We start from the raw sequence: 44,976 nt of genomic DNA on the forward strand, positions 1-44,976 counted from the left end.
GTTACTTTCCGACATCCCCGCAATCCTCTCCACCTGATGAGCAATCTCATTACTGGCCAGGCTCTGTTCACTGATGGTGCGAGAAATATCATTGACCAATTCAGTAGTACTCAACGTGGCCTGGAGGATCTCGCGAATGGCACGTTCCACTTCGGCAGTCACCGCCATGCCCTTGTCCACTTGGGCAACGCCCTCCTCCATGCTGATCACCGCTTCACGGGTGTTTTGCTGGATACTCCCGACCATGCTGGCGATTTCCTGGGTGGAGGCGCTGGTGCGTCCGGCCAGGCTGCGTACTTCGTCGGCCACGACTGCAAACCCGCGCCCTTGTTCACCGGCGCGGGCGGCTTCGATGGCAGCGTTCAGGGCCAGCAGGTTGGTCTGGTCGGCAATCCCCTTGATCACCTGGATAATGCTGTAGATCGCCTCGGACTCCTTGTCCAGCGTGCGGATCACTTGGGCCGACTGTTGGGCAGAACGGGCGATGCTGTCCATGTCGCTGACCACTTGGTGGATGACCCGGCCGCCGTCCTTGGCCAGGGTTTCAGCCTGACTGGCCATGTCCAGGGCACGTTGGGCGTGACGGGTGATTTCTTCGATACTGGCGGTCATTTCGCTCGCGGCGGCGGCCATGGTGCTGGCGGCGACGCTTTGTTGCTGGCTGCTGCCTGCCACTTCATGGCAACCCTGGCTGAGGCGCTCGCTCATGCCATTGACGCCATGGGCATTGCTGCGAACCACTTCGATCATGCCGCGCAAATCCCGCTGCATCGTCGCCAGGCTGCGAATCAGTGCACTGGCTTCGTCCTGGTTCTTGGGTTCGACAATCGGCTCGCTCAGGTTGCCATGGGCAATGCTCTGGGCTATACGGCTGGCGGTGCGCAACGGCCCCATGATGCTCAGGGTCACCCAACGTCCTTGTGCCAGCAGCAACAGCAGGCTCGCCCCCAATACGATAATCAAGGTCCAGTTAGCGTTGCTGATGGTTTGCCGGGTACCGGTGCTGGTGAGTTGGGTATGGTTTTCGATCAGTTCGCTCAACGCCGCCATTTGATCTTCCAGTTGGCTGAACGCGGCATTGAAGATCTGCAGTTCCCCTCGTGCGGCCTCGGGATTGTCCAGGGCCAGCGCGACGATGCGCTCGCCGGCACTGATGTAGGTGTCCAGGCTGGGTTTGATTTTTTCCAGGCTGGCCTTGATCGAGGCGTCCAACGGCAGCTTGAGATTGTCCGCCAGCACCTCGCGAAAGTGCTCGGCATGCTCCTTGATCGAGCTGTTGACCTCAGCCGGCGTACTGGTGCTTTTGCCCAGCCCGACCAACATGGCCGACAGTACATCCGCACGCAGGGCGTCGTGCATCATGTCGGCTTCCATGTGGTTGCGCAGTACCGTCATGCTGACGTCGTTATCCTGTACCGCATCGGCCATCCGCGTATTGCCCAGGTAGCCGGCCAGGCTCATGATCAATGCGGTGAGCAACCCGGTCGCAATCAACAGCACCAAGCGTAATTTGATCGTCATAGTGGTACCCCGTGCCAGGACCGCCGGTTGGGAACCCAACCGTTTCAATGTCGCTGCTAGCTGTATCGGCAGCTGTTGCTTGTTAGTGAAGCCTAAGTTTGCGGATCTGCGCGGTTCCCTTAAGCTGACCGTCCGTTGCTCTACCTGGATCTGCCAAATGCCTCAACGTATCGCCCGTCTCGCCCTGTTGCTGGGCTTGATCACCGCCGTCGGCCCGTTTGCCATCGACATCTACCTGCCGGCGCTGCCGACCCTGGGCGCCAGCCTCGAGGCCTCGCCGGCGGCCGTGCAGATGAGTTTGACGGTGTTCTTCATGATTATCGGCGTGTGCCAGTTGTTCTACGGCCCCCTCAGCGACGTGTTCGGGCGTAAACCACCGATTTATGCGGGTTTGGTGATCTTTGCCATTGGCAGCGTCGGCTGCGCACTGGCCCCGACGATCGAAGTGCTGATCGGCTTTCGAGCCATACAAGCGTTCGGTGCCTGTGCGGGCTTGGTGATCCCACGGGCGATTGTCCGTGACCTGTACACCGGCCATGAAGCGGCGCGTCTGATGGCTTTGTTGATGCTGGTGATGAGTGTTTCGCCGATCCTCGCGCCACTGGCCGGTAGCCTGGTGATTTCGATCTGGAGTTGGCGCGAAGTGTTTGCCGTGTTGGCGGTGGTGGCCGTGCTGTGCCTGGTGATGACCGCAGTACAACTGCCAGAAACCCACCCAGCCGAGCGCCGCCTGGGCAAGACACTGGGCCAGGCGTTCGGCAGTTATGGCGCCCTCCTCCGCGACCCGGTCTTTACGGGTTTGTCGGTGGTGTGCGGGTTTGGCCTGGCCACCTTCTTCGTGTTCATCGGCAGCGCGCCCTTCGTGTACATCGAGTTTTTTGGCCTGACGCCAACCCAGTTCAGCCTGTGCTTTGCGCTCAACGCGGCCTCGTTTTTCGCCATGAGCCAACTGACCGCCCGCCTCAGCGCCCGCTTTGGGCTGGCGCCGTTGATTCGCTGGTCGGTGGTGGGCGTGGCGGCGGTCATGAGCTTGCTGGCGGCTACTACGCTGTGGGGTGACAGCCTGGCCTTGATGATGGGCCTGCTGTTTATCGGTTTCGGCTTTCTTGGCCTGCTATTGCCGGCGGCCGGGGTGCTGTCGCTGGAGGATCATGGTGCGGTGGCGGGTTCTGCGTCTGCACTGCTGGGTGCGATCCAGATGGTCACAGCGGCTGTGGCGATGACCTTGGTGGGCGTGTTCGCCGACCATACTCCAGCACCGATGTTGATCGGGATTGCGCTGTGTGCGCTTGCCGCGATGGTTACCACGCTGCGGACCTTGCGCCGCTTGCCAGCTCACCTGGCCTCAAGCGTGCCGCCACCCTCCTGATCCAACATCCTGGTCGCCTGTGAGGCCCTCTTCGCAGGCAAGCCAGCTCCCACATTGGATCGTGGTGTGTCTCAGGCTACCACCTACAAATCAAATCGGTCCACCGCCCGCCGGCGCTCATTGTCGTCGCGCACGTCATAGCTGGCAGTGGTCTGGATGTTGGTGTGATGCGCCAGTTTCTGCGCAATCGACAAATCATGCTCCTCGATCACCCGGGTGATAAACGAACGACGGAAATCATGGGGCATGATCTTGACCCCCACCTGATCACCGCGTTGGCGTGCGATGTAGTAAATCGCATGCTTGGTGATCCGCTCTCGGGTGATATGGCTGCCTCGCCGGATGCGGTTGAACAGGAAGCTGTCGTCCTGCTCGCCTTCCTTGAGGTGCTCGCGACGAAACGCCAGCCAGGCCTGCAGTTTGGCAAACGCCCAGTCCGGCGCGTACTTGACCAGCTCTTTGTTGCCCTTGCCGATCACGCGCAAGCTGCGCTCGTCAAAGTTGATCTGTGCCAGGTCCAGGTTCACCGACTCCGACTTACGCATGCCCGAGCCATATAACAGACCGATCACTGCGGCATCTCGCAGGCCCTGAGGTCGAGGGTCGGCGGCGCAGACGTCGAGCATCTCGCGGATCAAGGTGCGGCGCAGGTTGCGGCCCTGGCCCAGACGCGTGCCGGGTGTGGCCTTGACCGAGCGCATCTTCAACAGGTGGTCCTGGCTGATCAAGCTCATGCGCCACGCTTCATTCATCACCCCGCGCACCGCATTCACATACAGCGACGAAGTGTTCGGCGCAAAGCCGTCTTCGCGCAAGGCAGCCACCAATGCGATGACGTGTTCGGGCTGCAGCAGGTGCCAGTCAATCTCTTCGAGGTTGAGGTCTTCGAAACCCAAGCGGTCGGCGGCATCCTGCAGCACGTAGCGCATGGTCAGTTGGCTGGAAGGCGCCAGACGGGTGAGATATAGGGTCAGCGGGTTGCAAATGGACTGGGTCAAGGTAGATCAGCCTTTGGATTAAATACACCGACCAACTATTTGATTAGTCGATGTATTTAGTGGATTGGCGAAGGCCGAGTCTAACCCAGGACCGGCCCTGGCACAAAATCACGGGGCCGATTCGTCGTCTTCGCTGGCTGCCTGGGGTTGGGCCTGGGATTGGCTCCAGTCAGCGTCCTGTTGCTGCATCAGCGCGAACCAATGCTGGCGCATAAAGGCGAGATAATTGTTTGGCGCCTTGGCAAAGTCCTTCTCGTCACCATAGCAACCCGGCAGTGGCAGTTCGGTGCCCTGCTCCTTGTATTGGCTGACCAACGCTTGCTGCGCCGCGACGCTGCAGTCGGTGGGCAGGGGCATGCCGCGCAAGGCACCAGCGTCCTCGTCCCACCAACTGGCGCCCACGCGGTCAAGGCCACGCAGACGATACTTCTCGGACTTGCCGGCATGCATGATCAGCTTGAATTCGCTGGGGCTGACATCACTGGTGCAGGCCCGCGAATAACCGACCGTGGCCTGGGTATTGCCGTCGCCCAGCAGGTCGGTGACCTTGGTGGCAGCCCGGTCAAAGCGCAGCCCTGCGTCGAATTCGCAGTGCTGCACATCGTCGTACAGCATCCACAGGCGCTTGGGGCGCTCGCCACTCAGCACGTATTGCGCCGCGTAGACAAAGGCCGATTGGGTACCATCGTCATCGCGCTCACCGACTTGCTCGGCGAGTACCAGCAGGTTTTTGCCTTGGCGGTCATCCCAGGTGTAAGCCGCGATCTGCTTACCGCGCACTTCCACCCCGTCCGGCACCTGGTCCAGTGGGGTCAGCGGAACGCCTTGATCGGCCCGCACGCTGGTGACACAGGCCACCGTCATCAACAATCCCATCAGCGCTGGCCGCAACTGGCCGCGTAAAAGCTGCACGCTATTCATCCGAGTACCCTGGCAAGAGAGGGCTTACTTTACCGGCACTTGAGCGCTAATGCAGAGAAGATTGTTGAAGGGCAAGCATTGGCCTGATCACAAGGCTGAGATTGAACCAAGCGCCCTGTATAACGCTCCGATACTGCCATCTGACGTCTAGATGTAACGCCTTGATTACCTAGCTGAACCCTAGCTGTCTACCTGTCAAATAAACGGGTTTTTCATCCGCCTTTCATATTCGTTGAACATTTTTGCGCTTAACCTTGTATCCAACACTTCAGAGCAATCCGGGGTTTATCGACTAACCTGTTGATTACACTTTATCTTTAGCTCCGCGTTGTCGTCTGCGGGCTGTAGTTTTGCCCAATAATCACTGCCGTTTTCGCGCTCCAAGTTGCTCCAGTCCGAGGTCATGAATCTTTGAAACCCTACCCTATTCATTGCGTGTCGATCGTTATCCCGGTCTACAACGAACAAGAAAGCCTGCCTGAGTTGCTGCGTCGCACCACGGCAGCCTGCAAGCAGCTGGCCTACGAGTACGAAATCATCCTGGTGGATGACGGTAGCCGCGACAATTCGGCCCAATTGCTCGAAGACGCCGCCGCGGAAGACGGCAGCAATGTGGTAGCGGTGATCCTTAACCGCAACTACGGCCAGCACGCGGCGATCATGGCCGGCTTTGAACAGTGCCGTGGCGAAGTGGTGATCACCCTTGACGCCGATCTGCAGAACCCGCCGGAAGAGATCCCGCGCCTTGTCGAGCAAGCTGCCCTGGGCTACGACGTGGTCGCCACCGTGCGTAATAACCGCCAGGACTCGGCCTTCCGCCGCTGGCCGTCGCGTTTGATCAACCTCGCCGTGCAGCGCTCTACCGGCGTAGCCATGACCGACTACGGCTGCATGCTACGCGCCTACCGCCGCACCATTGTCGACGCCATGCTCGCCTGCCGTGAACGCAGCACGTTCATTCCTATCCTGGCCAACGGCTTCGCCCGCCACACCACGGAAATCCTGGTGCACCACGCCGAACGTGAGCACGGCGAATCCAAATACAGCGCCATGCGCCTGATCAGCCTGATGTTCGACCTGCTGACCTGCATGACCACCACGCCCTTGCGTCTGCTGTCCATCGTCGGTTTCAGCCTGGCGGCGCTGGGCGTGCTGTTTGCCTTTGCCCTGATCGTCATGCGCCTGGCCTTCGGCGCCGACTGGGCCGGTGATGGCCTGTTCGTGCTGTTTGCGGTGTTGTTTGTGTTCACCGGTGGCCAGTTCATCGGCATGGGCCTTTTGGGCGAATACCTGGGCCGCATGTACAGCGATGTCCGCGCCCGCCCACGCTTCTTTATTGAAAAAGTGCTGCGCAACCAACCGGCAGCACCGGCTCCAGTCGTCGTGGTCGACGGCCTGGTGTCTTCCCATACTTCTACTTCTTCTTCGGATCAGGTCCAGTCATGAGTTCAAAAGCTGTTGTATTCGCCTACCACGATATTGGCTGCGCAGGCATTGAAGCGCTGCTCAGCGCCGGTTACGACATCGCCGCCGTGTTCACCCATGCCGATGACCCCAAGGAAAACAACTTCTACGGCTCCGTCGCCCAGCTATGCGCCCGCAATGGCATCCCGGTACATGCACCGGAAGACGCCAACCACCCGCTGTGGATCGAACGCATCGCCAAGCTGAACCCGGAGTACATCTTCTCGTTCTACTACCGCAACCTGCTGAGCGAGCCGCTGTTGGCCACCGCCCGCAAAGGCGCGTTCAACCTGCACGGCTCGTTGCTGCCCAAGTACCGTGGCCGCGCCCCGGCCAACTGGGTGTTGGTCAACGGCGAAACCGAAACTGGCGTGACCCTGCATCGCATGGTCAAGCGTGCCGATGCCGGCGCCATCCTGGCCCAGCAGAACGTCACCATCGAGCGCAGCGATACCGGCCTGAGCCTGCACGCCAAGCTGCGTGATGCGGCCACGGCGCTGCTGCGTGATGCCCTGCCACAGCTGGCCCAGGGCAAGCTGAGCGAAACCGCCCAGGATGAGAGCAAAGCCACCTACTTCGGTCGTCGCACCGCCGCCGATGGCAAGCTGGACTGGAAAAAACCTGCCGAGCAACTGTTCAACCTGGTACGTGCAGTGACCCAGCCGTACCCTGGCGCCTTCTGCGCCGTGGGCGAGCACAAGCTGATCGTGTGGCAAGCCGACGTGGTCAAGGGCAACGAAGGTCTGGCGCCTGGCCGTGTAATCAGCGTCAACCCGCTGCGCATTGCCTGCGGTGAAGATTCCCTGGTGGTCAAGTTCGGCCAGCGCAACGAAAACGGCCTGTACCTGGCCGGCCCGTCCCTGGCCGATGAACTGGGCCTGGTGGATGGCTCCGTGCTACGCGGCGCCGAGTCGGGCCGCAAGCCGCGCCGTACCCGTGTGCTGATCCTGGGCGTGAACGGTTTTATCGGTAACCACCTGTCCGAGCGCCTGTTGCGTGACGATCGCTACGAAGTCTATGGCCTGGACATCGGCTCCGACGCCATCGAGCGCCTGCGCAGCCACCCGAATTTCCATTACGTGGAAGGCGACATCAGCATCCACACCGAGTGGATCGAGTACCACATCAAGAAATGCGACGTGGTGCTGCCGCTGGTGGCCATCGCCACGCCGATCGAATACACCCGTAACCCGCTGCGCGTATTCGAACTGGACTTCGAAGAAAACCTCAAGCTGGTGCGCTACTGCGTCAAGTACAACAAGCGCGTGATTTTCCCGTCGACCTCCGAAGTCTATGGCATGTGCCAAGACCAGTATTTCGACGAAGACACCTCCAACCTGGTAGTGGGCCCGGTCAACAAGCAACGCTGGATCTACTCCGTCTCCAAGCAACTGCTGGACCGCGTGATCTGGGCCTACGGCGACAAGGGCCTGAAGTTCACCCTGTTCCGGCCATTCAACTGGATGGGCCCACGCCTGGACCGTCTGGACTCGGCGCGTATCGGCAGCTCCCGCGCCATTACCCAGCTGATCCTGAACCTGGTGGAAGGCACGCCGATCCGTCTGTTCGACGGTGGTGAACAGAAGCGTTGCTTCACCGACATTGCCGACGGCATCGAAGCCCTGGCACGCATCATTGATAACGACAATGGCGTCTGCGACGGGCAGATCATCAACATCGGCAACCCCGAAAACGAAGCCAGCATTCGCCAGCTGGGCGAAGAACTGCTGCGTCAGTTCGAGGCTCACCCACTGCGCCACAACTTCCCGCCGTTCGCCGGTTTCCGCGACGTCGAGAGCAAGGCGTTCTACGGCACAGGCTACCAGGACGTGGCGCACCGCAAGCCGAGCATCGAAAACGCCAGGCGCCTGCTGAACTGGGAGCCGAGCGTGCAGATGAGCGAAACCATCGGCAACACGCTGGATTTCTTCTTGCGTGAAGCCATGCTTGAAATTGCGGATAAAAAGTAATGCAGGCAGGTCTTCGCATCGACGTCGACACCTACCGCGGCACCCGTGAAGGTGTGCCACGGCTGCTCGACTCCCTGGCCGAAGCCGGGGTCAAGGCGACGTTCTTCTTCAGTGTCGGGCCGGACAACATGGGGCGTCACTTGTGGCGCCTGATCCGCCCGCAGTTCCTGTGGAAGATGCTGCGCTCCAACGCTGCCGGCCTGTATGGCTGGGACATCTTGTTGGCCGGCACTGCCTGGCCAGGCAAGCCGATTGGCCGAGACCTGGGGCATTTGATGCGCCAGGCCAAGGCGGCCGGGCATGAAGTCGGCCTGCACGCCTGGGACCACCATGGCTGGCAGGCCAACACCGGGCGTTGGAGCGAGGCACAACTGGTCGAGCAGATTCGACGCGGCGTAGACACCTTGAGCGACATCCTCGGCGAGCGCATCGACTGTTCAGCGGCCGCCGGCTGGCGTGCCGATGAGCGTGTGGTGCAAGCCAAGCAAGGCTTCAACTTTCGCTACAACAGCGATTGCCGGGGCACCAGCCTGTTTCGACCAACCCTGGCCGATGGCAGCGCGGGCACCCCACAAATTCCGGTAGACCTGCCGACCTTCGACGAAGTCGTCGGGCCGGTGGTGGCTGCCAATGATTTCAACCGCTTCATTCTCGAGCGCTTCAGCGCGTCGAAGCTGAATGTCTATACGATCCACGCGGAAGTAGAAGGGATTCTGATGGCCAATGATTTTCGCCAGTTGCTCGCCCAGGCCGGGCAGCGCGGCATTGATTTCAAACCCTTGGGCGAGCTGTTGCCCACGGATGTGACCACCCTGCCCCAGCAACAGTTGGTGCGCGGCGCATTGAGCGGCCGCGAGGGTTGGCTGGGAGTGCAGCAGGCATGATCCGCCGCTGGGCTTTGCCCCTGCTCCTGCTGGCGTTTGCCGTGTTCTACCTGCTGCCGTTGGCCACCCATGGCCTGTGGATTCCAGATGAAACCCGCTATGCGCAAATCAGCCAGGAAATGCTGCTGACCGGCAAGTGGGCCGCGCCGCACTTCATGGGTATTCGCTACTTCGAAAAGCCCGCCGCAGGCTATTGGATGATCGCGCTGGGCCAGGCGATCTTCGGGCAGAACCTGTTCGGCGTGCGGTTTGCCTCGGCATTGAGCACCGGTTTGAGCATTCTGCTGGTGTATCTGGTCTCTCGCCGGTTGTGGAACGACCCGCAAAAAAGCCTGGTCAGCACGCTGCTCTACATGAGCTTCGTCAGCGTGGCCGCGCTGGGCGGCTATGCCAACCTGGACCCGCAGTTCACCTTCTGGGTCAACCTGACAGGCGTGGCCTTGTGGTTCTGTTTCGACAGCACCACGCGGCGTGCGCGCTTGTGGTCCTGGGCCTTGCTGGGCCTGGCGTGCAGCATGGGCTTCATGACCAAGGGCTTCCTGGCCTGGTTGCTGCCGGTGCTGGTCGCCCTGCCCTACGCCGTCTGGCAAAAACGTTTTGGCGAGTTGTGCAAATTTGGCCCTGTCGCCGTGGTGGTGGCGATTGCTGTCAGCGTGCCGTGGGCCTTGGCCGTGCACTTGCAAGAGCCGGACTACTGGCATTTCTTTTTCTGGCACGAGCACATCCAACGCTTTGCCGGTGAAGACGCCCAGCACGCCGAACCTTTCTGGTATTACTTGCCGCTGCTGGTCGCGTTCGCGCTGCCGTGGGTTGCGCTGTTGCCGTCCGCGTTCAAGCAGGCCTGGCTACAACGTCGCGTGCCGAAAACCGCGTTCCTGCTGCTGTGGCTGTTGATGCCCCTGGCCTTTTTCAGCCTGGCCAAAGGCAAGCTGCCCTCCTACATCATGCCGTGCATGCTCCCCCTGGCCTTGCTGATGGGCTCGACCCTGAGCGACAAACTGGCTCAAGGCCACGGCCGCGTGCTGCGCATCAATGGCTGGTTGAACCTGGTGATCGGCGTGCTGGTCTTGCTGGCCCTTAGCTGGTTCCAATTGAAGAAGCCGGTATACGAACCGGGTGAGGAAACCCTCAGCCTGGTGCTGGTGTTCATCTTTTTGTTCGGTTGGATCGTCGTCAATCTGCTGCAAGCGGCGCGCCCTTTGGCATTGTGGGCCGCGCCGCTGGTCGGCAGTGGATTACTGGTGCTGCTGGTGCCTGCGGCGTTGCCCCATTCGGTGGTTTACAACAAGACCCCGGACCAATTCATCATTGATCACATCGATGAATTGCAACCCAGCGTTGCCCTGCTGAGCAACGACCTGGGCGCCGCCTCGGCGCTGTCCTGGCGCCTCAAACGTCCCGATATCACGCTGTACAACACCTCGGGTGAGGTCAAGTACGGCCTGGCTTACGAGGATACGGCCCCGCGTCTGGTCGACCGTAACCGCATCCAGGCGTGGATGGCCGAAACCCGTCGTACGGGCGCGGTGGGCGTGGTGATGCGCGTCAATAGCACCGGCGAAAAAGAAGAACTCGCACTGCTGCCTACTGACGGCAAGCGATATGCGCAAGGCAAGATCGTGATCCTGATTTTCCCGCAGGTCGCGCCATGATCACCCTGCTGCTACTGCTCACGGCCTGCCTGCTGACCTGCATGGGCCAGGTCTCGCAAAAATTCGCCGTGGAAAGCTGGCGCGGCGTGCCAGACGGCTGGGCACTGAAACTGCGCTCGCCGTGGTTGTGGTCGGCGCTGGTGTGCCTGGGCCTGGGCTTGCTTGTATGGCTGCTGGTGTTGCAGCGCCTGGAAGTCGGCATTGCCTACCCCATGCTCAGCCTGAATTTTGTGCTGGTCACGCTGATGGCGCGCTTTGTGTTTCACGAACCCATTGATGGCCGTCACTGGCTGGGTGTGGGGCTGGTGATTGCCGGCGTGGTCTTGCTGGGGCGTCAGGTATGAGCCGCGTACGGGGTTTCGCCCTGGCCTTGGGCAGTGTCGGCCTGGTAAGTGGTGCCCAACTGGGCATGCGCTGGAGCATGACGCGTCTGCCGCTTCCCACCCAATGGCTGGCTGCCTTCACGGATAACCGCATCGACCTGGGCGCCCTGGGCGTGGTGATGCTGGCGATCATCGCCTATGCGCTGTCGATGCTGTGCTGGCTCGGCGCACTGAAGCACTTACCCCTGGGCCGCGCCTATTCGCTGCTCAGTATCAGCTACGCGTTGGTGTATTTGCTGGCCGCCAGCCTGCCGGTGTTCAACGAAGATTTTTCGCTTTCAAAAACCCTGGGGGTGGCCTTGGTCATCCTCGGCGTACTGGTTATCAACTCTCGTCGTGCTAGCACCTCAAGTCCCAGGAATACCCCATGAAAATCAGTGTATTTGGTAGTGGTTACGTTGGTCTGGTTCAGGCCACTGTATTAGCCGAAGTCGGTCACGATGTCATTTGCATGGACGTTGACAAGCGCAAGGTCGAGTCGCTGCAGAAGGGCCATGTGACCATCTTCGAGCCGGGCCTGGCAGCCATGGTCAAGGACAACCTGGAAAGTGGGCGCCTGCACTTTACCCACGACGAAAAGCTCGCCGTCGAGCACGGTGAAGTGCTGTTCATTGCCGTGGGCACGCCGTCGGATGAAGACGGTTCGGCCGACTTGAAATACGTGCTGTCGGTGGGTGATGCGGTCGCCCGCCATCGCGTGGCGCCGGTGATCCTGGTGGAAAAATCCACTGTACCGGTCGGCACTGGCGACACATTGCGCGACCACATCCTCAATAACCTGCGCGCCGCCGGCCGTGAATTGCAGTTCGATATCGTCTCCAACCCGGAATTCCTCAAGGAAGGCTCCGCCGTTGCCGACTGCCGCCGCCCGGACCGGATCATCATCGGCTGCGAGCGTGAAGAGGTGCGCGACGTGATGCGCGACCTGTACGCGCCCTTCAACCGCAACCACGACCGCATCATCTTCATGGACCTGCGCAGCGCCGAACTGACCAAGTACGCCGCCAACTGCATGCTGGCCACCAAGATCAGCTTCATCAACCAGATCGCCGAGTTGGCTGAACACCTGGGTGCCGACATTGAGTCGGTGCGCCTGGGCATCGGTGCCGACTCACGCATCGGCTACCACTTTATCTACCCCGGCTGCGGCTATGGCGGCTCGTGCTTCCCCAAAGACATGCGCGCCCTGATCCACAGCGCCAAGCAGGCCAACTGCTCCAGCGACCTGCTCGAAGCCGTGGAAGCCATCAACCAGCGCCAGAAGAGCAAGCTGTTCGAGCGCATCAACGCGTTCTTCCAGGGCAACCTCAAGGGCAAGACCTTTGCTTTGTGGGGCCTGGCCTTCAAGCCCAACACCGATGACATGCGTGACGCCCCCAGCCGCGTGCTGATGGAAGCCCTGTGGGCTGCCGGCGCCAATGTGCGCGCCTTCGACCCTGAAGCCATGCAGGAAACCCAGCGGATCTACGGCGATGACCCGCGCCTGATGCTGATGGGCACCCCGGAATCCACCTTGGGCGGCGCCGATGCGTTGATCGTGTGCACCGAATGGCAGCAATTCAAGGCGCCGGACTTTGACCTGATTCACCTGCGCCTGAAAACCCCGGTGATCTTCGACGGCCGTAACCTGTACGACGGCGAGCGCCTGACGCGCAAAGGCTTCAAGTACTTCCCCATCGGCCGCGGCGACTCCTGCGAGTTACCGATCCCCCAGCAAAACTGGGTGGAACAGGTCAAGGACGCTTGCTAAGTGAACATCGCCTTACCGTCCGGGCAGCGTGCAACGATCCGCCGCCAGTCCCTGGGGCTTGGGCTCTTGGCGCTGCTGCTGTTTATCGTCGGCAACTGGCACCAGGCGATCATCGGCTTTGATTCGCGCTTTGTGCTGTTTGCCCAGGAAATGCTGCGCCATGGCCCGAGTTTCTTTCCCACCACCTATGGTCAGCCGTATGCCGATTACCTGGCGACATCGACCCTGCTGACGTGGCTGCTGTCGTTGCCCCTGGGCCAGGTCACCAGCCTGACGGCGTGGCTGCCCACGGCGGTCGCATCAGCGCTGATCGTGGTGCTGGTCTATCGCCTCACCGCGCCCTACTCGCCACGTTGGGGCCTGCTGAGTATTGCGATGCTGCTGCTCAGCAGTACGTTCATCAGCGAAACTCGGGCGGTCTCCCTTGACCAGATGCTCGCCGCCGTGGCGTTGGCGATGTTCTACCTGGGCTACGCCCATGATCATTTCGCCGCCGCCAAGCGCCTGCATTGGGTGTTTTTGCTGTTGCTGCTGGGGTTTGCCATTCGTGGCCCGATCGGCCTGGTGATCCCTACGGGCGTGTTGTGCAGCTACTACCTGATCAACCGCCAGTGGCGCCAGCTGTTCAGCTTCGGCCTGCTGGCACTGGCGCTGCTGGTGGCGTGCGTCGGTCTGTTGCTGCTGCTGGCCAAGCTCAGCGGCGGCGAAGGCTTCATGCATGACGTGATTCGCATGCAGTTCCTGGGGCGAATGGATGGCAGCGAAGGCTCGGGCGGCGTTCTGTATTACTTCACCAGTTCCCTGGGCAACTACGCCCTGGCCTATCCACTGGCATTGTTAGTGCTGCTGGCGGTGCTGATGAACGGTCGACGCGCGCCGGCCCCGGCCTTGAAGCTGGTGCTCTATTGCGCGGCAGCGGCTGTGCTGGTGATGCTGGGCCTGTCGGTCCCCCAAGCCAAGAAAGCGCGCTATATCCTGCCGATGCTGCCGATGGCCGCGATCATTGCCGCGTACCCCTTCGCGGTCACGCAAGGGCGACTGTTTGCGTGGCTACGCGCCTTGATGCTGGGCATCTGGACGCTGTTGCCAACGCTGTTGGCCATTGGCTTGATGGTGGCGCGGCGGCGCTACCCGGAACCACTGGCCGACCTTGAGCTGATCTTCGTCGTGCTTGGCACGCTACAGGTGCTGGCCCTGCTGGCATTGCTCCGCTCGCGGCTGCGCACCTACGGCCCCGCCTTGGCCGCCGTGCTCGCCCTCTGGACCACCTACATCATGGTGGTTGAACCCCTGGAACGTCAGGTGTACGACACCCGCACCTTCAGCCTTGCCGTCAAGGCGCACGTTCAGCAGCAACCGGCGCCGCTGGTGTTGCATGCACTGGGCAAAGACGCGAAAGCTATCAAGTTCATGGTCAACTTCGATTGCGACAAGGTGCCGCTATTTACCCAATTGCCTGCCGAATTGAAACCGGTCCAGGCACCGGCATGGTTGGTCATGAGCCAGGCTGACTTCCAGGCACTGGACGATCCGCGCCTGCGCTCAATCACGCCGACGCTCACCGCAGCGTTCGACAAAAATCCGTATGTGTTGCTGCACTTGGCAAAAGCCACGACGCCTTGAGTGCTTTGCCCGCTGCACTGTAAGAAAGCACGCCCACTCCTCCACGAGTGGGCGACTTTCATCATAGGTACCAAGAAAACACCTACATTTGTTTGCGTAATGGCTGGTGCACTTTCCCTTCCGGTGCTCGGAGCCCAACTGTAGACTCGCTGCCACGTGCACTTACTATCTACCACCCGACCGCCAGGACTGCCCTGAAACGCTTGGGCCAGGGCACTTCATGACAACAAGGACGTTGTAGGCTGCCCGCGCGCGATGGCTTACTTCATCGAGAGGACAATGCCGTGCGAGAAAACCTATTGACCATCCCTTTACCCAGGCTGGATCGCTTGATGGCGTTGCGTGACGCACTGGTGGCGTTGAAGGGGCCGCTGGCCGACGATCCAAGGCTGCGCGAAGACCTGCAAGCGCGTCTGTTCAATGAAGAAAACCATAGTCGCGTGCTGGGCAAGATCAATCCGGCTACACCCGCAGACTCCGGGCCGATTACCTACGGCGAGGCCTTTTAGCTGCATTTATTTTGCATTTAACCCTCATTAATATGCATTGGCGCCGCGTTATCAAGCACTGCACACTGCACAGGTTCCTTCCCCCAAATGTTGGAACCTTCAAAGGGCTGTTCCGGGAAACCAGGCAGGCCTTTTTTTTCGCCCGCTGTTTATGGACCGTCTTTCAATGCTCGCTCGCTGGTTACCCGCTGCAATCAACACCCGTCCCGCCGAATGGAGCCGTGCAGCCATCGGCATGGCCCTGGGCACGATGCTCAGTGTCTGGGCCTGTGCCCAGGTGTTCGGCATGGAGGTGGCCCTGCACCTGCTCGGCCCTCTTGGCGCATCGGCCGTACTGTTGTTTGCCGTGTCGTCGGGGGCGCTGGCCCAACCCTGGTCAATCATGGGCAGTTACCTGTGTGCAGGCGTCGTCGCGTTGCTGGTCGCCCGCGTCCTGGGGCGCACCTTGGGCAGCGCGTGCCTGGCGGCGGGCATGACCGTGATCCTCATCTGCTGGCTGCGCTGCCTGCACCCACCGGCCGGCGGCCTGGCCATGACCCTGGTGCTGGCCGATCCGGCATCGGTCGGCCTCGGCTGGTACGAGCTTGCGCCGGTGATGCTCGGCGCCGGCGCCCTGCTCGCCTGCGCGCTGGCCTATAACAATGCCACGCGCACGCGTTATCCCAAGGGCCTTGCCGAGCCAGCCCCGGTTATCCTGGGCACTGCCAATGCCGTGAGCGAGCCGAGCATCACGGCAGCCGACCTCAAGCTCGCGTTGGCCGAGATGGAGCAGTTCTACGATGTCGAACCGACAGAGTTGGAGCAACTGATCCACGCCGCCGAGGGCCATGCCCGGCGTCGCAGTATCGGTGAGGTACTGGCCAGCCGGCGGGTTTGACCGGCACTGCATAAATGCAACAACCACCTGCAGGATTCCGGGTTGTACTGGGCAAATTTGCACTGGTACGATCACGAGAGAGTTCACCCGCGAACATCTTGATAAAGACAATAAAAGCAGGGAGTTAGAGATGACTGCTCAGGTTTCATCCCAAGCAAGCCGCGCCGAGGTCCAGCAGGACGCTGTCCTGGCAAGCGTGCGCAACCATATCGGCCACCTCACCCTCAATCGTCCCGCTGGCTTGAACGCCATCACCCTGGACATGGTCCGCCAGTTAACCGCGCATTTGCAGGCCTGGGCCGACGACGCCGAGGTCTACGCCGTGGTACTGCGCGGCGCCGGTGAGAAAGCCTTTTGCGCCGGCGGCGACATCCGCTCGCTGTACGACAGCTTCAAGCAAGGCGACACCCTGCACCAGGACTTCTTCGTCGAGGAATATGCCCTCGACCTGGCCATTCACCACTACCGCAAACCCGTACTAGCGTTGATGGACGGTTTCGTCCTCGGCGGTGGCATGGGCCTGGTGCAAGGCGCGGACCTGCGTGTAGTCACCGAACGCAGCCGCCTGGCGATGCCGGAAGTGGCCATCGGCTACTTCCCGGATGTTGGCGGCAGCTATTTCCTCTCACGCATCCCGGGTGAGCTGGGTACTTACCTTGGGGTGACTGGCGTGCAGATCCGTGCGGCCGATGCCTTGTACTGCGGGTTGGCAGACTGGTACATCGACAGCGCCAAGTTGGTTGAGCTGGATCAGGCGCTCGACGGCCTGCACTGGCACGACTCGCCGCTCAAGGACTTGCAAGGTGTACTCGCCAAGCTCGCCGTGCAGCAATTGCCCGACGCCCCCTTGGCGGCCTTGCGCCCGGCCATTGACCACTTTTTCGGGTTGCCAGACGTGCCCAGCATCGTCGAGCAACTGCAACAAGTCACCGTGGCCGATAGCCATGACTGGGCGCTGACCACCGCCAACCTCATGCAGGCCCGCTCGCCCCTGGCCATGGCCGTGACCCTGGAGATGCTGCGCCGTGGCCGCCACTTGCCACTGGAACAGTGCTTTGCCCTCGAACTGCATCTGGATCGCCAATGGTTCGAGCGCGGCGACCTGATCGAAGGGGTTCGCGCCCTGATCATCGACAAGGACAAGACTCCGAAGTGGAACCCGCCCACCCTCCATGCGCTGGATACCAGCCATGTGGACAGCTTCTTCCGCGACTTCGTGCAGATTGGGAAATAAGCCATGCAAGATCTTGAATACACTGAAGAACAGGTGATGATCCGCGACATGGCGCGGGATTTTGCCCGAGGCGAAATCGCCCCCCATGCCCAAGCCTGGGAAAAAGCCGGCTGGATCGACGACGCCCTGGTGGCGAAGATGGGCGAGCTGGGCCTGCTAGGCATGGTTGTCCCGGAAGAATGGGGTGGCACCTATGTCGATTACGTCGCCTACGCCCTGGCCGTGGAGGAAATATCCGCCGGTGACGCTGCGACGGGCGCGTTGATGAGCATCCATAATTCAGTGGGTTGCGGGCCTATTCTCAACTACGGCACAACCGAACAGAAACACACCTGGCTGGCTGAGCTCGCCAGCGGCCAAGCCATCGGCTGCTTCTGCCTGACCGAGCCCCAGGCCGGTTCCGAAGCCCATAACCTGCGCACCCGTGCCGAGTTGCGTGACGGCCAATGGGTCATCAATGGCGCCAAGCAGTTTGTCAGCAACGGCAAGCGGGCCAAGTTGGCCATCGTGTTCGCCGTGACCGATCCGGACCTGGGCAAGAAAGGCATTTCGGCGTTCCTGGTGCCCACCGATACCCCAGGTTTCGTGGTCGACCGCACCGAGCACAAGATGGGCATTCGTGCGTCAGACACCTGCGCCGTCACCCTCAACCAATGCAAGGTTCCCGAAGCCAATCTGTTGGGTGAGCGCGGCAAGGGCCTGGCCATCGCCCTCTCCAACCTCGAAGGCGGCCGCATTGGTATCGCCGCCCAGGCCCTGGGCATCGCCCGCGCCGCGTTTGAAGCCGCGCTGGCCTACGCCCGTGATCGGGTGCAGTTCGACAAGGCAATCATCGAACACCAGAGTGTGGCCAACCTGCTGGCCGACATGCAAACCCAGCTCAACGCTGCGCGCCTGCTGATCCTCCACGCCGCACGCCTGCGCACTGCCGGCAAACCGTGCTTGTCCGAAGCCTCCCAGGCCAAGCTGTTCGCCTCGGAAATGGCAGAGCGGGTCTGCTCCAAGGCAATGCAGATTCATGGAGGGTATGGGTATCTGGAGGATTACCCGGTGGAGCGTTACTACCGGGATGCACGGATCACGCAGATTTACGAAGGCACCAGCGAGATTCAGCGGATGGTGATTGCCAGGGAGTTGAAAAACTACCAGCTCTAACGGACATGACACAAAACCCTGTGGGAGCTGGCTTGCCTGCGATGCAGAAACCTCGGTCCATCAGCTAACCGAGGCGATGCCATCGCAGGCAAGCCAGCTCCCACCTTTGCTCTGCGGCGTTTGGCAGGGGTTACTTATCCTTGAATTCCGGCGCCCGCTTGGCCACGAATGCGGCCATGCCTTCCTTCTGATCCTGGGTCGCGAACGCCGCATGAAACACACGGCGCTCAAAGCGCACGCCTTCGGACAGGCTGACTTCAAACGCACGGTTCACGCTTTCCTTGACCATCATGCTGATCGGTACGGATTTACCCGCGATCAGGGCGGCCACTTTCAGCGCTTCTTCCAGCAATTCATCGGCGGGCACGATGCGCGCGACAATCCCGCAGCGCTCGGCCTCTACCGCGTCAATAAAACGCCCGGTCAGGCACATTTCCATGGCCTTGGCCTTGCCCACTGCACGGGTCAGGCGCTGGGTGCCGCCCATGCCGGGCAGCACGCCCAGATTGATTTCCGGCTGACCGAATTTGGCGGTGTCGCCGGCAAGGATAAAGTCACACATCAGGGCCAGTTCGCAGCCACCGCCCAGGGCGAAGCCATTCACGGCGGCGATGATCGGCTTGCGGCGATTGGCCACGCGATCGCTGTCGCTGAACAAGTCGTCCATATAGATCTGCGGGTAGGTCAGCTCGGCCATTTCCTTGATGTCGGCACCGGCCGCGAAGGCTTTTTTCGAGCCGGTCAGCACGATGCAGCCAATTTCAGGGTTGGCTTCCAAACTGTCCAGCGCCTGGTTCAGCTCACTGACCAGTTGTGCATTCAAGGCGTTCAGTGCGCTGGGACGGTTGAGCGTGATCAGCCCGACACGGCCCTGGACGTCAAGCAGGATGGTTTCGTAACTCATGTATCGGCTCCTTAAAGATTGCGTGAGATGACCATGCGTTGAATATCGCTGGTGCCTTCGTAAATCTGGCAGACCCGCACATCGCGGTAGATCCGCTCCAGGGGGAAGTCGTTCAGGTAACCGTAACCGCCCAAGGTTTGCAAGGCGGCCGAGCAGACTTTCTCGGCCATTTCGGACGCAAACAGCTTGGCCATGGACGCTTCCACCAGTGCCGGCTTGCCACTGTCACGCAGGGCGGCGGCGTAATGCACCATCTGCCGGGCGACGGCGATCTGGGTGGCCATGTCGGCCAGGCGAAAGGCCACGGCCTGGTGTTCGATCAGCGGCTTGCCAAAGCTTTCACGCTCACGGGCATAGTCGCGGGCCGCTTCGAAGGCGGCGCGGGCCATGCCCACCGACTGGGAGGCGATGCCCACGCGGCCACCTTCCAGGTTGGCCAAGGCGATTTTGTAGCCCTCGCCCTCCTCGCCCAGACGGTTGGCCACCGGTACTTTCACGTCTTCAAACAAGATCTGGCAAGTGTCCGAGGCATGCTGCCCCAGCTTGTCTTCCACCCGTGCCACGGTATAACCGGGCGAATCGGCGGGCACGATAAACGCGCTGATTCCACGCTTGCCTGCGGCGGGGTCAGTGACCGCAAACACAATCACGATCCCGGCGTTTTGCCCGGAGGTGATGAACTGTTTGCAGCCGTTGAGTACATAGTGGTCGCCTTCAAGGCGCGCACGGGTTTTCAGGCTGCTGGCGTCGGAGCCGGCCTGGGGTTCGGTCAGCGCGAAGGCACCGAGCATGGCGCCGCTGGCCAGGGGCGTGAGGAACTGCTCTTTCTGCTGGTCATTGCCAAACTTGAGGATCGGCACGCAACCCACCGAGTTGTGCACGCTCATGATCGTGGAGCAGGCACCGTCGCCAGCGGCGATTTCTTCCAGGGCCATGGCGTAGGCCAGGTAGCCGGTGTCGCAACCGCCCCACTGTTCCGGGACCAGCATGCCGAAAAATCCCAGTTCGGCCATTTCCCCAATGGCCTCCTTGGGAAAACGATGCTCGCGGTCCCACTCGGCGGCGAAGGGTTTCAAGCGTTCCTGGGCAAATTGCCGGGCGGCGTCGCTGATTTGCAGTTGTTCGTCATTGGGCAACATAGGTCATCCTCAATACAGGCATTCAACGGCCATGGCCGTGGCTTCACCGCCGCCAATGCAGATAGCGGCGACGCCACGCTTGAGGCCCTTCTGGCGCAGGGCCGCGAGCAACGTCACCAGGATGCGTGCGCCGGAGGCACCAATGGGGTGGCCCAATGCACAGGCACCACCATGCACGTTGACCTTGTCGTGGGGAATCTCCAGCTTGCTCATGGTCACCAGGCTGACCACGGCGAAGGCCTCGTTGATTTCGAACAGGTCCACCTCGTCGAGGCCCCAGCCGGTCTTGCTCATCAGTTTGCGAATCGCCCCCACCGGCGCCACCGGAAACAGCCCAGGCTCATCGGCAAACGCGGCGTGCCCGTGGATCACTGCCAACGGCTTGAGGCCGCGCTTGAGTGCCTCGGACTCACGCATCAGCAACAACGCCGCGGCGCCATCGGAGATCGAGCTGGAGTTGGCTGCTGTCACTGTACCGCCGTCACGGAACGCCGGTTTAAGGCTGGCAATCTTGTCCAGCCTGGCTTTCGGCGGTTGCTCATCGTGCAGAATGGTTTTTTGTTCTTTACCCACGGTGACCTGCACCGGGACGATTTCACTGGCAAAGCTGCCGTGGGTGATGGCCTCTTGTGCGCGGGTCAGGGAAGCGATGGCAAACGCGTCCTGGGCTTCCCGGGTAAAACCATTGTGCTCGGCGCAGTCCTCGGCAAAGGTGCCCATCAGGCGCCCCTTGTCGTAAGCATCTTCGAGGCCGTCGAGGAACATATGGTCCAGCACCTTGCCGTGGCCCATGCGGTAGCCGCTGCGCGCACGATCCAGCAGGTACGGGGCGTTGGACATGCTTTCCATGCCGCCTGCGATCACCACATCCACGCTGCCAGCGCGCAGCGAGTCGTGGGCCAGAATCGTCGCTTCCATACCGGAACCGCACATTTTGTTGAGGGTGGTGCAGCGCGTGCCCTTGTCCAACCCGGCGCCCAGGGCAGCCTGGCGGGCAGGCGCCTGTCCAAGCCCGGCGGGCAGCACACAGCCAAACAGCACTTCGTCAACAGCATCGGTGGCGATACCGGCACGCTCGACCGCCGCACGAATGGCGGCTGCGCCCAGCTGCGGTGCGGTCAGGCTTTTGAGGTCGCCCTGGAAACCGCCCATGGGCGTGCGCACGGCGCTTACAATAACAATAGGGTCGTTCATGGCAATTGCTCCTTATTTGGCGGCCATGCGCAAGGCACCGTCGAGACGGATCACCTCGCCATTGAGCATGCTGTTTTCAATGATGTGGCGTACCAGCGCGGCATATTCGGCGGGCTTGCCCAGGCGTGGCGGGAACGGCACGCCGGCAGCCAGGGAGTTGCGGACTTCGTCGGTCATGCCGGCCATCATCGGGGTTTCGAAAATGCCCGGTGCAATGGTCATCACCCGGATACCAAAGCGCGCCAGTTCCCGTGCGGCAGGCAAGGTGAGGCTGGCGATCGCGCCCTTGGAGGCGGCGTACGCAGCCTGGCCGATCTGCCCATCGAATGCCGCCACCGAGGCGGTATTGATGATAACGCCGCGCTCGCCGTCGGCATTCGCCTCGGTTTCAGCGATAGCCGCAGCGGCCAGGCGCAACAGGTTGAAGCTGCCGACCAGGTTGACGTTGATCACCTGGGCGAAGCTTGCCAGGCCGTGCGGGCCATTCTTGCCGAGGATCTTCTCGCCACGCACCACACCCGCGCAGTTGACCAGGCCATGCAAGCCACCAAAGGCCTCGACCGCTGCCTTCACCGCCGCTTCTGCAGCGGCTTCCTGGCTGATGTCTGCTACGGCACTGCGGGCGTTGTCGCCCAGTTGCTCGGCCTTGGCGGCCACAGCGTCAGCGTTCAAGTCCACCAGCATCACCTTGGCACCTGCGGCGACCAGCATTTCAGCCGTGGCCGCGCCGAGGCCCGACGCGCCGCCGCTGACCAGGAATACCTTGTTTTCAATCTGCATCGTTGTTTCCTTTTAAAGGGATCACGCCACGGCCGCCTGGGCCTTGGCTATTTCCTGATTGCGCAAAATAAAGCGTTGCAGCTTGCCGCTCGGGGTCTTGGGCAAGTCGCTGACAAATTCGATTTCCCGCGGGTACGCATGGGCGGCCAGGCGCTGACGCACATGCAGGCGCAACTCTTCAGCCAGCTCCGGGGTGGCACGGTATTGCTCACTGATCACCACAAAGGCTTTGACCAGCTCGGTGCGCTCCGGGCAAGGCTTGCCGACCACGGCAGCCTCGACCACCGCAGGATGTTCCACCAACGCGCTTTCCACATCGAAAGGGCCCACGCGGTAACCGGATGTAGTGATCACGTCGTCGCTGCGCCCGACAAAGCTGATGCTGCCGTCCGGGTTCAGCTCCACGGTGTCGCCGCTGAGGTAGTACTTGCCGACGAACGCCTTGGTTTTCACGCCGTCGTACCCGGCAAACCAGCACATAGGCGATTGCTCGCGGTCGATGGCAAGGATGCCGGGGTGGCCGGCAGGCAGCTCCTGGTGGTTGTCATCCAGCACCACGATGCGATGCCCTGGCGAGGCAAAACCCGCCGAGCCGACATGCACCGGATGCGCCAAACCATGGTGATTGCACAGCACCATGCCTAGCTCGGTCTGGCCGTAATGGTCGTGGATGGTCACGCCCAGGTTGTCGGCGAACCAGCGGATCACCTCCGGGTTCAATGGCTCGCCGGCGCTGCTGACGATGCGCAGCTTGCCCTTGATCGAACGGGCGAACTGTTCGCCACCGGCAATCAACAGCCGATACGCCGTGGGCGAACCGGTCAGGTTGGTGATCGAGTATTTATTGATGACCCGGCAGGTGCTTTCCAGAGTGAACGGGCCATCGTAGAAGGTGATCGGGTGCCCCATGGACAACGGCCCGGTCACGCCGAAATAGATGCCATAGGCCCAGCCAGGGTCGGCAACGTTCCAGAACGCGTCCTCGGGGCGCAAGTCCACGGCGTCGCGCATATAGCCCTGGAACGCGACGATGGCCTTGAGCGGTACCGACAGCGCCTTGGACGGGCCGGTGGTGCCGGAGGTGAACATCAGCAGGAACGGCTCCTCTGCGCCCAGCAGCACCGGCTCGCAGTGAGAAGAGTAATTGGGCAGTTCGGCCCAGAAGCTGTAGTCGCCCCGCACGATACCTTCGCCTTTGGCCCCGGCGACTGTGACGATGGTCGGGCAGCCGGCGACTTCGCCCAGCTTGGGGCGGTTCACCGCATCGGTGACCACCAGCGCTGCGCCAGAGCTGTTCAAGCGATGTTCAATCGCCTTGGGGCCGAACGCGGTAAACAGCGGCTGATAGACCGCGCCGATGCGCCACGTCGCCAGCACGACCACCAACAATTCGGCAGTACGGGGCAACAGGCCCGCCACCTTGTCACCGCGCTTGACTCCCTGGGCCAGCAGGAAGTTGGCGAAACGTGCGGCCTGCTCCTGCAGTTCGGTAAAGGTAGAGGTGGCGCTGCGCCCGTCCTTGCCTTCCCAGAACAACGCGATGCGCCCCGGCAGCGCGTGACGGTCACAGCATTCCACACAGGCATTGAGCGCCTGCAGATTGCCGGCCAGTGCGGCGTCGACGGTATGCTGGTAATCAAACTCGGTGGTGGCAGCCAAATACTCACGCATCGCTTCCTATCCTTCTGTGTTTTTATTTTCAGGACGTTTACAACTCGATAAACCGCTGAAATAGTCGCTCCAGAGCGGCGCAGCGGCAATGGTCAAAGCCTTCAACTTGGCTGACTGGTTTGGCCAGTCCGTAGTGAACACGGGGCGCTTTTTCGCTTTTCTGTGGGAGCTTTGCCCGCGAAGGCGGTGTGTCAGTTACCACACCTGTTACGGCATCACCGCTTTCGCAGGCAAGCCAGCTCCCACAGGGGTTATCTATCGCCCACGGAATCAGCGCCAAGCGCAAATCTCTGTGGGAGCGGGCTTGCCCGCGAAGGCGGTGTGTCAGTTACCACCTCAGTTACTGAACCACCGGTTTGACACTCGCCTTGCGCTGGCCGAAGCTGTCCACTTTTAGCTGCCCAAGCTTTCGGACGCCTGCATGTCAAAGTCACGCCGTTACTCCATCATCGGCCTGTGCGCCCTGTTGCTGATCGTACTGATCACCTGGTTTTTCTCCCGTACCCCGGCAGTGGCCGTCGCCCCGGCCATCGCCCATGGCTATTCCAAGGCCTTGAAGCAGGCGCATAACGGCGAGCCTGGCGCCGCACGTGTGTTGTACCAACAGCTGGGCCGGCCGGACCTGTCGCCCGAACGCCGCGCCGCCTTGCATGCGGAGCTGCCCAATTACCCCAGCCCCCAGGCGCTGAAACTGGCCGACAAAGACCTGGCCAATGAGTCGGCGCTGGTGCGCGAAGCCGCGATTCACAGCATCGTCGGCCTAGTGCCAACCGGCCAACGTACCTTACTGCTCGGCCCGGTGCTGGACGATCCGGAACAATCGGTGCGCTTTGCCGCCGCCAACGCCTTGCTCGGCCTGTCGCCCGATACCCTGGGTTTGTACTTTGGCCCACTGCAGCAGGTGCTCGACGAATTCGTGACAACGCTGAAGGCCCAGCCCGAAACGGCTGAAGGCTGGATTCAATTGGCGCGCCTATACATCCACAGCGCCCTGCTGCCGGAGGCGCAAAACGCCTTGGAGCAGGCAATGCGCTTGCAGCCGGACAACCTGCAAGCGGTGGTATCGCAAATCGAACTGCTGGACAAACAAGGAAAGACTGACGAGTCGCGTCAACTGCTGGCCCGACAATTGGCTGCGCACCCCGAATCGGCCTACCTGCAACATGCTCTGGGCATGTGGCTGCTGCACCATGGCGAGCGGCCCTACGCCCTGCTCGGCCTGTCCAAGGCGGTGGAGCTTGCGCCGGACAACCCGGATTATCGCTACGACCTGGCCACGACCCTGCACGCCCAGGACGAAGTAGAGGCAGCCCAGCGCCAGTTGGAAGAAATCGTCCAGCGTCACCCCGCCAACCGCAAAGCCCGCGTGCTGCTGGTCAACTACTGGAAAGAGACCGGCCAGTTGCAGAACGTCCAGGTGCTGCTCGCTCAACTGGAGCAACAGAACCCGGATGATCCGGCGCTACAGCAGGGCCTCTGACCTGCGATCAGTTCAGCACTGCAAAAACTTGTAAAAGCGCCCTCTCTTCGTACAAATCATTCAAAACGTTGAACCGCCAGTGGCCACTACGGTCAAGTGAATATGGCGCGTCCCATTCGGCGTGCCCCTCTACTTGTACGTGACCTGAGGGCACTTCTTGAGTACATCCAAACAGCTGTTGAGTGAAAAGGCGGCCACCGGCGTCGAAGGTCTTGATGACATTCTTGCCGGGGGGCTATCGCGAAGCCACGTGTTTTTGCTCGAAGGCGAACCCGGCACCGGTAAAACCACCGTGGCCCTGCATTTTCTGCGGGCCGGTGCGCAGAACGGCGAACGTTGCTTATATATCACCCTGTCCGAAACCGAGCACGAACTGCGCCAGGGTGCCAAATCCCACGGCTGGGACCTGGATGAGCATATTCATATCTTCGAGCTGACCCCACCGGAAAGCCTGCTCAACGCCGATCACCAGCAAAGTCTGCTGTACTCCTCCGACCTGGAGCTGGGTGAAGCCACCCGCCAGATCTTTGAAGTGGTAGAACGGGTCAAGCCAACCCGCGTGGTGGTCGACAGCCTGTCTGAGATCCGCCTTCTGGCGCAAAGCTCCTTGCGCTATCGCCGGCAGATCCTGGCGATCAAGCACTACTTCGTACGCTATGACGCCACCGTATTGCTGCTGGATGACCTGACCACCGAGACCCTGGATAAAACCGTGCACAGCGTGGCCCACGGCGTGATTCGCCTGGAAGAACTGACCCCCACCTACGGTGCCGAGCGTCGGCGTATCCGCATCGTGAAATACCGTGGCCAGAAATACCGTGGCGGCTTTCATGATTTCACCATCATGGGCGACGGCATTCACGTGTTCCCGCGCCTTGTAGCGGCCGAGCATCGCGGTGGTTATAACCGTCAAACCTTGAGCAGTGGCATCGAGGAGTTGGACTCTTTGCTCGGCGGTGGTATCGAGACCGGCTCCAGCAGCCTGATTCTCGGCCCGGCGGGTACCGGCAAGTCGCTGATCTCGATGATCTTCGCCGCCGCCGCCGTGGCGCGAGGCGAAAAGGCTGCACTGTTTATCTTCGATGAAGAACTGGGCCTGCTGTTCGAGCGCATGAAAAACATGGGCATTGATCTCGCCGCGCTACGGGACACCGGCAACCTGCTGATCGAACAGGTAGACGCCGCTGAACTCTCCCCCGGCGAATTTTCGCATCGGGTTCGTCGCTGCGTGGATGAGCGCGGCATCAAGACGGTGGTCATCGACAGTATCAACGGCTACCAGGCCGCCATGCCTGAAGAAAACGCGTTGATCCTGCATATGCATGAGCTGTTGCTGTACCTCAACCGCCGCGGTGCCGCGACCTTCATGACGGTGGCCCAGCACGGCCTGGTGGGCGACATGCAGACGCCGGTCGACATCACCTACCTGGCTGACACCGTGATCCTGCTGCGTTATTTCGAGGCTCTGGGCAAAGTTCGCCGGGCCATTTCGATCATCAAGAAAAGGACTGGCTCCCATGAGTCGACTATCCGCGAATATCGCATCGGCAGCCGTGGCATGACCGTGGGTGTTCCCCTGGATAACTTTCAGGGTGTGCTGCGCGGCATTCCAACCTATATGGGCGCCGGCTCCCCTCTGCTCAAGGATGAGGGCTAGTGCCGGCCTTGTCCCCCGTCTCCGAACGCGCCATCGTGCTGGCGCCCATGGGCCGCGATGGTTCATTGGCGCTGATGATGCTTAACGAAGCCGGCTACAGCGGCATCGTCGCCAGCAACCTGGGGCAAGTGTGCGAAGAACTGGCGCAAGGCGCCGGCCTGCTCATCATTGCCGCCGAGGCGCTGCGTGGCGTAGACCTTGAACCACTGCTCGAGCAACTGCACCAGCAGCCGGCGTGGTCCGACCTGCCGATCGTACTGATGACCCACCATGGCGGCAAAGAGCAGAACGGCTCCACCCGACTCAGTGGCTTGCTGGGCAACGTGACGTTTCTGGAGCGACCTTTCCACCCCATTACCCTGATCAGCCTGGTGAGCGCCGCGCTGCGCGGTCGGCGTCGCCAATACGAAGCACGGGACCGGTTGATTGACTTGAGCGAGAGTGAACTGCGGCTGCAGCGCATTCTGGAAACGCTCGAGCAGCAAGTGGAAGAACGCACGGCTCAACTGCGCCACAACGAAGAGGCCTTGCGCCAGTCGCAGAAAATGGAAGCCGTCGGCCAGTTGACCGGCGGTATCGCCCATGACTTCAACAATATGCTCACGGGCATTATCGGCAGCCTGGAACTGCTGCGCAGGCGGGTATCCCGAGGCAAACTGGATGATTTGGACAGCCTGATCGACCTGGGTGTGACCTCTGCCAATCGCGCGGCCAGCCTCACACACCGGTTGCTGGCGTTTTCACGCCGACAATCGCTTGACTCCAAGCCCGTGCAGATCAATCAACTGGTGGCAGCCATGGGCGAGTTGCTGCAACGCAGCATCAACGAAAGCATCAGCCTGGACATGCGTCTGAGCGATGCCCTGTGGACCGCCGAAGCCGACCCGAACCAGCTTGAAAGCGCCTTGCTCAACCTGGTGATCAACGCGCGCGACGCCATGCCCGCGGGTGGCACGCTGACCGTGGAGACCACCAATCGCCACCTCGACAGTGTCTTTACCGCCGCCTACGGCACCTTGACCCCGGGCGACTACGTAGAGCTGAGTGTCAGCGACAACGGTTGCGGCATACCGCAACACCTGATGGGCCGCGTGTTCGATCCGTTTTTTACCACCAAACCCATCGGCCAAGGCACCGGTCTTGGGTTGTCGATGATCTACGGCTTCGCTCGCCAGTCTCATGGGCATGTAACCATCCACAGCGAAGTCAACCAAGGCACGACGGTCAGCCTGTTTCTGCCGCGTTTCATTGGTGAGCCCCAGGCACAAGCGCCGCTCAACCCGACACTGCTGCCGTTTGCCAATGCTGGGGAAACGGTGTTGATTGTCGAGGATGACCCCGCGGTTCGGGTGCTGGTCAGCGCTGTGCTCAAAGAACTGGGGTATGGGTTTATCGAGGCTGGGGACGCGAATACGGCGGTACCGATCATTGAATCCGAACAGCGCATCGACCTGATGATCAGCGATGTCGGCTTACCCGGTATGAACGGCCGGCAACTGGCGGAAATCGGCCGGCAGATTCGTCCTCAACTCAAGGTATTGTTCATCACCGGCTATGCCGAGCACGCCGCCGTGCGAGGGGGGTTCCTGGATCCTGGCATGCAGTTGATCACCAAGCCGTTTACCTTCGATTTGTTGACCGCCAAGGTCCGAGAAATGATCAGGGCCTAGGGCGGTCACGCCACCTGATAAAAGGAAAACGTCGAGATGCGCAGGGTCTCAAGTTGTGGGGTATTACGCCAATAACCGCTGGATATGCTCCTGCAGCGTATCCAGATCGAACGGCTTGGCCAGGATCGGCGCATTGCGCGTGATGGGGCTGTGGCAGTCCAGAATTTCCTGCGGGTACCCGCTGATAAAGATCACCTTCAGCTCCGGACGCAATTTGATTGCCGGCTCGGCAATCTGCACGCCCGAGATCCCACCCGGCAGGCGGTAATCGGTGACCATCAAGTCCAGGTGCGGTTTGGTCGCAAGGATTTCGAAGGCCTGCTCCCCGTCGATCGCCTTCAAGACCCGGTAGCCCAAGCCTGCCAGGTACTCGCCCAGCACAAACATAATGGATTCGTCGTCCTCGACGATCAGTACGACATCTTGTGCATCTTCACTCATGGGAAGCCTTTGTCCGGTCAATTGCTGCAGTTACGACCATGGGGTCACGCAGAGGTTGCGTCGGGGTGACGATTGATTTCACTCGGCCACTTCCAAAGGCAGGCATACCCGGAACAGGGCGCCCTCACCTATCTGACTCTCGACCTCAATCGTGCCGCCATGGGCCGCCACGATCTGCTCGGAAATAAACAGGCCCAGGCCCAGGCCGGCTGCGGAATGGTTGGCCGAAACCCGTTCGAACTGCTGGAAAATACGCCTCTGGTTCTCCTCGCTGATACCAATGCCATGGTCGCGTACCTCTACCCGCGCTTCGCCATGCTCGGTATACACCCGCACCTGCACCGGGCTCTTGGCTCCGTAGCGCAGGGCGTTGGTCAGCAGGTTGGTGATCACCTGCTCGATACGGAACTCATCCCAACAGCCTTCCACCGGGCTTTCGGCCTGCAATTGCATGGACGACTCGGCGGCTGCCACTTGCGGCGCGAAGTTATCCACCAGGTTGCGTACCAGTTGCGCCAGGTCGATGCGTGCCGGGCGAATCGACAGCTTGCCGGTACGGATACGCGACACGTCGAGCATGTCCTCGATCAGGCGGATCAGGCTCTGGATCTGGCGCTCATCGCGGTCCACCATGGCGTGCATCTTGTCCAGGGTAAACGCCGCGGCGTTGTCCCTGGCCAGGTGCATCTTGCGCAGTTGGGTCTCCAGGATCAGCCCGTTGAGGGGCGTACGCACTTCGTGGGCAACAATCGACATGAAGTCGTCACGCATGCGCACCGCCTGCTCCAGCTCGGCCTGGGTGGCCTGCAGGCGCGTGAGCAACAGCTCCTGCTCACGGCGGCTGCGCTCCAGTTCTTCAACTTGCAGCTTCATCGCCTTGCTCTGGCGATACAGGTCGACGAACACATTGACCTTGCTCTTGACCGCATGGATATCCAGCGGCTTGTGCAGGAAGTCCACCGCGCCGCTTTCATAGCCCTTGAAGGCGTAGTTGAGTTCGCGCCCAGCGGCGCTGACGAACACGATGGGGATGTTCTTGGTCTTTTCGGTGCCGCGCATCAGTTCGGCCAGTTCGAAACCGTTCATGCCAGGCATCTGCACGTCGAGGATCGCCATGGCGAATTCATGTTCCAGCAACAGGGACAACGCCTCGTCGGCACTCAATGCCTTGAAGACCTGGCGATCCTCACGCTTGATCAGCGCCTCGAGGGCCAGCAGGTTTTCCGGCAGATCGTCGACGATCAGCAGTTTGGCCTGGACAGTACTTAACATGGGAAGGGTTCCAGGGAAGCCAGCAATGAGCCGATTCGGCTCAAGGAAAGAATATGGTCAGGTGTGTGCAAGGCCAGGGCCGCCAGGGGCATGACGGCAATGCGTGCCTCTTGTGGGTCCTGCACGATGGTAATGCCACCCGATTGCTTGACGTGGGCCAGCCCGCTTGCGCCGTCCTGGTTGGCGCCAGTCAACAAAATGGCGAGCAGGCGCGGCCCATACACATCGGCCGCCGAGGAAAACAGGTAGTCGATGGCGGGTCTGGAATGGTGCACCCGGTCTTCCTGGCTCAGGGACAGGCTGCGGTCCTGCTCTACCGAGAGGTGATAACCGGGCCCGGCAAAGTACAAGGTGCCGGCCTCCAGCGCTTCTTTGTCCCTGGCCTCCTTGACCGGGATGTTCAGGCGCCGGGCAAAGACTTCTGCCAGTTGGCTGCGGCGCTCGTCCGGCAGGTGCAGCACCGCAATGATCGGCAGAGCGAAGGTGCTCGGCAACTGGCCGAAAACACTCAGCAACGCCTCAACGCCGCCGGCGGAAGCGCCGACCACGATGGCTTCGATCCCCGAAATCGGGGTGTCTGGTGCGTCGCTCATGATTTTCGGTAGATCCGTTCCTGCTTGACCAAGGGCTCGAATTGTTTGCTGTAGGCGGAAAAATCCAGGGTTTCCTTGCTGCCCAACACCAAAAAGCCGCGATGACACAGCGACTCATGAAACAAGCCAAACGCTCGATCTTGCAATTTTTTATTGAAATAAATCAATACGTTACGACATGAAATTAATTGAGTTTCTGAGAAGACGCTGTCGGTCGCCAGGCTGTGGTCGGCAAAGGTCACGTTCTCGCGCAATGTCTTGTCGAAGATCGCGTAATCGTAAGCCGCCGTGTAGTAGTCAGCAAATGAACGTTGCCCGCCGGCCTGCTGATAATTGGCGGTATAGGCGCGCACGTTCTCCAGGGAAAAGATGCCCTGCTTGGCTTTATCCAGCGACGCGGGGTTGATGTCCGTGGCGTAGATGATGGTGCGTTCCAGCAAGCCTTCTTCACGCAGCAGGATGGCCATGGAGTACACCTCTTCGCCCGTGCTGCAGCCGGCGATCCAGATCTTGATCGACGGGTAGGTCTTGAGCAGCGGCACGACTTCCTGGCGAATCGCGAGGAAGTGCGACGGGTCGCGAAACATCTCGCTCACCGGGATGGTCAAGAATTGCAGCAACTGCATGAACGCGGCGGGGTCGTGCAACACGCGCTCTTGCAGTGCGGAAATGGTCGCGCAGTCGAACTGACGCAAGGCATGGGCCACACGGCGTTTGACCGAAGCGCCCGAGTAGTCGCGAAAGTCATAGCTGTACTTGAGGTAAATCGCCTCGATCAACAGGCGCAGCTCAATATCGCTGCTCTTATCCAAGAAACACTGCTCCACTTAAATGCGTTCCATCTTCGGTAGCCATACGCGAATCAGTGAGAACAGGCGGTCCAGGTCAATCGGCTTGGCCAGGTAATCGTTTGAGCCTGCTGCCAGGCAACGTTCCTGATCGTCCTTCATGGCCTTGGCCGTCACGGCAATGATTGGCAGTTTTTTCCAGCGTGGGTCCTGGCGGATCAAGGCGGTGGCCTCGTAACCGTCCATCTCCGGCATCATCACGTCCATCAGCACCAGGTCGATATCGTCCACTTCATTGAGCTTGTCGATGGCTTCCTGGCCGTTACGCCCGATCACCACCACCGCGCCTTTGTGCTCCAGGGCGCTGGTCAGGGCGAAGATATTGCGTACGTCGTCGTCCACCAACAGAATTTTGCGCCCCTCGAAGACCTTATCGCGGCTGCGGGCAGTCTTGAGCATCTTCTGGCGATCATGGGACAACTGGGATTCGACTTTGTGCAGAAACAGCGTGACTTCATCCAGCAGACGCTCGGGCGAGCGCGCGCCCTTGATGATGATCGAGCGTGAATACTTGCGCAGTTCGGCCTCTTCATCCCGGGTCAGGTTACGCCCGGTGTAGACGATTACTGGCGGGAACGAGCAGATGTCCTCGGTGGCCATACGCTTGAGCAGCTCGTTGCCGAGCATGTCCGGCAACTTGAGGTCGATGATCATGCAGTCGTAGATAGTGGTGCGCAGCAGGTCGAGGGCTTCCTGGGCAAAGCCTACGGCGGTGATCTCGATGTCATCGTCGCCGATCAGGCGGGCAATGCTGTCGCGCTGCAGGTCATCGTCTTCCACCAGCAGGATGCGCTTGACCTTCTGGGTCAACTTGGCTTCCAGGCGCGCAAACACGTCCTTGAGCTCTTCGCGGGTAGTGGGCTTGACGGCATAACCGATGGCGCCCATGTGCATGGCGGCTTCGACGCGGTCTTCCACGGAAATCACATGCACGGGGATATGGCGCGTGTTGGCGTGTTCCTTGAGGCGTTGCAGCACGGTCAGTCCGGAGTGGTCTGGCAGGCGCATGTCCAGCAGGATCGCGTCAGGGATGTACTGCTCGGCAAGGCTGTAGCCCTCGTCGGCACCGTGGGCGACCAGGCAGTGGTAACCCAACTCGTGAGCGAGGTCGAACAGGATTCGCGCAAAATTCGGCTCGTCTTCCACTACCAGGATGCAGCGGGTGCTGAACGGTGCTTTTTCGCGGTCGTCGGCAAAGCGTGGGATCAGCCTGGCGTCGGCCACCGGCAATGGCGACACCTTGACCGGCGCAGGCGCTGGTGCGACCACCACTTGGCGCGGTGGCTCGATCGGCGCCGCGTCCTCGTCGCGTTCGACATACTGTTCAGGCAATACGAGCGTGAAAATACTGCCTTTGCCCGGTTCGCTGGTCACACTGATATAGCCGCCCAGCAAGGTGGCCAGGTCACGGGAAATCGACAAGCCCAGGCCTGTACCGCCGTAACGGCGATTGGTGGTGCCGTCGGCCTGGCGGAAGGCTTCGAAGATGCTTTCCTGTTGATCCGGGGCGATACCAATGCCGGAATCGCGCACGGTAAAGGCAATGCCCTCCCCCGGCGCGCGGGACACCGACAGACTGACCTCGCCCTGTTCGGTGAACTTGATGGCATTGGACAACAGGTTCTTGAGGATCTGCTCCAGGCGTTGGCGATCAGTAAACAGCAGGGTTGGCGAGCCTTGCTGCACGTCCACCTGGAAGCCCAGTTTGCGGTCCATTGCCAGTGGCTCGAACATGCCACGCAGGCCATCTACCAGGCGTTCGACGCTAGCGTTTTCCGGGCGCACTTCCAGCTTGCCGGCTTCGACCTTGGAAATATCCAGGATGTCGTTGATCAGGTTGAGCAAGTCATTGCCGGCTGAATAGATCGACTCGGCGAACTTCACCTGCTCGGCGCTGAGGTTTTCCTGGGGGTTATCTGCCAGCAGTTTGGCCAGGATCAGCGAGCTGTTCAGCGGTGTACGCAGCTCGTGGGACATGTTGGCCAGGAATTCGGACTTGTACTTGCTGGAACGCTGCAGCTCATCGGCACGGTCTTCCAGCTCCAGTTGGGCCTGGTTCAGCTCGATGTTCTTGCGGTCCATGGCGTCGCGCTGTTCGGCCAGGGTCTGGGTCTGTTCGGCGAGTTGCTCGTTGGTCTGCTCCAGCTCAGCCTGCTGGGTTTCCAGGTGGGCCTGGGATTCCTTGAGGATGCGCGACTGTTCTTCCAGCTCTTCGTTGGCGGTTTTGAGCTCTTCCTGCTGCACTTGCAGTTCTTCGTTGAGCTGCTGGGTCTCGGCCAGCACTTCCTGCAAGCGCTGGCGATAGCGCGCGGCTTCGATGGAGGTGCCGATATTGCCGGCGATCAGTTCCAGCAGTTCGATATCACGCTCATCCAGCGGGCGCAGGAAACCCAGCTCGACCACACCGTTGACGCGGTCGTCATCGCTGGTGGGCACCACCAACACACTACGGGTCGCGCCCTCGCCCAGTCCCGAGCTGACCTTGAAGTAATCCACCGGCACATCGTCCAGGCGAATCAGGCGACCGCGCTGGGCGGCCTGCCCGACGATGCCTTCGTCGCTGTAGATCGACTGTTCCTGTTGTTCCTGCTCGCGGGAGAAGCCATACGTGGCCACACGCTTGAGGCCGCCGTGTTCTTCACGCACGTACAGCGCCGCGACGGCCGAGCCCATGTATTGGGCGAAGAACTGCAGAATATTGCGTCCCAGCATGTTCAGGGTCAGTTGGCCCAACACTTGCTCGGCCAGTTCGGTCTGGCCATTGCGCAGCCAGGCGGTTTGCTCCAGGCGCCGCGCAATCTTCTGTTGTGACGCGAGGTTTGCACTGTAACTATTTGAAAGTGAAACTAAATTCTTCCTGCCGATATAGGCCAGAAAACCACTTAGCCCGAGTACAAACACTAGGTAAAGCGCAACACTGATCACCGTCGTGCGGGTGACTTCTGCGTTACGGGTGATACGGAACTGCTGCTCCATCGCCACCGCGTCTTCGTATTCCTTGCGAATTTCATCGGTGAGCCGCTTGCCCCGGCCCGCCTTGACCGCGCCACGGTAATCACCGCTGTTGCGCTGCAGCTCAATCATCGACTGCGCGTAGTTGTTCCATTCGGTTTGCAAGGTTTCCAAGCGCTTGAGTCGGTCGACCTGCTGCGGGTTGTCGGCCACCAGATCCTGCAAATTGCGCAGGTCGGCAATGATCCGCGGCTTGGCCACTTCGTACGGATCAAGGAAGTGCTCGTCACCGGTGATCAGGAACCCGCGCATGCCCGTTTCCAGGTCAACCGTCAGTTTGGACGTCTCATTGAGGTTGTTAATGACGCGGTCGGTGTGCTCCACCCACTGGATCACCGAGAGCAGATAGGTAATCAGGCAGACGAAAAACACCGCGCTGAGCACGCCCACGCCCAAGGGCAGGGCCACGTTTCGGCTCAGCAGGGTACGAAAGCTTTTTTCATCGACGGACGACGCGGGTGTCATGGGCATGCCTTGGCCAAATGCGGGAAAACCGCAAGTTTGCCCGAATAACATCGCTCAACGCTATGTTTGTGCGTTGATTGGCAGCGAATGCGGTCAAGCGCATGGCGCCGGTACCTTTGTGAGCCATCACGCAAGCTGACGGGACTTTTTGCCTCGCTAAGGTCACAATGCCAGCAATTGCTTCGGAACTTGCTGGCATTGTTATTACTCACAATCTAGTTGCCTTTAAGCCCAGCGCTCCCACTGTTCAGGAAAGTTCACTATGTCCCACACCTCCACCATCCTTGTAGTCGAAGACGACCCCATCGTGCGCATGCTGATCGTCGATGTCCTCGAAGAGTTGGAGTTCAAGGTGCTCGAAGCCGCGGATGCTGGGGAAGCACTGGCGCAGGTGCAAAATATCGACCAGATCATCGACCTGATGATGACCGACGTTGGCCTGCCCGACATGGACGGCAAACAACTGGCAGCCAAGGTCCGTGAACTGCGCGCTACCCTGCCTATCCTGTTTGCCAGCGGCTATGCCGAAAACATTGATGTGCCCGACGGCATGCAGGTGATTGGCAAGCCGTTTTCGATCGATCAGTTGCGTGACAAAGTCAAATCCATGCTCTAACGCCCCTTCTCCATCGTCCTTTGCAGAGATTAACGTGACGACCGGCCGATAAAACAGGAAACTCAGCGCCTTCACGCCACGCTCTCAGATAGCACTCAGGAAGGACGCAACAACATGATTGGAAAACCGACGCGCCTGCTGTTGGCGAGCCTCTCGATACTCATGAGCTCCGGCGCCTGGGCTGACTTCACCGCCAGCCCCAGCGAAGCCAGGGCCATCGCCAAGGAAGCCTACTTGTACGGCTTCCCGGTGGTGCAGATGTACAAGACGCTCTACACCCAGGCCGTTGATAAAGGCGGTGCCCACTTCAAGGCGCCGTTCAACCGTATCGACAACAGCGCCCAGGTGCTCACCCCCAAGGACAACGCAGTTACCACTCCTAACGTCGACACGCCGTACTCGTTCGTGTGGATGGACTTGCGCAAAGAGCCGCTGGTGCTGACCCTGCCCAAGATTGAAGACGACCGCTATTACTCGGTGCAGTTGATCGACCTCTATACGCAGAATTTCGCCTACCTGGGCACCCGCAGTACCGGCAATAACGGCGGGCACTACATGATCGCCGGGCCAGACTGGAAAGGTCAGCAGCCGGTGGACATCGACCGTGTGGTCTACAGCGAAAGCAACATCGCTTACGCGCTTTACCGCACGCAACTGTTTGATGATAAAGACCTGGGCAAGGTCAAGCAGATCCAGAGCGGCTACAAGGTGCAGGCGCTGAGCAGTTATGTGAAGCAACCCGCCCCCGCCAACGTGCCGAAGGTCCAATGGCCCAAGCCGATGGCGACCATGACCGAAGGCCCGCAACTGTTTCGCTACCTGAACTTCATGCTGGCCTTCGCCGCGCCCCAGGACAGTGAAAAAGATTTGCTGGCGCGCTTTGCCAGGATCGGTATTGCCCCGGGCGCGCCGTTCAAGGTCAACCAGTTGACCGCCGAGCAGCGCAAGGCCCTGGAAGATGGCATCGCCGATGGCCGCGCTGAGTTCGCCGCGTTCAAGAAGGCCAAGGTCGACACTCGCCAAGTGACCGGCGCAGACTTGTACGGCAGCCGTGACCACCTGCAAAACAACTACCTGTACCGCTACGCCGGTGCCGAGCTGGGGATGTTCGGCAACTCCAGTGATGAAGCCGCGCACTTGAGCTACGTCATCGACAGCGAGGGCAAACCGGCCAATGGTGCACGCCACAGCTACACCGTGCATTTTGCCAAGGACCAGTTGCCGCCGGCTGATGCGTTCTGGTCGCTGACGATGTACGACGCCAAGACCAAACTGCTGGTGCCAAACCACAAGAAGCGCTACCTGATCAACTCGCAGATGCTGCCGACCCTCAAGCTCGATGCCGATGGTGGCTTGACCCTGGCGCTGCAGCACCACGAACCTCCCAAGGCTGAGCAGAGCAACTGGTTGCCGGCCCCACCCGGCCCGTTTTACGCGGTCTTGCGCATTTATCTGCCCAAGCCCGAAGTTGCCAGCGGCCAGTGGAAGCTACCAGCGTTGACGCCGCTTAAATAAGCTCTGCAAATAAAAAAGCGCGACGGGCGATGACCCGCCGCGCTTTTTTTTGACTCAGTGTTTTTTCAGTTTCACGTAGGACTGGTGCAGGTCCGACGCCCAACCGTCGATGACGCTTTTCACATCGTCGGCCTTCATCACTTGGGAGTCATTAGCCAGCGGCTTGCCGGTACCTTTGCGCACCACTTGGGCCAGCACTTTATGAGTGGCGCCATCGAGGAACTGCGCCTCGGTGCCCAGGGTGGTCTCCTGGTCGCGAATGCCGGTGCCCGTGCTCACTGCCGCGGCCACCAGGGCGACGGGAATAAACTCATATGGCTTGAGACTCTCGGTCTTGCTGCTCACGGCGGTAATCGCCGCTCTCACAACAATTACCCCTGGGCCTGGGGCATTGGCCACGGGCAGTGACTGAGCCAGCTCGCGCTTGAGCGCCTGGTTGTAATAGTCATTGATGCCCCGCAACGTGCTCTCGGGAATTCGGGAAGTGGCCTGGGGCTTGGGGTAAAACTGAGTGGGTTCGATGTAGACCGCGGTGTAGCGACTCAGGTCCAGCTGTGGATCAACCCAGCGCATCACCTCGGCCCCCGACGGTGACCTGGCCTCCTTGAGCTGGCTGTAGTTGGAAAGAAACCCTGAATACTCATTCGGTTGCACCACTTTGCTCGCGCAACCAACCAAACCGAGCGAGGCGACACACAATGTGCCGATCATTAGCCTTAGCTTCATTAGTGAACTCCCTGGCGACCATCATCGTAAGAATGAGCTATAGGTATAGCCAATACTTGGGCAGCACACCTGATTTCGCTCGGCGCCAGCCAGTACATGCGTTAAACATTCAGGTCAGAAGCGGAAATCGGAGTCCGCGATTCGCCCATATATGTTTACCATGAAGTCTTCTTTTTTGTCGCCATCGAAATCGAAACGCAAAATGGTGACATTATAGCTGCGATAATATTCGTTGGTAACTTTGAGCCGAGGGTGGGCTGCGCGCAGGGCTGAAATATCCAATTTGTCCTTGCCGCTGACGAAATCCATTATTGCGGTGTTTGCGAAGCTGGCAGATGAGTCGTTCGCGCCGATAACGAAGGTATTTTTACCCGGCCCGCCTGTCAGCCGGTTAAAGCCAGAGTTCGCCTTGACATAAAAAATGTCATCGCCCTCACCGCCCTCCAGTTCGTTACCGACGTCATTGCCAATTAAAATGTCATTGCCAGCACCGCCAATAGCCCGTTCGATGGTGACGCCATTGGCGATCGAAACGTTGCCTAGGCCTCCCCCAACATTAGAGAAACTGCCCGATTTCAAGTTGAGAACCTGATCTTGCCTGAAGGCGGAGAAATCGAAGGTGTCATTACCATCGGCGTCCCACACGCAAAACACCGGCAAGTCGTCGCTCGACTGCAGTTTGAATACGTCACGGTCGGCATTGGAGTTAAAGCCATACGTCGTATCTCCGGTACGCGCTTGGAGGTTCGCACCGAATTTATCTTGCGTGACTGCAATATCATCCATCATCAGCGCACTTGAATACTGAATTTCCTCACCATGGGCTTTACTAAAGCGATGGTCTGAGCGACTTTCCAAATGAGGACTCCTTACCGTGTAAGCCAGCGTATTTTCCGAGTAGTTGCTTCTCGATACTGCGGACGCTGGGTCAGGAAGACCTAATTTAAAGGCCACCGCCTTTGCAATGATGTGACGCCCAAAACTATTGGGCTTTTCCAGCCCATCTGCATGGCGCTGGCTCAGCGATACCTGCACCCTGCCGGGCTCGGCATCGGACACGGGTTTATACCAGGGCGCCTGCCACTTGAAGCTACTGCCATCGACCTTGATCTGCATATGATGGGATTTTGCATTGACAGACTCTTTGAACCGAATATTTGCAGTATCGCTGAAATTATTCAGGGTCTCACGGATCACGCCTTTTTGTGCTTCTGTGAACTGGCTGGTCGCGCCTCCCGTTTCGGCATGATTGGCGAACTCATACGTCACCTCCGCAGGGTCCCCGGAACCGAGTGAACCGGCAAATCCGGCTGCACCTTTTGACCCTTCTAATACTTGGTCCATGGACAATGAAACTTGGCGATGTTTATTTTTATTGCCGCGCTCGTCTGCATGAGCAATCCCGACGACAGCCCTGTGCGCCTCGCTGGTGGCGTGTGCCCTTGCCAAAGCAATGTTCGGATCAATATTCATGAGGTAGTCCTATGGAAACTTGGAATTTGTCTACTCGCCTGACGGCAGGCCAGTGACCTGCGTATCAGTGGTATTCCTACGCAAAACAGTTCCAAAAACTCACCTGGCAGCCGACGCCTATCTACCTGATGCTCCGCGACCCAACGGTGGGAGCGTGGCTTCGGCCCTGGGCGCATCGAACGAAGGATGCTCTGACAGAAGGCGCTGCCACTGCATTCGAAACCAGGGCGTGAATGGCGCTCGGGGCTCTGCAAGCTGGGCCGTTATTTCGGCGCGGGTCAGCCACTTGATATCGCTGACTTCCTCTGGGACGGGCGAGACCTCAGCGTCAGATTGAGCAACAAGCACATGACAGAGTTCATGCTCGGCGCCGATCGAGCCAAACAAAGCATGATACTCAAAGTGATAGAGCGCACGGCACGAAGCCCAGACGCCTAGCTCTTCACGCAGACGACGAGAGGCGGCATCCAGAATAGACTCGCCAGGTGCCGGATGACTGCAGCAAGCATTCGACCAGAAACCTGCCCAGAGCATTTTATCCGCCGCCCGACGCTGAAGCAGATGACGCCCACGGCTGTCAATCAAGTGCACTGAAAAAGCGCGATGAAGCTGCCCTGCTCCCAGGTGAGCATCGCGTTTATCGCACACGCCAATCTGTACATCCTGTGCGTCGACTAACACTACCTCGTGGATCATGCTGGATCTCCTTCTGTGCAATGAGGCGCTCGCGCCACACAGTATCAAGCTAAAGAATTTGTCCCCAGGCACTGACCAAGGTCAACGCGGCGTCGGTGAACGCTGGATCGGCACGCAGCATGGCCATGGCATCCAGGTCGGCTTGGGTGAGTAACCCAAGTTCCAACAATGCAGGCCCTGCCTGAGCGGTGGTTGCTGCCCAGAAGGCATCTGCCGGGCTGTTGTCGCCGATTCGGCCTTCGAGGGTTCGATGCCCCACGTTGACTAGCCCCCGGTCACGTAGCCGATCAGGCAGCCCATCGGCCCAAAACATGTCCGACCCGATGGACTGTTCCAACAGTGTGATTCCGGCCTGGGCGACTTTGCGCAACAACGGGTTCGTCGTTCCAAGGCTCGGTTGCAGGCTCACATCTTCGATCACCAACCAGCCTCCGGGACGTAACCAAGTGGCGGCTCGCGTCACTATCTCCTCGCGGTCAGTGAGGTGACACAACAGCGCCCGGGCGTGCACCACGTCAAACGATGCGGCAGGAAAATCATCGGTCGTGACATTGTGGGTCATGACCTTGATGCCAGGAATATCGACCAGGAAGCGGGTATCGATATCCGTGGCGGTAACCGTTGCGTCGGGATATCGCTGGCTCAACCAGCCCGCGAGCGATCCGGCACCGGCGCCCAGATCAAGGATGGCGGGCGCGTCCGGCAGATCCAACAGTTCAAAAACCCTATGGCTTAACGGGTCAAAGGCGCGCTCCAGGGTTTGCAACCTCGCCAATTGGCCTGCGTGTTGGTCCGCGAGATAGCTGCGGGTGTAGCCGGTTTGCTCGGTGAAAACAGATGTGGTCAAAGCACGACCTCCAATTGATCAGGGCAGCGATTGAGAAACCCGCGCTCTTCGGGCTTGAACCCCGGAGCCCAGCGTAGGTTGGGAAAGGTCTGCAGCAGCATGCGCGCGCCAATCGTGATCTCCATCCGAGCGAGCATGGAGCCCAGGCAGAAGTGGCGCCCCGCTCCGAAAGCGAAATGGCTGGTCGCCTGTTCGGCGCGCAACATATTGAAGGTGTCCGGGTCGCTGAACCGGGCCGGATCACGGTTGGCCGAACCGATCAGGCAGGCCAGGGTTGCGCCACCAGGAATTGTTCCCGACGGCAGTTGCAGCGGTTCAGTCGCCTCCCGCAGCACAAGTTGCAATGGCGGGTTGCGTCGCAGGGTTTCGGTGAGGGCGTTGTCCATCAGTGCTGGATCAGCGATCACCGCCTCTTTCACGCCAGGTTCGCTCAACAGGTTGACAATCAGATTCGCCAGGGCGCCGTGACTGGTCTCGCTGCCCGCCGTCATCAGGATCGCGCAATAGGACCGTACAAAGGACTCGGACAATGGCTGGTCGTCAATGCGTGCCGCCAGGAGTTGTGAAATCAAGTCGTCCCTGGGTTCTATACGCCGAGCGTCGATGTAGGGCTGGATAAAGTCGTAAAAACTGTCTCGGTTGGATAACCCGCCGGTCAACAGCGCTGGGTCCTGACGATAGTTGCCCATGTACGCGAAGCCGATGGCACACCAACGCTTGAGCCGCTCCACCTCCTCCCGTGTGTGTGCCGGAAGGCCCAATGCATGAGCCATCACTCGCACCGGCAGCGCGGCGGTGAAATCGGCAATCAGGTCGACCTGAGGCCGGCCCCGCATACGCGCCAGCAAGTCTGCGGTCACTGCGGTGACAGACGCTTCGAGCGCCACCAGCGCCTTGCTGCGAAACGACGGGGTGAGCAATGCTCGGTGCTGGGCGTGTTCGCAGCCGTCCATGGTCACAATGGTGTGCCCCAGCAGCGGCCCAATCTGCCAGGTGTAATTGCGATTGCTTGCCCCTGGATGGGTCAACGCGGCTTTGACATCCACATGCCGACTGACCAGCCAAACATCGGTGGGCTCGTCGTACGCGATCGGCAGTGTGGTGCGTAAACGCTCATACAAGGGGTACGGGTCGATTTCGAACTGGCGGGACTTGAGGGTCGGCGGAGTCAGCGCCAGATCCACTTGTCGGCTGTGCTGTACCGCGCAGCCATCGGCCTGTAGGTGATAGCGCGAAACGCTGCGATGCCAGTCCCCCGCCGCCCGGACAACCTGACGCAACCGGTCCGGATCGGTCGCAGCGCACGGCGGGTAAAGGGCATGCTCGGTAGCGGCTGCCGTGAATTGCGTAACTGCCGTGTTGACCATCTGATGGGCTGCTTCTATCGCGCCAGGCCAGTCCAGGCCAGCGGTGTGCGCGAGTATCGACACCAGATTGAAGCGCTCGCCACACACCACATCTTTGGCAACCGAGTGGATATCGTTCGTCCACGCAATGATATCGGCAGCGTGCTTACGCAACCTGCTCCACGTTTCCACCTGTGCAGGATGCTCGTACGGGTCCAGGGCTTCGGCACCATCGATCAGATCAAAAAAGAACAGGGCGCCGAAGGAATCCCGGCGCAACGGCAGATACTCAGCCAGGGCGAGCGCCGTATCGGTTTCTCGCATGCGTACCTGCGCCGCCTGCGCGCGCAGATGCTCGATCAAGTGCCCCGCCAGCCTCTGCCGCCAAGGCCCGCTGCCCCAACGCTGGGTCTCGGGCCACAAGTCGTCGACCAGAACAGCCAGCATCGGGTCCTCGAACCGCCCGCGTTCACCTGACGGCACAGCATCGCCGCTGTCGGTCAACGCCTGCACGGCGGCGATGAAATGCTCCAGCGCGCCGTTTTCCGCCCAGGGTCCGTCATCAATACGGTCATCCAGCGTAAGCGCCCACAGGTACCAGCACACCAGAGTCTGCGCTCGGTGCGTGGGCGCCCGCCCGCACAATGCTATTCCCAGGTCGAGCAGTGCCGTGGTGGTCAACCGATGCGCGCCACGCCTGCCGATCAAACCGTATCGCTGCGCCCAAGCAAGCGCATGCGCACGCAGCCGTTCAGTGTCGGCACGCGGCGGTGCAACGGCGAAAGGTAGCTGGATATCGGGAATAGTGAGCGGCGCCGGTGACGAATGACTGTTGTGGCGGGTATCGGTGTCGCCTTCACAGTGTTGCGCTGCCATGAAAAGCTCCTCTGGAATCAAACTTTCAGTAGGGCTGACTTTATTTGAAATCAAAAACGCAGGATGTGAGAGGTATCCGAAGGTCACCCGGCAATGGCGGTCTTTCGGCGTAGGGGAAAACGGAGCGTCGCCATCAGCTCAGGGGCTGCTGGGTCGTTCGTGCTGATTAGAAAGGGGGTTTTCAGAAAAATATACTGTCATTTCTCACAGGTATGGACGAGTCGCCCAACACCGAACAATGACCGATCACCCACGTTGCTTGAACTGCTCCGGTGAATGGGTCGGCAACTGCGTATGACTCATCGGCATCGAGTGGGTAAGGTGAAGGCTCATCCTTTTTCAGGAGCACCCTATGCGCACCATCGGCCTTATCGGCGGCATGAGCTGGGAGTCCAGCGCCGAGTATTACCGCCTTATAAACCAGCGCGTACGCGACCGTCTTGGCCCGCTGCGGTCGGCGCAAGTGTTGATGTACAGCGTGGATTTCGGCCCGGTGGAACAGGCTCAGCACGCCGGGCGTTGGGACGATGCCGCGCTGATCCTGGAAGATGCCGCACGGCGCTTGCAGGCCGGGGGCGCTGATTGTGTGGTGCTGTGTACCAACACCATGCACTTGGTGGCACCGCGTATTGAGGCGGCGGTATCGATCCCCTTCCTGCACATTGCTGATGCCACGGCGGCGGCGGCTCTGGAGGCCGGAACCCTGACGGTAGGCTTGCTGGGTACCGCATTCACCATGGAGCAGGACTTCCTCAAGTCCCGCCTTGCCGCCCAGGGGCTCAACGTGCTGGTGCCAGAGGTGGATGAACGCCAGGAGGTGCACCGAATCATCTATGAAGAACTGTGCGTGGGCATCATCAGTGACACCTCGCGCCAGTTGTACCAGCGGGTGATCCAGGCACTTGCTGCACGAGGCGCCCAGGCAATCATCCTTGGCTGCACGGAAATCTGCCTGCTGATCCAGCCCGAACACAGCGCCCTGCCGCTGCTGGACACCACCGCGCTGCATGCGCAGGCGGCGGTGGGGTTTGCCTTAGAGGCTTAGGTATCGACACAACTTTGTGGTCCTTACCTGAATAACGGGTATGTACTCGGTCTAATCCAACATCCTGGCGGGCTGTCAGACCGCTTTCGCGGGCAAGCCCGCTCCCACAGGGGATCTGTACCAGACGCTGATTCTGTGGGCAATGCATGACCCTTGTGGGAGCTGGCTTGCCTGCGATAGCGGTGGTTCAGTTGTAGATTCAGTGACTGACACTCCGCCTTCGCGCGCTTGCCCTAATGCCAGTCAGTTATGAGCTAGAGCAGACAACCAGTGACTTGTGGCGAGGGAGCTTGCTCCCGCTGGACTGCGCAGCAGGCCCATTTTTTGGCCGCTTTGCGCCCCCGGCGGGGGCAGCGCCCCCCCCACAGTTACCCCTTCTTTATTTAATGACTGGCATTTG

General features: G+C 60.4%; 37 protein-coding genes and 1 pseudogene (1 of these 38 cut by a window edge). 19 read left to right on the top strand and 19 right to left on the bottom strand.

What is annotated here, in order from left to right; translation table 11 throughout:
- Positions 1 to 771 carry the 5' portion of a methyl-accepting chemotaxis protein gene (locus GIV35_RS27460; protein ID WP_442962632.1) on the bottom strand. 93 nt of this gene lie to the left of the window's left edge, so the window shows 771 of its 864 coding nt (coding positions 1-771); its start codon is at positions 769 to 771; its stop codon lies off the left edge, out of view.
- Positions 766 to 1,521: pseudogene (locus GIV35_RS27465) on the bottom strand (MCP four helix bundle domain-containing protein); the annotation flags it as partial. The gene GIV35_RS27460 and the pseudogene GIV35_RS27465, both read right to left, overlap by 6 nt.
- A gap of 157 nt (positions 1,522 to 1,678) precedes the next feature.
- Here GIV35_RS27465 and GIV35_RS09535 point away from each other — a divergent pair.
- Positions 1,679 to 2,890: a multidrug effflux MFS transporter gene (locus tag GIV35_RS09535; RefSeq protein WP_236264558.1), complete on the top strand. Its 1,212-nt coding sequence runs from the start codon at positions 1,679 to 1,681 to the stop codon at positions 2,888 to 2,890.
- 83 nt (positions 2,891 to 2,973) lie between these two features.
- Here the strand turns inward: GIV35_RS09535 and GIV35_RS09540 are convergent, their stop codons facing one another.
- Entirely contained in the window at positions 2,974 to 3,888 is a 915-nt protein-coding gene (locus GIV35_RS09540) for a site-specific integrase (RefSeq protein ID WP_236264557.1), read from the bottom strand.
- A gap of 108 nt (positions 3,889 to 3,996) precedes the next feature.
- A complete protein-coding gene (locus GIV35_RS09545; RefSeq protein WP_236264556.1) occupies positions 3,997 to 4,809 on the bottom strand; it encodes a M949_RS01915 family surface polysaccharide biosynthesis protein in 813 nt (270 codons plus the stop codon).
- A 411-nt stretch (positions 4,810 to 5,220) separates the two neighbouring features.
- On the opposite strand from GIV35_RS09545, the gene arnC reads away from it, so the two are divergent.
- The 12 genes from arnC (at position 5,221) to GIV35_RS09605 (ending at position 18,310) form a co-directional block, all read left to right on the top strand.
- Positions 5,221 to 6,255 (top strand): undecaprenyl-phosphate 4-deoxy-4-formamido-L-arabinose transferase, encoded by a 1,035-nt coding sequence (arnC, locus tag GIV35_RS09550; protein WP_003191219.1) that lies wholly within the window; start codon positions 5,221 to 5,223, stop codon positions 6,253 to 6,255.
- A complete protein-coding gene (gene arnA, locus GIV35_RS09555) occupies positions 6,252 to 8,243 on the top strand; it encodes a bifunctional UDP-4-amino-4-deoxy-L-arabinose formyltransferase/UDP-glucuronic acid oxidase ArnA (RefSeq protein WP_236264555.1) in 1,992 nt (663 codons plus the stop codon). The genes arnC and arnA overlap by 4 nt, the downstream gene beginning before the upstream one ends.
- Positions 8,243 to 9,127, top strand: coding sequence for a 4-deoxy-4-formamido-L-arabinose-phosphoundecaprenol deformylase (gene arnD / locus GIV35_RS09560; RefSeq protein ID WP_105226852.1), 885 nt, complete (start codon positions 8,243 to 8,245; stop codon positions 9,125 to 9,127). The genes arnA and arnD overlap by 1 nt, the downstream gene beginning before the upstream one ends.
- Complete coding sequence (arnT, locus tag GIV35_RS09565) at positions 9,124 to 10,779, top strand: lipid IV(A) 4-amino-4-deoxy-L-arabinosyltransferase (RefSeq protein WP_236264554.1); 1,656 nt, start codon at positions 9,124 to 9,126, stop codon at positions 10,777 to 10,779. The genes arnD and arnT overlap by 4 nt, the downstream gene beginning before the upstream one ends.
- Entirely contained in the window at positions 10,776 to 11,123 is a 348-nt protein-coding gene (arnE, locus tag GIV35_RS09570; RefSeq protein WP_032897302.1) for a 4-amino-4-deoxy-L-arabinose-phosphoundecaprenol flippase subunit ArnE, read from the top strand. The genes arnT and arnE overlap by 4 nt, the downstream gene beginning before the upstream one ends.
- Positions 11,120 to 11,533, top strand: coding sequence for a 4-amino-4-deoxy-L-arabinose-phosphoundecaprenol flippase subunit ArnF (gene arnF / locus GIV35_RS09575; protein ID WP_236264553.1), 414 nt, complete (start codon positions 11,120 to 11,122; stop codon positions 11,531 to 11,533). Before arnE ends, arnF begins: the two co-directional genes overlap by 4 nt.
- Entirely contained in the window at positions 11,530 to 12,912 is a 1,383-nt protein-coding gene (locus GIV35_RS09580) for a UDP-glucose dehydrogenase family protein (RefSeq protein WP_105226856.1), read from the top strand. The genes arnF and GIV35_RS09580 overlap by 4 nt, the downstream gene beginning before the upstream one ends.
- Positions 12,913 to 14,535, top strand: a complete 1,623-nt coding sequence (locus GIV35_RS09585) for an ArnT family glycosyltransferase (protein WP_213152636.1) — start codon at positions 12,913 to 12,915, stop codon at positions 14,533 to 14,535.
- Between the two features lie 320 nt (positions 14,536 to 14,855).
- Positions 14,856 to 15,044 carry a type VI secretion system contractile sheath small subunit gene (locus tag GIV35_RS09590; protein ID WP_256595417.1) on the top strand — a complete coding sequence of 63 codons (189 nt, stop codon included), beginning with the start codon at positions 14,856 to 14,858 and terminating at the stop codon, positions 15,042 to 15,044.
- A gap of 166 nt (positions 15,045 to 15,210) precedes the next feature.
- Entirely contained in the window at positions 15,211 to 15,921 is a 711-nt protein-coding gene (locus GIV35_RS09595) for an HPP family protein (RefSeq protein ID WP_105226858.1), read from the top strand.
- 130 nt (positions 15,922 to 16,051) lie between these two features.
- Entirely contained in the window at positions 16,052 to 17,155 is a 1,104-nt protein-coding gene (locus GIV35_RS09600) for an enoyl-CoA hydratase/isomerase family protein (RefSeq protein ID WP_236264552.1), read from the top strand.
- A gap of 3 nt (positions 17,156 to 17,158) precedes the next feature.
- A complete protein-coding gene (locus GIV35_RS09605) occupies positions 17,159 to 18,310 on the top strand; it encodes an acyl-CoA dehydrogenase family protein (RefSeq protein ID WP_034127451.1) in 1,152 nt (383 codons plus the stop codon).
- A 130-nt stretch (positions 18,311 to 18,440) separates the two neighbouring features.
- On the opposite strand, the gene GIV35_RS09610 is transcribed toward GIV35_RS09605, so the two are convergent.
- The 5 genes from GIV35_RS09610 to GIV35_RS09630 are packed head-to-tail and all read right to left on the bottom strand — an operon-like array spanning position 18,441 to position 23,998.
- Complete coding sequence (locus tag GIV35_RS09610) at positions 18,441 to 19,214, bottom strand: enoyl-CoA hydratase (protein WP_054896511.1); 774 nt, start codon at positions 19,212 to 19,214, stop codon at positions 18,441 to 18,443.
- Positions 19,215 to 19,225: 11 nt separating this feature from the next.
- Entirely contained in the window at positions 19,226 to 20,353 is a 1,128-nt protein-coding gene (locus GIV35_RS09615; RefSeq protein WP_236264551.1) for an acyl-CoA dehydrogenase, read from the bottom strand.
- A gap of 9 nt (positions 20,354 to 20,362) precedes the next feature.
- Positions 20,363 to 21,547, bottom strand: a complete 1,185-nt coding sequence (locus tag GIV35_RS09620; protein WP_054896512.1) for an acetyl-CoA C-acyltransferase — start codon at positions 21,545 to 21,547, stop codon at positions 20,363 to 20,365.
- 12 nt (positions 21,548 to 21,559) lie between these two features.
- Positions 21,560 to 22,327 carry an SDR family NAD(P)-dependent oxidoreductase gene (locus GIV35_RS09625; protein ID WP_054896513.1) on the bottom strand — a complete coding sequence of 256 codons (768 nt, stop codon included), beginning with the start codon at positions 22,325 to 22,327 and terminating at the stop codon, positions 21,560 to 21,562.
- A 21-nt stretch (positions 22,328 to 22,348) separates the two neighbouring features.
- On the bottom strand, positions 22,349 to 23,998 hold the full coding sequence (locus tag GIV35_RS09630) for an AMP-binding protein (RefSeq protein WP_236264549.1): 1,650 nt from the start codon (positions 23,996 to 23,998) through the stop codon (positions 22,349 to 22,351).
- A gap of 421 nt (positions 23,999 to 24,419) precedes the next feature.
- Between GIV35_RS09630 and GIV35_RS09635 the strand changes: the two genes are divergently transcribed.
- The 3 genes from GIV35_RS09635 to GIV35_RS09645 all read left to right on the top strand — a co-directional run bounded on the left by GIV35_RS09635 (position 24,420) and on the right by GIV35_RS09645 (position 28,805).
- On the top strand, positions 24,420 to 25,478 hold the full coding sequence (locus tag GIV35_RS09635) for a tetratricopeptide repeat protein (RefSeq protein ID WP_096144636.1): 1,059 nt from the start codon (positions 24,420 to 24,422) through the stop codon (positions 25,476 to 25,478).
- A gap of 157 nt (positions 25,479 to 25,635) precedes the next feature.
- Positions 25,636 to 27,135, top strand: coding sequence for an ATPase domain-containing protein (locus GIV35_RS09640; protein ID WP_236264548.1), 1,500 nt, complete (start codon positions 25,636 to 25,638; stop codon positions 27,133 to 27,135).
- Positions 27,135 to 28,805 carry an ATP-binding protein gene (locus GIV35_RS09645; RefSeq protein ID WP_105226863.1) on the top strand — a complete coding sequence of 557 codons (1,671 nt, stop codon included), beginning with the start codon at positions 27,135 to 27,137 and terminating at the stop codon, positions 28,803 to 28,805. Before GIV35_RS09640 ends, GIV35_RS09645 begins: the two co-directional genes overlap by 1 nt.
- Positions 28,806 to 28,868: 63 nt before the next feature.
- On the opposite strand, the gene GIV35_RS09650 is transcribed toward GIV35_RS09645, so the two are convergent.
- From GIV35_RS09650 to GIV35_RS09670, 5 genes are all read right to left on the bottom strand, one after another.
- Entirely contained in the window at positions 28,869 to 29,246 is a 378-nt protein-coding gene (locus GIV35_RS09650) for a response regulator (RefSeq protein ID WP_032897270.1), read from the bottom strand.
- 78 nt (positions 29,247 to 29,324) lie between these two features.
- Entirely contained in the window at positions 29,325 to 30,518 is a 1,194-nt protein-coding gene (locus tag GIV35_RS09655) for a hybrid sensor histidine kinase/response regulator (RefSeq protein ID WP_105226864.1), read from the bottom strand.
- Positions 30,512 to 31,111, bottom strand: coding sequence for a chemotaxis protein CheB (locus GIV35_RS09660; protein WP_213153031.1), 600 nt, complete (start codon positions 31,109 to 31,111; stop codon positions 30,512 to 30,514). Before GIV35_RS09660 ends, GIV35_RS09655 begins: the two co-directional genes overlap by 7 nt.
- Positions 31,108 to 31,938 carry a CheR family methyltransferase gene (locus GIV35_RS09665; RefSeq protein WP_019817062.1) on the bottom strand — a complete coding sequence of 277 codons (831 nt, stop codon included), beginning with the start codon at positions 31,936 to 31,938 and terminating at the stop codon, positions 31,108 to 31,110. Before GIV35_RS09665 ends, GIV35_RS09660 begins: the two co-directional genes overlap by 4 nt.
- On the bottom strand, positions 31,939 to 35,436 hold the full coding sequence (locus GIV35_RS09670) for a response regulator (protein WP_236485926.1): 3,498 nt from the start codon (positions 35,434 to 35,436) through the stop codon (positions 31,939 to 31,941).
- A 262-nt stretch (positions 35,437 to 35,698) separates the two neighbouring features.
- On the opposite strand from GIV35_RS09670, the gene GIV35_RS09675 reads away from it, so the two are divergent.
- Together GIV35_RS09675 and GIV35_RS09680 are read left to right on the top strand one after the other, a co-directional pair.
- Complete coding sequence (locus GIV35_RS09675) at positions 35,699 to 36,052, top strand: response regulator (RefSeq protein WP_105226866.1); 354 nt, start codon at positions 35,699 to 35,701, stop codon at positions 36,050 to 36,052.
- Positions 36,053 to 36,166: 114 nt separating this feature from the next.
- Positions 36,167 to 37,567 carry a DUF1254 domain-containing protein gene (locus GIV35_RS09680; RefSeq protein ID WP_213153032.1) on the top strand — a complete coding sequence of 467 codons (1,401 nt, stop codon included), beginning with the start codon at positions 36,167 to 36,169 and terminating at the stop codon, positions 37,565 to 37,567.
- A gap of 54 nt (positions 37,568 to 37,621) precedes the next feature.
- Here GIV35_RS09680 and GIV35_RS09685 read toward each other — a convergent pair whose 3' ends face one another.
- From GIV35_RS09685 to GIV35_RS09705, 5 genes are all read right to left on the bottom strand, one after another.
- On the bottom strand, positions 37,622 to 38,293 hold the full coding sequence (locus GIV35_RS09685; RefSeq protein WP_105226868.1) for a DUF3313 domain-containing protein: 672 nt from the start codon (positions 38,291 to 38,293) through the stop codon (positions 37,622 to 37,624).
- Positions 38,294 to 38,407: 114 nt separating this feature from the next.
- A complete protein-coding gene (locus GIV35_RS09690) occupies positions 38,408 to 39,766 on the bottom strand; it encodes a M10 family metallopeptidase C-terminal domain-containing protein (protein WP_236265700.1) in 1,359 nt (452 codons plus the stop codon).
- A 117-nt stretch (positions 39,767 to 39,883) separates the two neighbouring features.
- Positions 39,884 to 40,462: an isopentenyl-diphosphate Delta-isomerase gene (gene idi / locus GIV35_RS09695; RefSeq protein WP_198715817.1), complete on the bottom strand. Its 579-nt coding sequence runs from the start codon at positions 40,460 to 40,462 to the stop codon at positions 39,884 to 39,886.
- Between the two features lie 49 nt (positions 40,463 to 40,511).
- A complete protein-coding gene (locus GIV35_RS09700; RefSeq protein WP_200647836.1) occupies positions 40,512 to 41,309 on the bottom strand; it encodes a class I SAM-dependent methyltransferase in 798 nt (265 codons plus the stop codon).
- On the bottom strand, positions 41,306 to 43,531 hold the full coding sequence (locus tag GIV35_RS09705; protein ID WP_236485927.1) for a cytochrome P450: 2,226 nt from the start codon (positions 43,529 to 43,531) through the stop codon (positions 41,306 to 41,308). The genes GIV35_RS09700 and GIV35_RS09705 overlap by 4 nt, the downstream gene beginning before the upstream one ends.
- Positions 43,532 to 43,883: 352 nt before the next feature.
- Between GIV35_RS09705 and GIV35_RS09710 the strand changes: the two genes are divergently transcribed.
- On the top strand, positions 43,884 to 44,576 hold the full coding sequence (locus GIV35_RS09710) for an aspartate/glutamate racemase family protein (RefSeq protein WP_223023595.1): 693 nt from the start codon (positions 43,884 to 43,886) through the stop codon (positions 44,574 to 44,576).
- The last annotated feature ends 400 nt before the right edge of the window (positions 44,577 to 44,976 follow it).

This window comes from Pseudomonas sp. PA-1-6B, from assembly GCF_021609545.1.
Classification (GTDB): Bacteria; Pseudomonadota; Gammaproteobacteria; order Pseudomonadales; family Pseudomonadaceae; genus Aquipseudomonas; species Aquipseudomonas fluorescens_BV.

Coding starts and splice junctions, on each gene's coding strand:
- GIV35_RS09630 (WP_236264549.1), bottom strand. CDS start 23,998: ATGCGTGAGTATTTGGCTGCCACCACCGAGTTTGATTACCAGCATACC.
- GIV35_RS09655 (WP_105226864.1), bottom strand. CDS start 30,518: ATGTTAAGTACTGTCCAGGCCAAACTGCTGATCGTCGACGATCTGCCG.
- arnA (WP_236264555.1), top strand. CDS start 6,252: ATGAGTTCAAAAGCTGTTGTATTCGCCTACCACGATATTGGCTGCGCA.
- GIV35_RS09580 (WP_105226856.1), top strand. CDS start 11,530: ATGAAAATCAGTGTATTTGGTAGTGGTTACGTTGGTCTGGTTCAGGCC.
- GIV35_RS09545 (WP_236264556.1), bottom strand. CDS start 4,809: ATGAATAGCGTGCAGCTTTTACGCGGCCAGTTGCGGCCAGCGCTGATG.
- arnT (WP_236264554.1), top strand. CDS start 9,124: ATGATCCGCCGCTGGGCTTTGCCCCTGCTCCTGCTGGCGTTTGCCGTG.
- GIV35_RS09670 (WP_236485926.1), bottom strand. CDS start 35,436: ATGACACCCGCGTCGTCCGTCGATGAAAAAAGCTTTCGTACCCTGCTG.
- GIV35_RS09595 (WP_105226858.1), top strand. CDS start 15,211: ATGCTCGCTCGCTGGTTACCCGCTGCAATCAACACCCGTCCCGCCGAA.
- GIV35_RS09690 (WP_236265700.1), bottom strand. CDS start 39,766: ATGAATATTGATCCGAACATTGCTTTGGCAAGGGCACACGCCACCAGC.
- arnE (WP_032897302.1), top strand. CDS start 10,776: ATGATCACCCTGCTGCTACTGCTCACGGCCTGCCTGCTGACCTGCATG.
- GIV35_RS09660 (WP_213153031.1), bottom strand. CDS start 31,111: ATGAGCGACGCACCAGACACCCCGATTTCGGGGATCGAAGCCATCGTG.
- idi (WP_198715817.1), bottom strand. CDS start 40,462: ATGATCCACGAGGTAGTGTTAGTCGACGCACAGGATGTACAGATTGGC.
- GIV35_RS09705 (WP_236485927.1), bottom strand. CDS start 43,531: ATGGCAGCGCAACACTGTGAAGGCGACACCGATACCCGCCACAACAGT.
- GIV35_RS09625 (WP_054896513.1), bottom strand. CDS start 22,327: ATGCAGATTGAAAACAAGGTATTCCTGGTCAGCGGCGGCGCGTCGGGC.
- GIV35_RS09610 (WP_054896511.1), bottom strand. CDS start 19,214: ATGAGTTACGAAACCATCCTGCTTGACGTCCAGGGCCGTGTCGGGCTG.
- GIV35_RS09615 (WP_236264551.1), bottom strand. CDS start 20,353: ATGTTGCCCAATGACGAACAACTGCAAATCAGCGACGCCGCCCGGCAA.
- GIV35_RS09685 (WP_105226868.1), bottom strand. CDS start 38,293: ATGAAGCTAAGGCTAATGATCGGCACATTGTGTGTCGCCTCGCTCGGT.
- GIV35_RS09680 (WP_213153032.1), top strand. CDS start 36,167: ATGATTGGAAAACCGACGCGCCTGCTGTTGGCGAGCCTCTCGATACTC.
- arnF (WP_236264553.1), top strand. CDS start 11,120: ATGAGCCGCGTACGGGGTTTCGCCCTGGCCTTGGGCAGTGTCGGCCTG.
- arnD (WP_105226852.1), top strand. CDS start 8,243: ATGCAGGCAGGTCTTCGCATCGACGTCGACACCTACCGCGGCACCCGT.
- GIV35_RS09650 (WP_032897270.1), bottom strand. CDS start 29,246: ATGAGTGAAGATGCACAAGATGTCGTACTGATCGTCGAGGACGACGAA.
- GIV35_RS09710 (WP_223023595.1), top strand. CDS start 43,884: ATGCGCACCATCGGCCTTATCGGCGGCATGAGCTGGGAGTCCAGCGCC.
- GIV35_RS09605 (WP_034127451.1), top strand. CDS start 17,159: ATGCAAGATCTTGAATACACTGAAGAACAGGTGATGATCCGCGACATG.
- GIV35_RS09600 (WP_236264552.1), top strand. CDS start 16,052: ATGACTGCTCAGGTTTCATCCCAAGCAAGCCGCGCCGAGGTCCAGCAG.
- GIV35_RS09635 (WP_096144636.1), top strand. CDS start 24,420: ATGTCAAAGTCACGCCGTTACTCCATCATCGGCCTGTGCGCCCTGTTG.
- GIV35_RS09675 (WP_105226866.1), top strand. CDS start 35,699: ATGTCCCACACCTCCACCATCCTTGTAGTCGAAGACGACCCCATCGTG.
- GIV35_RS09620 (WP_054896512.1), bottom strand. CDS start 21,547: ATGAACGACCCTATTGTTATTGTAAGCGCCGTGCGCACGCCCATGGGC.
- GIV35_RS09535 (WP_236264558.1), top strand. CDS start 1,679: ATGCCTCAACGTATCGCCCGTCTCGCCCTGTTGCTGGGCTTGATCACC.